The 57,671-nt window shown below is 41.4% G+C and carries 54 protein-coding genes, 1 tRNA gene, 1 other RNA gene and 4 pseudogenes (1 of these 60 running past the window's edge); 9 read left to right on the top strand and 51 right to left on the bottom strand.

All coding sequences use genetic code 11. The features are described 5' to 3' along the window. The 6 genes and pseudogenes from HMPREF1125_RS05615 to HMPREF1125_RS05595 all read left to right on the top strand — a co-directional run. Window positions 1-445 carry the 3' end of a sensor histidine kinase gene (locus tag HMPREF1125_RS05615; RefSeq protein ID WP_000488868.1) on the top strand. Its footprint begins 788 nt before the window's first position, so 445 of the gene's 1,233 nt are visible here — the last part of the coding sequence; its start codon lies beyond the left edge, outside the window; its stop codon occupies window positions 443-445. A gap of 51 nt (window positions 446-496) precedes the next feature. Further along, window positions 497-904 carry a hypothetical protein gene (locus tag HMPREF1125_RS05610; RefSeq protein WP_000395334.1) on the top strand — a complete coding sequence of 136 codons (408 nt, stop codon included), beginning with the start codon at window positions 497-499 and terminating at the stop codon, window positions 902-904. A gap of 45 nt (window positions 905-949) precedes the next feature. Next, window positions 950-2,014, top strand: coding sequence for an ankyrin repeat domain-containing protein (locus HMPREF1125_RS05605; RefSeq protein WP_001085630.1), 1,065 nt, complete (start codon window positions 950-952; stop codon window positions 2,012-2,014). Between the two features lie 131 nt (window positions 2,015-2,145). Beyond that, a pseudogene (locus tag HMPREF1125_RS12870) lies at window positions 2,146-2,307 on the top strand (SMI1/KNR4 family protein); the annotation flags it as partial. A 96-nt stretch (window positions 2,308-2,403) separates the two neighbouring features. Further along, window positions 2,404-3,126: a DUF4241 domain-containing protein gene (locus tag HMPREF1125_RS05600; RefSeq protein WP_000520816.1), complete on the top strand. Its 723-nt coding sequence runs from the start codon at window positions 2,404-2,406 to the stop codon at window positions 3,124-3,126. Between the two features lie 12 nt (window positions 3,127-3,138). Further along, a complete protein-coding gene (locus tag HMPREF1125_RS05595) occupies window positions 3,139-3,696 on the top strand; it encodes an SMI1/KNR4 family protein (protein ID WP_000053801.1) in 558 nt (185 codons plus the stop codon). A gap of 218 nt (window positions 3,697-3,914) precedes the next feature. Here HMPREF1125_RS05595 and HMPREF1125_RS05590 read toward each other — a convergent pair whose 3' ends face one another. The 8 genes from HMPREF1125_RS05590 to HMPREF1125_RS05555 form a co-directional block, all read right to left on the bottom strand. After that, a complete protein-coding gene (locus HMPREF1125_RS05590; protein ID WP_000649408.1) occupies window positions 3,915-4,952 on the bottom strand; it encodes an aldose epimerase family protein in 1,038 nt (345 codons plus the stop codon). 146 nt (window positions 4,953-5,098) lie between these two features. Next, on the bottom strand, window positions 5,099-6,094 hold the full coding sequence (gene lacD / locus HMPREF1125_RS05585) for a tagatose-bisphosphate aldolase (protein ID WP_002882942.1): 996 nt from the start codon (window positions 6,092-6,094) through the stop codon (window positions 5,099-5,101). A 10-nt stretch (window positions 6,095-6,104) separates the two neighbouring features. After that, entirely contained in the window at window positions 6,105-7,271 is a 1,167-nt protein-coding gene (locus tag HMPREF1125_RS05580) for an SIS domain-containing protein (protein ID WP_000936018.1), read from the bottom strand. 228 nt (window positions 7,272-7,499) lie between these two features. Then, entirely contained in the window at window positions 7,500-7,904 is a 405-nt protein-coding gene (locus HMPREF1125_RS05575) for a PTS sugar transporter subunit IIA (protein ID WP_004245965.1), read from the bottom strand. 3 nt (window positions 7,905-7,907) lie between these two features. Continuing rightward, entirely contained in the window at window positions 7,908-8,729 is an 822-nt protein-coding gene (locus tag HMPREF1125_RS05570; protein WP_000185284.1) for a PTS system mannose/fructose/sorbose family transporter subunit IID, read from the bottom strand. Continuing rightward, a complete protein-coding gene (locus tag HMPREF1125_RS05565; protein ID WP_000616992.1) occupies window positions 8,716-9,621 on the bottom strand; it encodes a PTS mannose/fructose/sorbose/N-acetylgalactosamine transporter subunit IIC in 906 nt (301 codons plus the stop codon). The genes HMPREF1125_RS05570 and HMPREF1125_RS05565 overlap by 14 nt, the downstream gene beginning before the upstream one ends. A 26-nt stretch (window positions 9,622-9,647) precedes the next feature. After that, window positions 9,648-10,124, bottom strand: coding sequence for a PTS sugar transporter subunit IIB (locus HMPREF1125_RS05560; RefSeq protein WP_000156968.1), 477 nt, complete (start codon window positions 10,122-10,124; stop codon window positions 9,648-9,650). After that, window positions 10,121-11,908 carry a glycoside hydrolase family 35 protein gene (locus HMPREF1125_RS05555; protein WP_000196617.1) on the bottom strand — a complete coding sequence of 596 codons (1,788 nt, stop codon included), beginning with the start codon at window positions 11,906-11,908 and terminating at the stop codon, window positions 10,121-10,123. Before HMPREF1125_RS05555 ends, HMPREF1125_RS05560 begins: the two co-directional genes overlap by 4 nt. A gap of 281 nt (window positions 11,909-12,189) precedes the next feature. Between HMPREF1125_RS05555 and HMPREF1125_RS05550 the strand changes: the two genes are divergently transcribed. Both HMPREF1125_RS05550 and strH read left to right on the top strand, forming a co-directional pair. Next, entirely contained in the window at window positions 12,190-12,948 is a 759-nt protein-coding gene (locus tag HMPREF1125_RS05550; RefSeq protein WP_162281877.1) for a GntR family transcriptional regulator, read from the top strand. A gap of 294 nt (window positions 12,949-13,242) precedes the next feature. Continuing rightward, complete coding sequence (gene strH, locus HMPREF1125_RS05545; RefSeq protein ID WP_000764182.1) at window positions 13,243-17,274, top strand: LPXTG-anchored beta-N-acetylhexosaminidase StrH; 4,032 nt, start codon at window positions 13,243-13,245, stop codon at window positions 17,272-17,274. Window positions 17,275-17,331: 57 nt separating this feature from the next. Here strH and purB read toward each other — a convergent pair whose 3' ends face one another. The 31 genes and pseudogenes from purB to HMPREF1125_RS05400 all read right to left on the bottom strand — a co-directional run bounded on the left by purB (window position 17,332) and on the right by HMPREF1125_RS05400 (window position 47,794). Further along, entirely contained in the window at window positions 17,332-18,630 is a 1,299-nt protein-coding gene (gene purB, locus HMPREF1125_RS05540) for an adenylosuccinate lyase (RefSeq protein ID WP_000610733.1), read from the bottom strand. A gap of 12 nt (window positions 18,631-18,642) precedes the next feature. Further along, on the bottom strand, window positions 18,643-19,812 hold the full coding sequence (locus HMPREF1125_RS05535) for a DUF3800 domain-containing protein (protein ID WP_000589569.1): 1,170 nt from the start codon (window positions 19,810-19,812) through the stop codon (window positions 18,643-18,645). 211 nt (window positions 19,813-20,023) lie between these two features. Further along, on the bottom strand, window positions 20,024-20,638 hold the full coding sequence (locus HMPREF1125_RS05530; protein WP_230454487.1) for an integrator complex subunit 13: 615 nt from the start codon (window positions 20,636-20,638) through the stop codon (window positions 20,024-20,026). A gap of 195 nt (window positions 20,639-20,833) precedes the next feature. Further along, window positions 20,834-21,034: pseudogene (locus HMPREF1125_RS0102205) on the bottom strand (phosphoribosylaminoimidazole carboxylase); the annotation flags it as partial. Between the two features lie 105 nt (window positions 21,035-21,139). Then, window positions 21,140-22,423: a PIN-like domain-containing protein gene (locus HMPREF1125_RS05525; protein WP_001096828.1), complete on the bottom strand. Its 1,284-nt coding sequence runs from the start codon at window positions 22,421-22,423 to the stop codon at window positions 21,140-21,142. A 104-nt stretch (window positions 22,424-22,527) separates the two neighbouring features. Continuing rightward, window positions 22,528-23,220, bottom strand: coding sequence for an aspartate/glutamate racemase family protein (locus tag HMPREF1125_RS05520; protein ID WP_000848597.1), 693 nt, complete (start codon window positions 23,218-23,220; stop codon window positions 22,528-22,530). 3 nt (window positions 23,221-23,223) lie between these two features. Further along, window positions 23,224-23,451: pseudogene (locus tag HMPREF1125_RS12805) on the bottom strand (phosphoribosylaminoimidazole carboxylase). Between the two features lie 20 nt (window positions 23,452-23,471). Beyond that, window positions 23,472-23,735 (bottom strand): hypothetical protein, encoded by a 264-nt coding sequence (locus tag HMPREF1125_RS05510; protein ID WP_000133949.1) that lies wholly within the window; start codon window positions 23,733-23,735, stop codon window positions 23,472-23,474. Window position 23,736: 1 nt separating this feature from the next. Next, window positions 23,737-24,828, bottom strand: coding sequence for a 5-(carboxyamino)imidazole ribonucleotide synthase (gene purK, locus HMPREF1125_RS05505; RefSeq protein ID WP_000099035.1), 1,092 nt, complete (start codon window positions 24,826-24,828; stop codon window positions 23,737-23,739). Then, the gene (gene purE / locus HMPREF1125_RS05500) at window positions 24,815-25,303 is read right to left on the bottom strand and encodes a 5-(carboxyamino)imidazole ribonucleotide mutase (RefSeq protein WP_000805595.1); all 489 of its coding nucleotides are present in this window, start codon (window positions 25,301-25,303) and stop codon (window positions 24,815-24,817) included. The genes purK and purE overlap by 14 nt, the downstream gene beginning before the upstream one ends. Before the next feature lie 190 nt (window positions 25,304-25,493). Beyond that, window positions 25,494-26,756 carry a phosphoribosylamine--glycine ligase gene (gene purD / locus HMPREF1125_RS05495; protein ID WP_000772226.1) on the bottom strand — a complete coding sequence of 421 codons (1,263 nt, stop codon included), beginning with the start codon at window positions 26,754-26,756 and terminating at the stop codon, window positions 25,494-25,496. A 344-nt stretch (window positions 26,757-27,100) separates the two neighbouring features. Next, window positions 27,101-28,192 carry an RES domain-containing protein gene (locus HMPREF1125_RS05490; RefSeq protein WP_000666927.1) on the bottom strand — a complete coding sequence of 364 codons (1,092 nt, stop codon included), beginning with the start codon at window positions 28,190-28,192 and terminating at the stop codon, window positions 27,101-27,103. A 3-nt stretch (window positions 28,193-28,195) separates the two neighbouring features. Beyond that, a complete protein-coding gene (locus HMPREF1125_RS05485) occupies window positions 28,196-29,137 on the bottom strand; it encodes a sce7725 family protein (protein ID WP_000273871.1) in 942 nt (313 codons plus the stop codon). Between the two features lie 12 nt (window positions 29,138-29,149). Continuing rightward, window positions 29,150-29,983 carry a sce7726 family protein gene (locus HMPREF1125_RS05480; RefSeq protein WP_000403437.1) on the bottom strand — a complete coding sequence of 278 codons (834 nt, stop codon included), beginning with the start codon at window positions 29,981-29,983 and terminating at the stop codon, window positions 29,150-29,152. Window positions 29,984-30,193: 210 nt separating this feature from the next. After that, a complete protein-coding gene (purH, locus tag HMPREF1125_RS05475) occupies window positions 30,194-31,741 on the bottom strand; it encodes a bifunctional phosphoribosylaminoimidazolecarboxamide formyltransferase/IMP cyclohydrolase (RefSeq protein ID WP_025172333.1) in 1,548 nt (515 codons plus the stop codon). A 15-nt stretch (window positions 31,742-31,756) separates the two neighbouring features. Continuing rightward, the gene (purN, locus tag HMPREF1125_RS05470) at window positions 31,757-32,302 is read right to left on the bottom strand and encodes a phosphoribosylglycinamide formyltransferase (protein WP_000717488.1); all 546 of its coding nucleotides are present in this window, start codon (window positions 32,300-32,302) and stop codon (window positions 31,757-31,759) included. Next, on the bottom strand, window positions 32,299-33,321 hold the full coding sequence (purM, locus tag HMPREF1125_RS05465; RefSeq protein WP_000182567.1) for a phosphoribosylformylglycinamidine cyclo-ligase: 1,023 nt from the start codon (window positions 33,319-33,321) through the stop codon (window positions 32,299-32,301). Before purM ends, purN begins: the two co-directional genes overlap by 4 nt. A gap of 44 nt (window positions 33,322-33,365) precedes the next feature. Further along, window positions 33,366-34,808, bottom strand: a complete 1,443-nt coding sequence (gene purF, locus HMPREF1125_RS05460) for an amidophosphoribosyltransferase (RefSeq protein ID WP_000220621.1) — start codon at window positions 34,806-34,808, stop codon at window positions 33,366-33,368. 12 nt (window positions 34,809-34,820) lie between these two features. Then, window positions 34,821-38,546, bottom strand: coding sequence for a phosphoribosylformylglycinamidine synthase (locus tag HMPREF1125_RS05455; protein ID WP_000361225.1), 3,726 nt, complete (start codon window positions 38,544-38,546; stop codon window positions 34,821-34,823). A gap of 37 nt (window positions 38,547-38,583) precedes the next feature. Then, window positions 38,584-39,291 (bottom strand): phosphoribosylaminoimidazolesuccinocarboxamide synthase, encoded by a 708-nt coding sequence (gene purC / locus HMPREF1125_RS05450; RefSeq protein ID WP_000043278.1) that lies wholly within the window; start codon window positions 39,289-39,291, stop codon window positions 38,584-38,586. A gap of 169 nt (window positions 39,292-39,460) precedes the next feature. Next, window positions 39,461-40,810 (bottom strand): competence pheromone export protein ComB, encoded by a 1,350-nt coding sequence (gene comB, locus HMPREF1125_RS05445; protein ID WP_001182202.1) that lies wholly within the window; start codon window positions 40,808-40,810, stop codon window positions 39,461-39,463. 12 nt (window positions 40,811-40,822) lie between these two features. Beyond that, window positions 40,823-42,976, bottom strand: coding sequence for a peptide cleavage/export ABC transporter ComA (gene comA / locus HMPREF1125_RS05440; RefSeq protein ID WP_000668314.1), 2,154 nt, complete (start codon window positions 42,974-42,976; stop codon window positions 40,823-40,825). 211 nt (window positions 42,977-43,187) lie between these two features. Next, window positions 43,188-43,397, bottom strand: a complete 210-nt coding sequence (locus HMPREF1125_RS05435) for a hypothetical protein (RefSeq protein ID WP_000869800.1) — start codon at window positions 43,395-43,397, stop codon at window positions 43,188-43,190. 24 nt (window positions 43,398-43,421) lie between these two features. After that, on the bottom strand, window positions 43,422-43,610 hold the full coding sequence (locus HMPREF1125_RS05430) for a hypothetical protein (protein WP_000714130.1): 189 nt from the start codon (window positions 43,608-43,610) through the stop codon (window positions 43,422-43,424). A gap of 71 nt (window positions 43,611-43,681) precedes the next feature. After that, window positions 43,682-43,906: a bacteriocin immunity protein gene (locus tag HMPREF1125_RS12865; RefSeq protein WP_080585587.1), complete on the bottom strand. Its 225-nt coding sequence runs from the start codon at window positions 43,904-43,906 to the stop codon at window positions 43,682-43,684. A gap of 3 nt (window positions 43,907-43,909) precedes the next feature. Next, entirely contained in the window at window positions 43,910-44,092 is a 183-nt protein-coding gene (locus tag HMPREF1125_RS05425; protein ID WP_000808856.1) for a Blp family class II bacteriocin, read from the bottom strand. A gap of 24 nt (window positions 44,093-44,116) precedes the next feature. Then, on the bottom strand, window positions 44,117-44,308 hold the full coding sequence (locus HMPREF1125_RS05420) for a class IIb bacteriocin, lactobin A/cerein 7B family (protein WP_000180812.1): 192 nt from the start codon (window positions 44,306-44,308) through the stop codon (window positions 44,117-44,119). A 318-nt stretch (window positions 44,309-44,626) separates the two neighbouring features. After that, the gene (locus HMPREF1125_RS05415; RefSeq protein ID WP_000136438.1) at window positions 44,627-44,863 is read right to left on the bottom strand and encodes an acyl carrier protein; all 237 of its coding nucleotides are present in this window, start codon (window positions 44,861-44,863) and stop codon (window positions 44,627-44,629) included. A 5-nt stretch (window positions 44,864-44,868) separates the two neighbouring features. After that, window positions 44,869-45,861 carry a phosphate acyltransferase PlsX gene (gene plsX, locus HMPREF1125_RS05410; protein ID WP_000717422.1) on the bottom strand — a complete coding sequence of 331 codons (993 nt, stop codon included), beginning with the start codon at window positions 45,859-45,861 and terminating at the stop codon, window positions 44,869-44,871. Further along, complete coding sequence (gene recO / locus HMPREF1125_RS05405; protein ID WP_000616134.1) at window positions 45,858-46,628, bottom strand: DNA repair protein RecO; 771 nt, start codon at window positions 46,626-46,628, stop codon at window positions 45,858-45,860. Before recO ends, plsX begins: the two co-directional genes overlap by 4 nt. Then, window positions 46,625-47,794, bottom strand: coding sequence for a pyridoxal phosphate-dependent aminotransferase (locus tag HMPREF1125_RS05400; RefSeq protein ID WP_000366365.1), 1,170 nt, complete (start codon window positions 47,792-47,794; stop codon window positions 46,625-46,627). Before HMPREF1125_RS05400 ends, recO begins: the two co-directional genes overlap by 4 nt. Before the next feature lie 148 nt (window positions 47,795-47,942). On the opposite strand from HMPREF1125_RS05400, the gene HMPREF1125_RS05395 reads away from it, so the two are divergent. Beyond that, window positions 47,943-48,953 (top strand): YeiH family protein, encoded by a 1,011-nt coding sequence (locus HMPREF1125_RS05395; RefSeq protein ID WP_000009131.1) that lies wholly within the window; start codon window positions 47,943-47,945, stop codon window positions 48,951-48,953. Between the two features lie 28 nt (window positions 48,954-48,981). Here the strand turns inward: HMPREF1125_RS05395 and HMPREF1125_RS05390 are convergent, their stop codons facing one another. From HMPREF1125_RS05390 to HMPREF1125_RS05345, 12 genes and pseudogenes are all read right to left on the bottom strand, one after another. Further along, the gene (locus tag HMPREF1125_RS05390; RefSeq protein ID WP_000076478.1) at window positions 48,982-49,419 is read right to left on the bottom strand and encodes a CoA-binding protein; all 438 of its coding nucleotides are present in this window, start codon (window positions 49,417-49,419) and stop codon (window positions 48,982-48,984) included. A 120-nt stretch (window positions 49,420-49,539) separates the two neighbouring features. After that, complete coding sequence (locus tag HMPREF1125_RS05385; RefSeq protein ID WP_000010175.1) at window positions 49,540-50,508, bottom strand: ribose-phosphate diphosphokinase; 969 nt, start codon at window positions 50,506-50,508, stop codon at window positions 49,540-49,542. Window positions 50,509-50,722: 214 nt separating this feature from the next. After that, on the bottom strand, window positions 50,723-51,217 hold the full coding sequence (locus HMPREF1125_RS05380; protein WP_025170864.1) for a beta-class carbonic anhydrase: 495 nt from the start codon (window positions 51,215-51,217) through the stop codon (window positions 50,723-50,725). A gap of 72 nt (window positions 51,218-51,289) precedes the next feature. After that, window positions 51,290-52,651 (bottom strand): DNA repair protein RadA, encoded by a 1,362-nt coding sequence (gene radA, locus HMPREF1125_RS05375; protein ID WP_080585586.1) that lies wholly within the window; start codon window positions 52,649-52,651, stop codon window positions 51,290-51,292. A gap of 13 nt (window positions 52,652-52,664) precedes the next feature. After that, a complete protein-coding gene (locus HMPREF1125_RS05370) occupies window positions 52,665-53,222 on the bottom strand; it encodes a histidine phosphatase family protein (protein WP_000742055.1) in 558 nt (185 codons plus the stop codon). Further along, window positions 53,182-53,625: a dUTP diphosphatase gene (locus HMPREF1125_RS05365; protein WP_000701997.1), complete on the bottom strand. Its 444-nt coding sequence runs from the start codon at window positions 53,623-53,625 to the stop codon at window positions 53,182-53,184. The genes HMPREF1125_RS05370 and HMPREF1125_RS05365 overlap by 41 nt, the downstream gene beginning before the upstream one ends. Window positions 53,626-53,680: 55 nt before the next feature. Further along, window positions 53,681-53,779, bottom strand: an RNA gene (ffs, locus tag HMPREF1125_RS12500) — signal recognition particle sRNA small type. 32 nt (window positions 53,780-53,811) lie between these two features. Beyond that, window positions 53,812-54,279: a tRNA adenosine(34) deaminase TadA gene (tadA, locus tag HMPREF1125_RS05360; RefSeq protein WP_001110101.1), complete on the bottom strand. Its 468-nt coding sequence runs from the start codon at window positions 54,277-54,279 to the stop codon at window positions 53,812-53,814. A gap of 200 nt (window positions 54,280-54,479) precedes the next feature. Next, window positions 54,480-55,766 carry an adenylosuccinate synthase gene (locus HMPREF1125_RS05355; RefSeq protein WP_000205046.1) on the bottom strand — a complete coding sequence of 429 codons (1,287 nt, stop codon included), beginning with the start codon at window positions 55,764-55,766 and terminating at the stop codon, window positions 54,480-54,482. Window positions 55,767-56,008: 242 nt separating this feature from the next. Continuing rightward, window positions 56,009-56,245 (bottom strand): sigma(X)-activator ComW, encoded by a 237-nt coding sequence (gene comW / locus HMPREF1125_RS12860; RefSeq protein WP_000939508.1) that lies wholly within the window; start codon window positions 56,243-56,245, stop codon window positions 56,009-56,011. Between the two features lie 202 nt (window positions 56,246-56,447). Further along, window positions 56,448-57,382: pseudogene (locus HMPREF1125_RS05350) on the bottom strand (IS30 family transposase). 140 nt (window positions 57,383-57,522) lie between these two features. Further along, window positions 57,523-57,596 (bottom strand) — tRNA-Asn (locus HMPREF1125_RS05345). Window positions 57,597-57,671 lie beyond the last annotated feature (75 nt).

The raw sequence follows: 57,671 nt of genomic DNA, 5'->3' as shown, positions 1-57,671 counted from the left end.
TATCTCGCTTATTGCTGAGAAAGTTGCGACAGATTTTGCTCCCCTCTTTAAAAAGGAAGATAAAAAATTTGAAAGCCTGATTGAAGCAGACCTTGTAGAAAAAGTAGCCCAAGAGGAATTTTATGAGCTTCTTAGCATTCTTCTTGACAATGCCCGCAAATACTGTGATCCAGCAGGCACCATCCGTCTGACTCTCAAACACAAAGCCTATCTCCTACGCAAGCGCACCTGTATCACCGTATCTAACGACTACAAAGACGGGCGGCCTGCCAATATCAAACGCTTCTTTGACCGCTTTTATCGCGCTGAAACATCACACAATAACCAAACCACCTCTGGGTATGGCATTGGCCTCTCTATGGCTCAACACCTTGTCAGCCTGTTTAGAGGAAAAATCTTTGTCAGCTATAAAAAGCAGGTGATTACCTTTACCATCTGGTTGTAAACGTGGAGAGTCTGGTCAGAGTTCATTCAATTACAACATAAGGAGAAGCCAATGGAATTTTTAGTAGTTGAGGAGGGTATTCCTCAAAGCATCGGTTGCGAAGAGGCAACGATAGCATATTATGGAAGTGAGATAGAATTTCATTATGAAACCGTGCCGCCACATGGAGATGATATTTTTTCTGCAAAATTGCCTTTATTAGATATTCAACTTCCATTTTGGATGTATGGAAGAAATCTCATATTTTTAGATGCCTATTATTTGCTTGCAGAAACAGTAAAGAAAGGGACTTGGAATCCTATAACAAGTATGCTTATCAATATCCATACAGGAAAATATGCCAGCTTAGATCACTGGTACAACAACATTTCGGTCAAGGAAAAAGAAATCGAGTTAAAAAATGACTACGATGGAAGATCTATGATTTTAAAAGATGTTAATGGGCTTAAGTGGGTTTAGAAATGTAAAATGCAAATATTGGTTTTATATTAAAGGAGAAGAACAATGGCCAAAAAAAGAGTGACCTTACCTAAAAATTTTGATGAACTGATTACAGCAAGAGATATTGAAGCTCTTAAAGCAGTATATGATAAATGTGAGCTTACTGCTCATGACGGCAGATACAGCTTAAATACGGCACTTCATTTTGGAGGTGTTCCTGATGAGCTTGTTATCTGGCTGGTGGAACAGGGTTTAGATGTAAATACTCCTGATTATTATGGGCGTACACCATTATATAAACATGCCACTTTGGGGAGAGATACTGTAAAACTGCTGTATGAATTAGGCGGAGATATACAAAAACCTGATACATATGGGAGTACGCCTCTGCATACGGCAGCAGGGTTTTTCCGACCTAAGATAGTCAGTTTTTTGATTGAAAAAGGTGCAGATGTTAATCCCAAAACTGATATGGGACGAACTCCTTTAGCTGAAGCCCTTGCTACTTGTAGGCAGATTAATATTGCACAGGTAGCAGAAATTGCAGAAATGCTCATAAAGGCGGGCGCTGAGGTAACTCCTGATATGGCAGAAAGAGTCGAACTAATCGGAAAGGATTTTGAATTTCACAGAGAAAACTTTAATAAAGATTACTTGACTGAAACAGAAGCAGGGCTTGAGAGACTCTATGCACTGTTTGATGTAAAGCCTGCTCCGAAACGCAAGATACATGACGGAGTTTCTCCTATTATTGTAAAAAAAGGTTCTTGGAAGGAGCAGTATAACGAGCTTTGGGATTTACTCATTCCTTCAAGCGGGCCAGCGAAAACTGTACAAGGCGAAGTGATCCGTATAACAGGGCGCGTACAGGATGAGCTCTATAGAAATGGCGGTGTCAACTGGGATAAACACTACCGGAACATGCTTAAAGCCCTACCAAATCATTTCGCTTCAGGTACACCGCTTTCCGAAGAAGAACTGGAAGAAACTAAGGAACTGATTTCCAGCATCCGTGCAAAAGGCTGTGATGAAGATACTATAACTGAACGTTTGTGTGAACTTTCGGTTCTCTGGGTAGGTTTAAATCCTGATCCGCTTCCTTTAGGGGAAATAGATTATAACAGATGAATACATAATCTGTAGGAGACTTAAAATGGTCAAATTAAAAGATATAGGAAATTTTAAATCTGTTCCACAAATTGTAAATGATATCATAAATGGAAATACATCGGCATTAGATGAGTATTTTCAAAGGGATGGAGTATTGTGACAGCTGTTTCCTGATGGTGGATTTTGATCCTGATAAAGAAGGAAAAGAAGGTCAGATTCTTTGCTATATCCATGATCCTGATGAAGTTGTGTATGTAGCAGAAAGTCTTAAAGACCTAATCTTTTCGATCATTAGGGAAATAAAAGCATAAAATGCATCCTTTGTGTAGGAAAATGTATAATGAGTACGCAAATCTTTAACTCTGAGAACACCGATCTAAGATAGAAGATTTAGAAAGAAACCGTTTATGGGAAAAACACAAACTTCACAAAAATGGTTACAGAAATACCAAGAAATAAAACATCTGCTCACTTCGTCTATCAATTATGCAGACTATTTTGATAGGAAAGAAATACAGGACATGGAAGTTTTTGTTTTGGATATGGGGGAAGTGACTTTTCCTAGTGGAGAAATTCTGGTCCGAGATCCTTTGGTCTGGCTCCGTAGAGAGGAAAAGCCTTACTTACAATCTGTTCCCAAAGGAACATATAGACTAAAAACCTTAGTAGCCAAGTTAGAAGAAGATCACTACAGGTATATAGCAACGAGAATCCAATTTACAGATCAAGTGCCAGTCATCTACTATGAAGCACTGACTGGTGATGAAGATATAGACACTGTTGAAAAAGACTCTTATTTTGGATTTGCAGTTGACGCAGGTCTGGCAACGATAGTGGACGTTGACGCCAAGAATGCCTACTGCGATTTTGAAGAGAGTTGGTATAAAGAAAATCCTGGCAAAAATATCTACGACGATTTCTTTGCAGCAATTTTTGCCCAAAACGCCATAGAAAATCCCCTTTATCAGCGAGAAGGCGGAGATTGGATTAACTTTAAAATTCCTAACACTGACCTAAGCATTCCGATGATTCAATCAGGTTTTGGAGATGGTGTCTATCCTGTGTACTTTGGCTATGATAAGGATAATCAGCTTTGTGATTTAGTTGTCGAATATATTTACGTAGAATAGAGAGGAATAGCAATGTCACTAAAAAAAGTCTATGATTATTTTCATCATTATGATTCTAAAACCTACCAAGTTGTAGCCTGCATGGGAAATGAACCCTCCAAACAGGATATAGAAGATTTTGAAAAACTGTATCAAATCAGTCTTCCAGACGACTTTAGAGAGTTTACCATGTCCCCCCTAGGCGGACTCTATATGGAAGTCAGGGAGGAACTGTGGCCAAGAGCCAAAGAATTTGATGTGGCCCCATTTTGGACATTTTGCCGTGGTATTAAGGTTTACGGCATTGCAAATGAGATACCTGATTTTCTAGACATTCGTGTCAAAACAAAGGAACTACACGACCAAGGTTTTGTGGATTATATTCCATTTTTATCACTAATCGGCGATGGAGATCAGATCTTTTGCTTTGACAAGAACAACAAAATCGTCATACTGGATTGGTATGCGACAGGTGAAGCCGTAGAAACTGATAGCGACTTTTCAGATCTTTTGCTCAAGCAAATCCAAGAACTGGAGGAGCGTAAAAACAGAATGTTAGAGAGAATCGAGAAGCAGAAAAAAGAAAAATAAGCCATGGGTTAGTAAAGTTATCTCTAATGTCATCACAATAGCACGAAACTCAAAAGTATCTGAGACAAAAAGATTTTGATTTTAGGAATTCTTTATTATAAATTTTTAAAATCGATAGATTAGAAAAAAAGCGAACAAGACAGAATTCTGAGTGTCAGATAACTCGTTTTGTTCGCTTTTTATATTTAAGGTTAGACTTTTGTCCTAGACTCTTCTTTTTATTTGACAACAATCTCGTAACGAGTTTTACTTGTGAAGGTTTGCCCTGCTTTGAGAATGACTTGGTCTTTGAGGTCACTGTGAATGGCATCTGGTAAAGCTTGCGCTTCAAGGGCAATCCCATTGTGCTGTACCATTGGCTGACCAGCTATGAGCACACTCTCATCCACAAAGTTTGCTGTGTAGACCACAAAGCAAGGGGCTTCTGTCTTGAAAAGTAGGAAGCGACCTGAGTTTTGGTCATAAAGGAAACCAGCATTGTCATGACCTGTAGGAAGAGCAAATGGGTGATCCAAACCAGATACCAGCTGGATTTGCTCATCATCTTCTGCAAAGATATCCTTCAACAAAGCTCCATTGTAGATGTGTTTAACCACATCACGAGTAGCGTCTGGAGTCTTAGCCGGAACACCGTCCGGAGCGATTGGGTAAATGCCCTCTGTGTTTAGCTGGAAGATATGGCGGTCAACTGTCTGCGTGAAATCACCAGACAAGTTGAAGTAGCTGTGATTAGTTGGATTGACAAGCGTATCCTGATCTGTCGTCACCTTATAGCTGATTTCGTAGGCACCAGTTTCTTCCAAGTGATAGCTGATCCAGATCTTGAGATTGCCAGGGAATCCTCCCGTCCCGTCTGTCCGCTCTGTGTAGAGAGTCAAGCCATGGTCGCTCACCTCAACCAATTCAAACAAGCTCGCATCCCAACCTGTTGAACCACTGTGGTTGCAGTTGCTTGCATTGTTGACTTCAAGGTCATAGGTCTTGCCATTGAGCTCAAAGGTCGCACCTGCAATACGGCCCGCTACAGGACCTACACTTGCTCCATGCTTGGGACTATTGCCTACATAGCTATCAAAGTCATCAAAGCCCAAAATTACATTGGCAAAATTTCCAGCCTTGTCAGGTGTGACATAGCGCAAGATGGTCGCACCATAAGTCATGATTTCTAGTTGGTAGCCACTGTCAGTCTCAAAGCGATAGGCCAAGACATCCTTGCCCTCATGATTTCCAAATACACGCTCTGTGTATGCTTTCATTCTTCTCTCCTTTGATCCATTTCTCTTAAGTAAACAAACCATAGAGAGCCTATTCACTATCTATGGTTGTAGTTTCTATTTTCAGAATCCTTTGTCAGAAAACCTTACGTATCTTCTTAACAAAAAGGGACTCTTCTATTCTTGTTTTATGCTTCTACACGTTCAGTCCATGAAGTCGCTGTTGTTTGAAGAACCTTGTTGAGTTCGTCAATGTTCTCAAATCCAGTTGTACGCAACCACTCACGAGCTGCTGCTTCACCGTCTTTGATGTAGGCTTCAACTGATCCTGCCCAGGTTGCACGTCCGCAAAGAACGCCGTTGAAGTTTGCGCCTGATTCGTGGGCAAAGACAAGTGTTTCTTGGAAGAGTTTGGCTGACACTCCCGCACTCAAGTAGATGTATGGCAAGTTAGTTGCTTCATCTTGTGCTTTGAAGAAAGCTGCTGCTTCTTCGCGTGTATGCACGATTTCACCATCGCCAAAGCCTTCAACGTATTTGACGTTGACTGGAACTTCCACTTTCAAGACATCAATGTTAAAGCGTGAGTCTGAGAAGACCTTCATGGCACCGATAACCTTGTGTGGTTTCACTTTGGCATATTCTGCAGAACCTGCGTCGGCGATTTTTTCATCGTAAGCCAAGATTTCAAGGAAGAATGGAATGTCTTCTGCCACACACTCTGAACCGATGCGTTCGATGTAGGCTTGTTTTTCTTGGTTGAGTTCGTCAGAACTGTCTACATCGTAGTAAAGCAAGAATTTGACTGCATCTGCACCTTGTTCTTTAATGCGTTTTGCAGACCAAACATCCAAGCAGTCAGGCAAGCGTTTGGTGCTTGTTGTGTCGTAGCCAGTTTTCTCATAAGCAAGGAGAAGACCAGCATTTGGAGCAAGCGCTTTTGTAGCTGGAAGTCCATACTCAGGGTCGAGAAGCATAGAGGATGCGTATTTAGTCAATTCATCTGCTACCAAAACCTTGAGTTCTTCCATTTGAGCCACTGTTGGCTCTTCTGTTTGGTATTGAGCCATGAGGCGTTTCAAAGCGCCACGTTGGTCAAAGGCAAGAGCTGAGATAATGCCGTTCTCGTCAGAGAGTTTTTGCAAGCAGGCTACTTTATTCGGACTTAATTGTAATTTACTCATAGATACTTCCTTATTTTTGATAGTCATGAATGATAACACCTTGTACCACACGGTTTACTGTACCTGTAGGAGACGGTGTATCTGGTTTATTTTTCACTTTAAGCGAAGTCAAAAGGGCAAAGAGTTGGGCATAAATGATGTAAGGGAAGACACGGTAAATATCGTTCAAGACACCACCACAGCCAAGAGCTACTTCTTTGACATTTTCAAGACCAAAGGCTTGATCACTCAAGAGCACAACACGACGAGCAATACGGTCACCAGCCACTTCACGAACCAAGTCCAAATCGTACTTGCGAGTATAATCTGTCGTTGTACCAAAGACCAAAACAACTGTATTTTCGTTGATAAGAGATTTTGGACCGTGACGGAAGCCAACTGGGCTTTCATACATGGTCGCCACTTGACCAGCTGTTAATTCCAAAATCTTGAGCTGAGCTTCATGAGCAAGTCCAAAGAAAGGACCAGCGCCCAGGTAGATAACGCGGTTAAAGTCAAGGTCTACAAGCTCTTTAACATCTGCTGCATTGTCTAGAACTTTGTGGGCAAGGCTAGACACAACTTCAAAACGTTCAGCTTTCACAGCAAATTCTGTAGGATCAAAGACCAAGAGAGCTGTCAACATCATAGACGTAAAGCTAGAAGTCATGGCAAATCCAGCATCATTAGAGGCAGCTGGTTGCAAGAGCAAAAGATTGCGCTCATCGCCATGAGCTTGAAGCGCCAATTTACCATCTGCAGCACATGTAATGGTCACTTGATAGAGGTCGTCAACCAAGGCTTTAGCCAAATCAACAGTCGCCACACTTTCAGGTGAATTCCCACTACGAGCAAAGGAAACAAGGACCGTCGCCACATCTTTTTTCAAATAAGTTTCTGGATTGGCAACGATATCTGTTGTCGCAATGGCATTGAAATTCCATTTGCGTTCGTCATAGACTTCCTTAAAGTATGGCACCAAGGTGTCCCCCACATAAGCAGAAGTACCAGCACCCGTCAAGATGACCTTGATATAGTCATGTCTATCAGCGATACCTTGCAGAAAGGCTGCAATTTCTTCTCGTTTTGCTTGATAGGCTTCAAAAGCTTCTTTCCATACATCAGGCTGTTGGTAGATCTCACGAGTTGTGATTTCTGCACCCAGTTCAAGTAATTCTTCTTTTGTGTAATTTAGCATAGAGTTCCTCTAATCTATTATTGTTTCATTCCTATTGAAAATATGGGAATGGGAGTGACTCCCATTCCCATGTATATTCTATACAAGCTGTTCTAACGGTTTTCAGGTTATCACATCTTATTGAATTGAGTTCCAACTAAAATCTTGGGGAAAAAGACCGATTATCTTCGGAGCATCGCTCCATCCTCCTATCGCCTATTTCCCCTGTGATTTTCACGTTGTCATATCTTATTCATCTTCGTCATCATCGAAGCCTGCTAGCAGATCATTGACTTTTACAATGCTTTCTGTAGCACGGCTCTTATAATCCGCATCTGCACCTGTAAGGCTCGCATTGATAAATTCAATCACCATTGGAAGATTCATCCCTGCGTAGAGTTCAATGTCGCGACCTTCCATGATCAAACGGCTCACCACGTTACATGGTGTTCCACCGAGAAGGTCCGCAAAGACTAGGAAATCATCCAATCCTTCGATAGCAGCTTCAAATTTTGCAGTAAATTCTTCTGGGCCATCTTCTGGAAGAAGGGCCACTGCATGAATGTTGTCTTGTGGACCCATAATCATTTCCGTGCTACCTTTCAGTTCTTCACAGAAACGACCATGACTCACCAAAATTAACGATTTCACCATAAATTATGCGCCCATTCCAAGCAAGAATTTACCGATGAATGAAAGACCTACTGCAAGAACGATAATGATACCGATCGCTTTAGTAGAGTTCATACCTTTCTTACCAAGCAACCAGAAGATAAAGGCAGTAAAGATTGCTGGAAGCAAGCGTGGGAAGATTGAGTTCAAGATGTCTTGGAAGTCAATCATCTTTTCACCGATTGGCAATTTGTAAGAAATGTCAAAGTTGATCATTGTTGCTACAAGAGCACCCATCATGAAGACACCAAGTACAGATGCAGCGTCAATCAAAGCTGTCAAAGTACTTTGCATGTTGTTGATAAGGTTAACCCCTTCTTTATAGGCAAATTCCAATTGTTTCCAACGGAAGATGTCATAAGCAACTGCAACTGCGATCCAAAGGAAGATACCCCATGGTTGGCCGGCGATAGCCATAGTTGCTGCGATAGATCCCATGATAGCAGGTACAAGTGAACCAAAGATTGTATCTCCAAGAGGAGCAAATGGTCCCATCAAACCTGTCTTGATACCGTTAACGGCATCTTTTGAACCCACACCATCTTTTTCTTCCATGGCAAGGTCAAAACCAGCGATAATTGTGTGGAAGAATGGTGAAGTATTGAAGAATTGAGTATGAACTTTCATCATTTCTTTCAATTCAGGAGTTCCATCCCCATACATTTTACGCAATTGAGGCAAGATCATGTAAAGGTAACCAGAAGCTTGCATACGTTCGTAGTTCCAACCTAATTGGAAAGTAAACAAGCTACGTTTGTTGATTTGATTAAAATCTTCTTTTGTAAGTTTGTAATTAGAATTCGTCATCTTCGATTTCCCCACTTTCTGATGGTGTAGAAGGTGCTGCTACAGCTACTTTTTGGCTGTTCTTAAAGTGAACAACTGCAAGGAAGATACCTACGATAGAAACACCGATCATAGACAAACCTTTGAAGTTATTAGCAAAGCCAATCTTTTCAGCAACATCAGCAGGAAGAGTACCAAGGATACCCGCAACAGCTCCACCAAGACCTGTTACATATGAGTAAAGAACAGTCAACATAGCTGTCAAACCGAATCCCATTGCAAGGTAGTGAAGGTTACGTTTAACTGGAAGGTAACGAAGCAAGATAGCGAATCCAAGACCTGGAAGCATACGACCTGCAAGTGTCAAACCATCTGCAATCCATTGATATTCTTTAACAAGGTCTACTACTGATTGTACGAAAGCACCACCAAAAGCAAGAGCGAAGAATACTGGAAGGGCACGAGAAAGAGCCCAAGGCACTGCACCAAGTAGGTAGTTGCGTTCGATACCTTTGTAGTCAAAGCGTTCGATCGCAGCATCAATACGGTGTGCAAAGAAAGTAGTTGTCATACGTCCAAGAACGTCGAAGTATGTCAAAAGTGCTGCTACTGGTACAGCGATTGTTGTGATCGCAAGATCTGTATCAATACCTTGAGAGATAGAGAATGCTGTTGCAAGAACCGCACCAGAAGTTGCGTCGATACGAGAAGCACCACCGAAGGTACCAACCCCGAGAACGAACAACTGCAAGCTACCACCGATAAACAAACCAGTTGTCACATCTCCCATGATCAAACCAGTAATAAAACCAGCGAATACAGGGGAACCTGCAGATGAAACGATTGTCAACTCATCACAGATTTGATAAGCTGAGTACAAAGTGAGAAGTAAAATTTGCCACCATTGTATCATAACAATGACCTCCTAAAAATTTTTTCCTATTTTAACAAGCTCAAAAAGTCTGAAACTGGATCATTTGGAACCATTTGAGCAGTGAGTTTCACACCTTTTTCTGCTAGTTTGTGGAAATCTTCCACATCCTTGTCTACCACGTTGATAGAACGTGTGATAGAGCGAGTTTCTGGTGTTTGAGACATATTGCCGACGTTGAGTGTTTCAAGCGGAACACCTGCTTCGACCAAACCAAGGAAACGGTCTGGTTTACGTGCAACGATAAAGAGACGTTGGCTATCGTATTTACCAGCAAGGATATTTGCTGCTGCTTTCTCAACTGGCAAGATACTGAGTTTCACACCTGGTGGTGTCGCAAGTTTCAAACCACTCTTTTCAATATCGTTGTTAACAACTTCGTCGTCTACAACCATAATGCGTGAAACATTTAGTTTTCCAGCCCAAAGATTGGCTACTTGACCGTGGATCAAACGTCCATCGATACGGCATCCTACAATTGTCATAAGTTTTCCCCCTTTATGTGTTTTAGTGTAGGTTTACGAGTTAAATGGATCTCTTCTTTATATTCGCCCTCAGTTTCAAAGATGATGATGCGGTTAGCACCTTCCTTGAGATAGCTATGAGGGATATAAAGTGAGAGGGTCGGGCCGACATTCCAGAAACGCCCTAGGTGACGCCCGTTGACAAAGGCAACTCCCTTACCAAACTCAGACAAGTCTAAGTAGGTATCCTTCGGCTCTTCAACAGTAAAGTCGAAAGCGTAAAAGGCTGGTTGTCCTTCTGTCCATCCTTTTGAAAAATCAATCTTCTCAGGATTATCCAGTGGCAGTGGATATTGTTTCCAATTCAGTAAGAAATGTAGATCTTTGCAGACACCTGTACGAATTCCTTTATGTTGCGTATCTGCTAAGAACTTGTGTCCATAGTTAACACGCCCCATATTTTCGATCAGGATATCAATCTCTGAACAGCCTTCTCGGTTTCCCTGACAGTAGATGTCTTCACCAATCTCTGTCTGGTATTGAGTAGCAATCCATTGACCATCTACAAAGAGTTGAGCTCGGTCACGTCCATCGATGATACGGAGGCGTTCCTCTTCTGCATCCCAACTTGCCTCAGTGCGGTAGAGAAGGTAGCCATAGCTTTGACCAAGTTCTTCCATCGCTTTCGGATAGAGACTTTCAGTAGGACTAGAGAGACTATCCAGGGTTTCAAACAGGGAAACTTTTTCGGCCAATGGAACGGCCTCTATCTCCATGCTTTCCTTATAGAGTGGTTCCAACTGTGGATACTCTGGGAAGTGTGTTGCCATCATCTTCTTGACTGCTAGGTATTTAGCAGTTGGATTTCCTTCTTCATCGAGAAGGGCGTCATAGTCGTAAGATGTGACTTGTGGCAAATCCAGAGTTCCTCGAGCCGAGCAACCATTCATGAAACCAAAGTTTGTTCCACCATGGAACATGTAAAGGTTGATAGAGCCTTGCTCCAATACCTCTCGAACAGCTTCTGCCAATTCTTTAGGATCCCGTGTGATAATGGGTTCTTTCCAACGGTTGAACCAACCATCCCAGAATTCCATACACATGAGAGGCCATTTCTTGCCATGCTCATCAAAGAATTCTTGCATTTGTGAAAAGTTGTAAGGAGCCTTAGAACCGAAGTTCCCTGTCACAAAGAGGTCATCTTCGATCAAGGTTCCGGCTTTCAGAGTAGCCCTCCATGGACCATCTGAAGTAAAGAGTGGGCAATCAATCCCTCGTTCTTCCATCAATTTTCGAATTGCTCGTAGATAAGACTTATCTTCTCCATAGGAGCCATATTCATTTTCGACTTGCATCATGAGAATATTCCCGCCATTATCCAACAAACGAGGCACAAGCCTTGGCAATAATTGGTCATAATAGCGAGCAATCGCCTCGATGTAGGCCGGGTCGGACGAGCGGATTCGCATGTCCTTTGTCAAGAGCCAAGCCGGCAAGCCACCAAATTCCCATTCCGCACAGATAAATGGAGACGGGCGTACAATGGCATAGAGACCCAAATCTTGTGCTATTTGAAGAAACCTCTCCAAATTTCTGGCACCTTCAAAATCAAATTCCCCTTCAACGGGTTCATGTAAATTCCAAGCCACATAGGTCTCGACCGTATTAAAGCCAAGCGCCTTTAAGTTATAGAGAGAATGATACCAATCCTCTGCTGGAATCCTAAAATAATGAATGGCGCCAGACAAAATCTTGAACGGCTTCCCATCTAAATAGAAATCGTCCTCAATTTTAAATCTTGTCATGTTACCACCTCTGACGAATTAAGTTTGCGCTTTCATTTATTATAATATTAAATATAATCAAATCTTTTGCATTTGTCAATAGGTTTTAGAAAATTCTTTAAAATTTTTCTATTTTTTTACTTACCATTTACCAAAATTATCTAAAAATAGCATGAAAGCGATATTTTAATGTATGATAATTCACAAGGTTATAAAATGGAATTTTTTACATGTAACATAACATTTTTAGTCTATTATTTTAATTTTTTTTTTACCTAAATACTACTATTTTGTCTGTATTTATGGTAGAATCAAAATTGGAGAAAGAGAATCGAGGTGAAATTATGGCTATTCCAAAATACCAATATATTAAAGATGAATTAAAAAACAAAATCATCTCTGGTCAATTTGCAAGTGGAGATAAATTTTATACAGAAGCAGAATTGATCGCGATGTATGATGTTAGTTCAATCACTGTTGTGCGTGCTTTGAATGACCTTGCAAAAGACGGCTATATTGTCCGCCAACAAGGGAAAGGGACTTTTGTTTCTCGTGCCCGCAAGCACAAACTCGTTGAATTTTCAGATGTCGAAATCTTTGAAACAAAAGATGATAAAGTTACTGTCCTTTCTATCGAGCGCGGAAACAAGCTTGAATACCTAGAGAAGCTTGGATTACGTGGAGATCAGTTCTACTACAAAATTGAACGTACCCGTCAAACAAATGGCGTAACTTACATCTACCACACATCCTATATTCCTGAACAATACATCAATGCCAACTATCCAAATCTTGACTATTATAGTTCTATCTATAAACGCTTCAAATTGGATTACCGCATTCACATGAACGATGAACATTTTGAGGAAATCAATGAAATCGCATTTCCAACACCAGAGCATGTTGCTTCTGTACTTGGAATCGATACGCAATTTCCAACTGTCTTCCAAACGAAGACTACTAAACTTGAGGCTACTGGCCAAGTCCTCGCCTATAGTGAAACTTATAAGCGAGCAGACTACTACAAAATTAAATTCCTCTCATGTAATCGAGGTCATTAAGAGAAAGCTTGAGCCTAGCTCAGGCTTTTTCTATATTCATTATAGCACGAGAAAGAGGTTGTGAGAACGCTATGAAGGGTTCTTATTTAATTAGTAGCGTTTTTACTAAAAACAAGTTAAATATTCGCTTTCTCTTTCTTATTTCTGGAAATAATTTTCTTCTAAATCTTATGATTTCCTCTATTTATTATAGTTCTTATATAAACCCACTTGACATTTTACTCCTTAGATAATAAAATAAATTTGGTTTTGTGTAAACGCTATCATATATGATAATAACAAGGAGGTTTTGTCATGAAACTAGAAAAGAAACAGCGCTTCTCCATCCGTAAATACGCGGTTGGGGCAGCTTCTGTACTTATAGGATTTGCTTTTAGCGCACAAGTCGTATCTGCTGACGGGATTACTCCAGCTTCAACAGCTGAAGAAACTGTTCAAACTATTCAGGAGAATCCTCAGGCAGTCAAGGAAGCTGTAGACTCCAAGGCTCCAGAAAAACTGGAAGAAAAGGCTGACAAACCTGTAAAAGAGGAGGTCAAAGAAGACCAGGAGGCTCCTCGAACAGTTGCTCCAAAAACAGAAGAGTCAAGCGCACCAGTTGTGACAGAAAATGCTAGTCCAACTCCTACTACCGAGAAAGAAAGCCCCGCCCCAGCTGAAACTCCTGCTGAAAGCACTTCTTCAGAAAAGAAAAATGAAGCCGTCACACCTGCAGTATCCACTCCTAACACTGAACGAGCACCTCAGGTAAATGAAAAACTGGCTAAAAGAAAAATGATCTCAATTGATGCTGGACGCAAGTACTTTTCTCCAGATCAACTCAAAGAAATCATCGACAAAGCCAAACACTACGGTTATACTGATCTTCATCTACTAGTTGGAAATGATGGCATGCGTTTCATGCTAGACGATATGACGATCAAAGCCAATGGTAAAACCTATGCAAGCGACGATGTCAAACGTGCACTCGAAAATGGAACTGATGCCTACTACAAGGATCCAAACGGCAACCATTTGACAGAGAGTCAGATGACGGACTTGATTAACTACGCTAAAAACAAAGGCATTGGTCTCATCCCAACTGTAAACAGCCCCGGTCACATGGATGCGATTTTGCATGCAATGAAAGAACTAGGCATCCAAAAACCGAACTTCAACTACTTTGGTAAGGAATCTGCTCGTACCGTTGACCTGGATAACAAAGAAGCTGTTGAGTTTACCAAAGCCCTGATCGACAAGTATGCTGCATACTTTGCTGGAAAAACTGATATTTTCAATATCGGACTAGACGAGTACGCCAATGATGCTACAGATGCCAAAGGCTGGAGCGTTCTTCAGGCCTATAAATGGTATCCAGAAGATGGATTCCCTGACAAGGGTTATGATAAATTCATCGCCTACGCAAACGACCTTGCTCGAATCGTTAAATCTCACGGTCTCAAACCAATGGCCTTCAACGATGGAATCTACTACAATAGCGATACAAGCTTTGGTACTTTTGACAAAGATATCATCGTTTCTATGTGGACTGGTGGATGGGGCGGATACGACGTCGCTTCTTCTAAACTTCTAGTTGAAAAAGGTCACCAAATTCTTAATACCAACGATGCTTGGTACTATGTTCTCGGACGAAATGCCGACGGCCAAGGCTGGTACAACCTGGACCAAGGACTCAATGGTATCAAGAACACTCCAATCACTTCTGTACCAAAATCTGATGGGGCTACTATCCCATTCATCGGGGGTATGGTAGCTGCTTGGGCGGACACCCCATCTGCACGCTATTCACCATCACGCCTCTTCAAACTCATGCGTAGCTTCGCAAATGCCAATGCTGAATACTTCGCAGCTGACTATGAGTCTGCTGAGCAAGCCCTGAAAGAAGTCCCAACAGACCTTAACCGCTACACTGCAGAAAGTGTCGCAGCTGTAAAAGAAGCTGAAAAAGCCATTCGCTCACTTGATAGCAACCTCAGCCGTGCCCAACAAGACACCATCGACCAAGCAATCGCGAAACTCCAAGAAGCTGTCAGCAACCTAACCTTCACACCAGAAGCTCAAAAAGAAGAAGACGCGAAACGCGAAGTTGAAAAACTTGCCAAGAACAAGGTGATCTCAATCGATGCTGGACGCAAGTACTTCTCAGCTGAGCAACTCAAACGTATCATTGATAAAGCTAGCGAACTTGGATATTCTGATGTGCATCTCCTCCTAGGAAATGATGGACTTCGCTTCCTCCTTGATGACATGACCATCACAGCTAACGGAAAAACTTATGCAAGTGACGATGTCAAGAAGGCCATCATCGAAGGAACAAAAGCTTACTACGATGATCCAAACGGAACCACTCTTAGTCAGGCTGAAATCACTGAATTGATCGAGTACGCAAAATCAAAAGGTATCGGACTCATCCCAGCAATCAACAGCCCTGGTCACATGGATGCCATGCTCGTCGCTATGGAAAAACTTGGAATCAAGAATCCTCAAGCCAACTTCGACAAGGTCTCCAAAACAACCATGGACCTTGAAAACGAAGAAGCGATGAACTTTGTCAAAGCCCTTATCGGCAAGTACATGGATTTCTTTGCAGGCAAGACTAAGATCTTCAACTACGGTACAGACGAATATGCCAATGATGCGACCAACGCGCAAGGCTGGTACTACCTCAAATGGTATGGACTCTATGGCAAGTTTGCTGAGTACTCTAACACCCTTGCTGCCATGGCCAAAGAAAGAGGCCTTCAACCAATGGCCTTCAACGATGGTTTCTACTATGAAGACAAGGATGATGTTGAGTTTGACAAGGATGTCATCATCTCTTACTGGTCTAAAGGATGGTGGGGCTACAACCTTGCATCTCCTCAGTACCTTGCAAGTAAAGGCTATAAATTCCTTAATACCAACGGAGACTGGTACTACATTCTCGGTCAAAAACCAGAAGATGGCGGTGGCTTCCTCAAAAAAGCTCTCGAAAATACCGAGAAAACTCCATTTAATCAACTAGCATCAACTAAATACCCTGAAGTTGACCTTCCTACTATTGGTAGTATGCTTGCTATCTGGGCAGATAGACCAAGTGCTGAGTACAAGGAAGAAGAAATCTTTGAACTCATGACTGCCTTCGCAGATCACAACAAAGACTACTTCCGCGCTAACTACAATGCACTCCGTGAGGAGCTTGCTCAAATCCCTACTAACTTGGAAGGATACAGCAAAGAAAGTCTCGATGCCCTAAATGCAGCTAAAGAGGCTCTCAACTACAACCTCAATCGCAGCAAGCAAGCTGAGTTAGACGCTCTCGTAGCCAAGCTCAAAGCAGCCCGCCTAAGCCTCAAACCAGCGGAAACTCACTCAGGAAGCCTTGATGAAAACGAACTAGCTGCCAATGTTGAAACTAAACCGGAACTCATCACAAGAGCAGAAAAGATTCCATTTGAAGTTATCAAGAAGGAAAATCCAAATCTCCCAGCCGATCAGGAAAAGATCATCACACCAGGTGTAGAGGGCGAACGCACTCATTACATATCTGTCCTTACTGAAAATGGGAAACAAACAGAAACGGTTCTAGATAGCCAAGTAACCAAAGAACCTGTGACACAAGTGGTTGAAATCGGCGCCCCTATTACTCACAAAGGGGATGAACACGGTCTTGCCCCAGTCACAGAGGCAAAACCTAGACTGGACATCCAAGAGGAAGAGATTCCTTTCACTACCGTAACACGTGAAAATCCACTCTTGCTCAAAGGGAAGACTCAAGTCCTTACCAAAGGTGTTAACGGTCGTCGCAGTCATTACTACTCTGTAAGCACTACTGCTGACGGTAAAGAAGTGAAAACTCTTGTCGATAGCCTTGTAACGCAAGAAGCAGTGACACAAGTTATTGAAGTCGGAACCCTTGTTACCCATGTAGGGGATGAACACGGTCTTGCTCCAGTCACAGAAGCAAAACCAAGACTGGACATCCAAGAGGAAGAGATTCCGTTCACTACCGTGACACGTGAAAATCCTCAATTACCAAAAGGACAAAGTCAAGTAGTCGTTGCTGGAGTAAATGGTCGCCGTACCGTCTTCTACTCTGTCAGCACTACTGCTGATGGCAAGGAAGAAAGAACCCTTGTCAATAGTGCGGTATCGCAGGAAGCAATCGATCAGGTTGTCGAAGTCGGAACTGCCGTTAAGAAAGCTGAGCGAGCTGAAGCAACTACTAGCAAAGCAGATGAAAAACAACTCCCTGCAACAGGAAGTCAAGACTCTGCAGGCTTGGTCGCAGTAGGACTCATGGCCACACTAGCAGCCTACGGACTCACTAAGAGAAAAGAAGATTAAACCCCTTCGATAAGCATACAAAAAAGCGAGATTGAATCTCGCTTTTTATTGTTAGGATTAATCACCGAGTCCGATACGTTCAAAGATATCATCCACACGTTTAGTGTAGTATGCAGGGTTGAAGATTTCGTCGATTTCTTCTTGAGTGAGGCGTGAAGTTACTTCTGGATCTGCTTCAAGAAGTGGTTTAAAGTCTACTTGGTTGTCCCAAGAGTAGGCCGTTTTTGGTTGTACCAAGTCATAGGCTTTCTCACGCGTCATTCCCTTCTCAATCAAGGTCAACATGGCACGTTGGCTAAAGATAAGACCAAACGTAGAGTTCATGTTGCGGATCATATTTTCTGGGAAGACCGTCAAGTTCTTGACGATATTTCCGAAACGGTTGAGCATGTAGTCAATCAAGATAGTTGTATCTGGTGTGATGATGCGCTCAGCTGATGAGTGGGAAATATCACGTTCGTGCCAGAGAGCGACGTTCTCATAGGCTGTCACCATGTGACCACGGATAACACGCGCCAAACCTGTCATGTTCTCAGAACCGATAGGGTTGCGTTTGTGAGGCATTGCTGAAGAACCTTTTTGACCTTTGGCAAAGAACTCTTCCACTTCGCGCTGCTCAGATTTTTGAAGACCACGAATCTCAGTCGCCATACGCTCGATGGAAGTCGCGATGCTAGCAAGAACTGCAAAGTACTCAGCATGAAGGTCACGAGGAAGGACCTGTGTAGAGATTTCCTGAGCACGGATGCCCAGTTTGTCACAGACATATTGCTCAACAAATGGTGGGATGTTAGCAAAGTTCCCAACTGCACCAGAGATTTTACCAGCTTCAACACCAGCAGCCGCATGCTCGAAACGCTCGATGTTACGTTTCATTTCGCTGTACCAAGTTGCCAATTTCAGACCAAAGGTTGTAGGCTCCGCATGCACACCGTGAGTACGCCCCATCATGATGGTGAACTTGTGCTCCTTAGCCTTATCAGCGATGATGTTGGTGAAGTTTTCAAGGTCACGACGGATGATGTCGTTGGCTTGCCTATAAAGGTAACCATAGGCCGTATCCACCACGTCAGTAGAAGTCAACCCATAGTGGACCCACTTGCGCTCTTCACCAAGAGTCTCAGAAACCGCACGTGTGAAAGCCACCACATCGTGACGCGTCTCCTGCTCAATCTCCAAAATACGGTCGATGTCAAAATCCGCCTTCTCGCGAATCAAAGCCACATCTTCCTTAGGGATTTCTCCCAACTCAGCCCATGCCTCATCAGCCAAGATTTCCACCTCAAGCCAAGCACGGTATTTATTTTCTTCACTCCAAATGTTCGCCATCTCAGGGCGAGAGTAACGGTTGATCATGTTGATTCTCCTTTAATAAAAACAATTGTAAAGTTCGATAAACTTTTTATGCAACGAAGTAGGTACAGTAAAATTTAATAAATAGCTTTCAAAAAGCTCTGTTCTATTTATAAGTTCCATTAAAAGTTTTAAATTTTTATACTGTCTAGAATTCTTATCCATTTCTGTTACAGTCGATTTTAGATTATATATTGATTTGCATGCCATATAATCAAATAACTTAGCAAAAATCCCAGCAATAACATCACTTATCTGCAACATAATATTTTTTTCAGAACTCTCAAAATTATATCTATCTTTAATTGTAGATTTTGACATACCAGTTTGGCACCAATGTTCTTCGATTACCGTCTCTTTATCAAACAAGTGAATTGATTTATCATATACAAAAATTTTATGACTGTATAGCTCAGAAAAGTTTTCAATTAAAATATCGTCTTGATTATGTGCCAATAATACTAATTTGTCTGTACTACTTTTCATACAATCCATTTTCTTTTTTATGCACCCTAACCATTCCTTATTCAATTCTCGTTTTGAAACACCTATCGAAACTGTTTCAAAATACTCTTTAATATTTTCCAAAAATTGAATAGCGTCTGCTTCTTTAATATTTGGATAATGAAAGTCATAAAACATTTCTGAAAATCTATTATATTCCAAAAACATTTTTGAATACACAAATTCCTTTAATTCACCAACATATACTTTATTCAATTTCATTGGGGTTATTGTATCGTGAATAATTTCATCGACAATATCGACAATTCCATAATAAAACACATTTAAAATACTTACATGAATATACAAATTTTTATCTTTAATAAATTTAAATAAATTTGTAAATTTATCTGTATCTATCATTTCAAAAAAAGTATGACTATTTTTTTTGATGAAATGCTTAAATTTAAATTCCTTAAAGTTAGCATTGTTGGCAAAGCCTAATAAATCATATAATTCTTCTTTTGAAATATCTTTTTCCTCTGTTGAAAAAACACCAGCGAGTGAAAAATTGACATTATCATTATTAAAACCTGTGCTCTTTAGTATATACTTCCTAATATTATTGGATTCATCATAATAAAAAAATAATTCTTCATCCGACTTTCTAAGATCACTAATATATTTAGCACTTTCTTTTATTTTTGAACTTATTATTTCCCAACTATCTCCTTTGATCATACCTTTAACCTTCTTCTCGTTTTAACTAACATCGCTATCTAAGCTTATTATACCATGACAAAATTATTATTTATACCAATTATAAATTTGCAACTGTAAAGTTCAAAACTCCTTCACGCTAGCCATAACTCCAAACAAGGTCGCATGACCCCTGCGGTTATGCTTATAGTGGTCAGGGAATAAAAAATCTAAATTTCAGATTATTAACTTATCAAATTCCTGAAGTAAAATGTTCTAAACTATACCAAAACTTTTTCCAAAATCCATATATGGCCTTATCATCTTCATCAATGTAAAGACTACTTTTTAAAATAGTGTTTACAAACCGCATATCATAAGTAAAAGCCTGAACAGTAAGATAATAGGCCAATAAAAATAAAACCACTATCAACATCAACTGCAGCAAAATACTAATCAGACTACTTTGTGAACTAGTACCCTCGCTAATTAATATCTTCGAAAGCTCCTCTTTGGTAATGAGAGTTATGAGAAAATTAATATAGGTTGTACCAACAAATATTGAAATGGTTGCTAAAATACCACAACTCCAGTTTGCAAAATTATTTATTTTATTTAATGACGATTCAATATCAGAAATTAACATTTCTGTATGCTCACTATCTAGAAAATTTCCTTTTTTAAAAGCCATCGTCAAATTTTTAATATTAATTTTCTCAAAAAGAACATTTAATCTATAGAGTACTCCCATAATTATTAGTAGAATTAGGAGCTTTCCTGAGACATCTGTTTTCTGTTGAGTATTTCCTATTGTAACAAAAATAGCTAGAAATCCATATAACAATAGGTATTTCAATACTTTACTCATAAGAGAATCAACTAAACTTATTTGAGATCTCAATAATCTTTTGATTTCAAAATACTTTAATGGCATACTATTCTTTAAAAATTAATCCCTTTCCAGCAGTAGTTGACTGACTTCTCTTGCTGACTTTATCAGCTACGACAAGCCTATTCAACCTTGCAGAGGTAAGACGACGGACCTTATAACTGGGGTCCTGTCTTACTCCTCAAACTCCTCTTTCCCAATCCATACAGATGGATAGTGACCTAGTTTATTCAAATCAGTATTTAGTGGCAAAATATAAATAGCTAAATAGTTCTCGGAGTATTGAGCAACTAATTCATTATATTTAACTTGCACCTTATTATGGTCAGCACTAGCAATTAAAACTTCTACAACTACTCTATTTTTATCTTTTTTGTCCTGTGGCTAGATTTGAAGGCATATAGAACTCATGTTTGATATTGACAAATTATAATAAATAGTCTTATAAATTTTCGACGAAGCAATCTATAAATTAACTGTTCAATTTAAAAGTTGAAGTGTATCTTCTAAAGATTTTATTAATAGTTCAGCTCTCTGTAAATTTCTTTTATTACTTTCTAAAGCTTTACTTTGTTCACTAGATAATTCTCCTGAACGAGCCTGTTTTTTATTTAATCTTTCAATAGCAAGTCTTCTTTTTCTATTTTGTTCTTGTAATTTAGCTATCTTTTTATTTATTATTGTCCTATCATCAACCTTAACAACATAATCATTATATATATCTGAATCTGATAATTCAACTGTTTCTTTGACTATATCAATAGGTTCAGTTTTGAAATATTCAGCTTCTTCTTTAGTTAATTCATTAGCTAATTCCATAAATCTGAATCCGTTTATTATATATAATTGTTTGTTGGTAGCTTCCTCAGGACAGGTAGCTCTTTTTTTATTTGAGTTTATAATATCGTAGCCATATCTCAATGTTGTTAGCTCATTTAATAAATAAATATGGGGACCAATTTTTTCGTGGCCATACCTATAGTAAATATCATTTTTAGTATTAGAATCCCCATCGTTAGTTACCCAAATAACCTTGTCTCCGTAATTCATACCATCTTTTGAAACTTTATGAAGTATTTCTTCCCACTCTATATAATCTCCATATTGAGTCTCATACTCTAAACCGGAGTATTGTCGCTTATCAGGTATACCCTTTGAAACTTTACTTTTTTCATCATTATAACCCGGAGGTATTGAAGCTATGTATCGAGCCTTCCCTTCTTCCTGAACTTTATCAATCCATTCCTGTGTTAAAATGTCTGCAATCGATTCCCCCAGCAGGTTTACCAATTCTCTCGTACGTATGTCTAAATCATCAGAATACTCTTCATGTATAACTGGATATACTTCATCCTTGATAAAGGTATCAAGCTTTGGAAAGTAATTTTCAATTTCGTCTGTTAGTTTTTGAGAAATTTCTTTCTTTTTGTTTTTATGTCTTAAAAAATTCAAGTCAAGAATTTTATCTTTCAATTTTTCAATTGATTCTGAAATACGTTCTTCGTATTTTTCCAAATCTTGTTTAGTTCTTATTTTTGTTTCTTTCTTATTAAAGTTAAACTCAAGTCCAACAATATAAGGAATAAAAATAGAATTTTTTGACTTTTCGATTGCTTCCATATATTTTTTTGATACTGCACTCGGTAAGCGTAAAACATCCAATAATATATTTGAGTCTAACACTATTAAATTATTTGTTTTTAAGTCAGAAGAAGTTAACTCTTTCAAGTAAAATTCCGGAAATAAATTTTCCATTTTTGCCATATATAACTCCTATAATATTACTCCATCTAGTTCAACCACACTATCCGGCGCATCACTAAACACAGTCACATGTCCTAATCTACGGTTGTGCTTGTCTTCTATGGTCACTTATTTACCGCCCACTCTGCTGCTTTCTCTGCATGAATCACCGTTGTGTCATAGAGTGGCAGGTCAGTGTCGGATTGCTTGACGAGGAGACCAATCTCGGTACACCCCAAAATAACAGCTTCAGCGCCTGCCTTTTTCAAATCATCTATAATGGCAAGATAAGTCTGCTTTGAGCTTTCTTTGATGTTCCCTAGGCAAAGTTCGTCATAAATGATTCGATTGACCTCTGTAATGCCAGCTTGATCTGGAATCAGCACTTCTAACCCAGACTCTATTAATTTCTCCTTGTAAAAATCTTGAGTCATGGTGTACTTGGTCCCTAAGAGGCCGACTTTTTGAATACCGTCAGCCAACAAGGACTGCGCAGTTGCCTGCGCAATATGCAAGATTGGAATCGTAATCAGCTCCTGTACCTGCGAAGCAACCTTGTGCATAGTGTTGGTACAAATAACGATGAAATCCGCACCAGCTTGCTCCAAGCGCTGAGCAATATCTGCCAAAAGTTGACCGCTTTTCTCCCAGTCTCCAACCGCCTGATAATGCTCAATCTCTACAAAATCAACACTATAAAGCAGAATCTTAGCTGAATGCAGACCACCCAGCTCTTTTTTGATGGTTTCATTGATGATTTGGTAGTAAGACGTGGTACTTTCCCAACTCATACCACCAATCAGACCGATAGTTTTCATAGACTAATCAAACTCCTCCTTGCTTATCACAACCGACGGGTAGTGTGGAAAGCTACTTAGATTTTTATCCAATGGTAAATCATAGACAGCCAGATAATTGTTTGGATATTGAATCTTTAATTCCTAATATTTGGCTTTTACTTTCTCATGGTTGGCAATGACAAAGAGCACTTCCACAACAGCTCCAGTCTTGCCTTCTTCCACAAAAGCATTCACGATGATTTGAATCATAAACTGGTCTCCATTTAGCTTTAAAGATTATCATTTTCTGAGTCTTCATGTATAGAAAATTCAAATGAAATTCTCTCAGGATGTTTAGGCAGGCCGTAACTACTCAGATAATCCTTAACTTCCTTCACGGAACAAGAATATTCTAAGACTAGCTGATTGCCAGCTCTCTCTAAAATATGAATCCCCTCTCTATCCGCAATCTCTGGAACAATCAAATCGTCCGTATAAGTCAGTGTTACGGTCGTTATTTCATCATCTAGCAATTCATCAAATTCTTCTGTCATTTCAAAAATCAATCCCCTCACCAAACTCAGCCACACTATCCGGCACATCACTAAACAAAGTCACATGTCCCATTTTGCGGTTGTGCTTCGCTTCTATTTTACCATACAGGTGGAGGTGGGCGCTTGGATTTTCTGTGACATATTTTTCAGCAGCCTCGACGTGTTGGCCCAGAACATTGAGCATCACAGCAGGCGCATACAATTTGATAGCTGGCAATGGTGCCCCCAGAACACCGAGAATATGGGTGTCAAACTGCGAGAAGTCGCAGGCTTCTATAGAGTAGTGCCCTGAGTTGTGTGGACGTGGGGCGATTTCATTGACGATGATGTCATCAGCTGTCGCAAACATTTCCACACAAAGGGTTCCAGACAAATTGAGCTGTTCTGCGATTCTTACTGCCATAGCTTTGGCTTTTTCAGCCAGACTAGCCGAAATGCGTGCTGGCACAATGGTCTTAGACAGGATATTGTTGCGGTGGATATTTTCCTGAACTGGGAAAACCGTCACATCCTTGCCATTTCCTGATACGATGACAGAAATCTCAAGGTCAAAATTGACAAATTCTTCCAAGACACAGTCAGCTGAATCTGCTAGTTCATAGGCTTCTTCCAAGTCTGCTTCTGAGCGAATGACCTTTTGCCCATGCCCATCGTAGCCACCAGTCGCCGTCTTGAGGACATAGTTTTTGGCCAGGTCAATCTCCGCCAAGTCTTGGCTAGAATTCACAACCTTGTATGGAGCCACCGTTACTTGGGCCTTCTTGGAAAGGAAGTCCTTTTCAAAGATACGATTTTGAGAAATGCGGAGCAGGTCAGTTCCTTGAGGGAGCTGACCATCTTTGATAACGGCATCCAGCCCGTCTGCATCAACATTTTCAAACTCATAGGTGAGGACATCGCAACGCTCAGCTAGCTGACGGAGGGCATCCACATCGTTATAAGGAGCCACGATGATTTCCGCCACACGAGAGGCCGGGCAATCCGCCGCAGGATCCAGCGCGATAACCTTGTGCCCCATGTAGATAGCCGAAATGGCCATCATCTGTCCCAGCTGACCACCACCGATAATTCCGATTGTTTTAGATGAGCTCATTTGTAGACTCCTCTGCGATTTTTCCTTGCTCTTCTGCGAAATCTGCTAATGCTGTCGCAATAGCCTGGTCCTCTACTGAAAGGAGACGGAGGGCAAAGAGGGCCGCATTTGTCGCTCCTGCTTCACCGATAGCCATCGTCGCAACAGGCACACCACCTGGCATCTGTACGATAGAGTAGAGTGAGTCCACGCCACTAAGAGCACGCGATTTGACAGGTACACCGATGACAGGAAGGGTTGTTTTGGCTGCGACCATTCCTGGCAAATGGGCTGCGCCACCTGCACCTGCGATAATGACCTTGATACCGCGACTACGAGCTTCCTCCGCATGTCTGAACATGAGGTCTGGAGTACGGTGGGCAGAGACAACTTTCTTTTCGTAAGCTATACCGAAGCGGTCCAGGACTTCTGCTGTTTTTTGCATAGTAGCCCAGTCGGATTTTGAGCCCATGATAATGGAAATTACTGGTTTCATTTCTTCTCCTTTTTCTTCCTTTTTTGATAATGGTCTTAGGTGGTGGGGACGGAAGCAAACCTTCGGTTTCATTCCTAAACTTTGAGCCTAAGTCTCAAATTTTCCCCGACCAGAACAGTTTCTGTTCTGGTCTTTTCACCACAGCGACCATTATCGTATTTGGCGACTTCGTCGCGTTATTTTTATATCTTTACTTAATAGCCTTGCTTCCGATATCAGTTCGGCAGAAGAGGCCTTCTGTTTTTTGTTGGGAGAGTTCTTGGTAGATGGTTTCTTGGGCTTCTTTGACGGTATCTGCTGTGGTGACAAGCATATAGACACGTCCGCCATTTGAAAGAAGGTCTTGCTCATTTTCAGCGAATTTAGCACCTGCATAGTAGGTGATGATATCGCCTTCTGTCTTGGCTGGCAACTTGACACCTTTTTCATAGTCTAGCGGGTAGCCCTTGGAAGCGACAACCACGCCTAGCGTCACACCCTTATCCGTCCACGTGATCTTCGGCTCCTTGCCATCGAGAATATCCGTAATATTTTGTGCAAAGTCAGACGTCAATCGTGGCAAGATAATCTGAGTTTCGGGATCTCCAAATCGAGCGTTAAACTCTATAACCTTCGGACCGTCAGCAGTCAAGATAAGCCCTGCGTAAAGGACACCAAGATACGGACGACCTTCTTTGATCATCCCTTCAAGGACTGGCTTGACAATGGTGTCAACCGCTGTGTCAACCACGCTCTGTGGCAAGTGAGGAACTGGCGCATAGGCACCCATCCCACCAGTGTTAGGACCCTTGTCGCCATCATAAGCACGTTTGTGGTCCTGTGCTGTTGGCATGATGTAGAACTTGTCCCCATTGACAAATGCAAAGAGAGAGAACTCTTCCCCATCAAGGAATTCCTCGATGACCACACGCGCACCTGAATCGCCAAATTTGTTGTCCAAAAGCATCTCATGAGCAGCTTCGACGGCTTGCTCAACCGTCTCCGCAACGACAACGCCCTTTCCAAGGGCCAAACCGTCTGCCTTGACTACGATTGGAGCGCCTTGCTCCTTGATATAAGCCTTAGCTTCCTCAAAGTCTGAAAATGTGCCATAGGCTGCTGTCGGAACGTCGTATTTGACCATGATTTCCTTAGCAAAATCCTTGGACCACTCCAGCTCCGCTGCAGCCCTAGTCGGACCAAAAGCCTTGAGCCCAGCTTTGTTAAAATCATCCACGATACCAGCAGCAAGGGCATCATCCGGCCCAATGAAGGTCCAAGCAATATCATTAGCTTTTGCAAAGTCAACCAGCTTAGAATGTTCGGAAATAGAGATATTCACTAATTCCAGCCCATCCAAAGTCATCCCATCATTTCCAGGAGCCACAAAGACTTTTTCAACGTCTTTTGATTCAAGCAACTTCTTAGCAATCGCATGTTCACGACCACCCGAACCGACAACTAATAGCTTCATCTCTTAACCTCTTTTGCGAATTATTTACTAATATTATATCACAAACGTTCGTTTTATTCTAATTATATCTACAAGTAGAAAAATACAACATAGAGTAAACTTACTGAAGCTAGTCCATTTTTTAAATCTTTAAACACTTAATGAGGCTGGGACAAAAAAATTTTAGCTTTAGGAGTCCTATACGATAAATTCTTAGACTTGGTAAATGAAATAAAAAAGCGAATAAGAAAAAATTCTGATTGTCAGAAAACTATCTTTGTTCGCTTTTTATATTTAAAGCTAGACTTTTGTCCCAAGCTCATTAAGTGCGGAGTATCTCTAAAGTATGTAGCCAAGTTTTATATCTACCAGACATAGGAAATCTGATTTATTCGTTTCATTTTTATATCAATTACATCAAAACACTCTGGTGTGAATATAGCTAAATTGAAACCTTCTGGATTCATAACACTACGGAATTCAATTCCTTGAAAGGCATATTGTTCAGGATATTCTTCTGAGACTATAGATCTGACAAAATCAGCTATATATTGAGTTGGGAGATAATCTAAAACATCATCAGACTTTCTCATTACTCTCCCCATCTCATAATCAATTTGTTTTAGATGCTTTTTATTAATTGCCAACTCAGCAATATCATCAATAATCCCATCTAGAAAGGGACTAATTTCATTGATTTTTTTAAAATCAATAACTGTTATAGGAGACTTTAATTCAAAAGTCCCAATGCAGACATGGTCATATAAACCTGTTCTAGTTTCATGTATTGCTGTTTTTTCTGTATCACCCAAATATAACGTCACAATCCCTCTTGCATTCGCTCTTCCATCAGCAGATTTACCTTTAGGAGGTGCACCTATTTCTTTCGGCTCAAATTGTTTTCTATCTTTTGAAATTCTACATCTAAAGAATTGCTCTCCTCTTGAATAAGTCTTTTGGATAGCTTCACAATACTTTGCTAAAATACCTTTATTAATCTGGTTAGAATGAAAACGATTATTATATTTAATATCTTCAACAAAACATTCCCAACCCTTACTGAATAACGAATGCTCCTGTAAATAGATAGGATCATACATTTTATCTACCCCAACAGGTGAGTTTAACAAGTTTGGAATTTCTTCAAACAGTTCTTTACAAATTTCTGAAAGCATTTGATAAACCTTATACTCATCATTAGTAGTAAATATGTTCCAATTTGTTGCTACTTCAGTTTTTAATAGCATCTCTTGCCCAGATTGGAAATTTTCTATTTTTTCTATTGGAGAAAAAATAGAAATAAATGAACTAAAATAATCAATTAAATATTTATCTTTCTGTGTATCATAAACAAAGTCATTCGCATTACTACATAAATCACAGCTAGACTGTCTTCCAGCTATGATTACTTGAGATTTAAGAATTTCATCTGCAAAGCATTTTTGACAAAACTTCATTAACTATCTGTCTCCATTTATTTGATCAAGATATTTACCAACCAATTCAATATGATGCATCATGGTTAATTTTTTAATGGTGCCAAGTCCTGGATATGTTTTGGTATCGGATAATCGTTGAAACTCTTTGATCGCCATTGTCTGTGATATTTTACCTTCTTCAATAGCATTGATTAACTTTTCGAGAGCCTCCTCAAACTTACCCGCTTGGTTTCTCTGCTTTTCATTTGTATTAGATACAAAATGATGAATTCTTAAATCTTGTTTTTCGTTAAAATAAACGATATGAATAGCTATAGCAGTGGGGGCAAATCCTGAATCACTGTAGCTCTCGCCAACAATAGAGTAATCCGAAAATCCCTTATACCCATCCTTTAAAAAATATTTATGATCTTCTGAGAAAAATTCATCTGTTTTTTTAGCATAATCTACATTTCTTGGCGCTTTCTTAAATCTGTCACTAATTTTGACTTTGCTCCCGCTAACCTCTCTGTTTAACTTACTGTCTTCCCCAATAATATTGTAGGCTGTTAGTTCTGTATTATAATTATCTTCGTATCCATTTAAATCATCAGGATCTTTACATATTGTGATTTGCCTACTCATGTCATCATTCTGCTTGAAATTATCAGCTTTTTGATAATCTGTGCTTATCAGTGAGGCAAAGTACAAATGCTCACTCTGCTCAATCACTTTGTCTAAGTGGCTTGCTCGATTTTTTTCGTTTTTGCTGTATTCCTCATTAAAGAACCCTACTGCTGGATTCATGATGAGGGCACACGGTTGCTTCTTCGTTGCAAATGCTTCCAAAGTACTGACCAGAGTTGGGGATAATCTCACTGGTTCAATAATTGGAATAACATTGTTGCTTAACTTATTATTTTCTAATAACTCTCTGAGCGCTATTAATTCATATTGCCGACCTCTTAGGTATGGAAAATACATACTTTGCTCCTCCTATTTTTGTAAAAATTGTGCAAGTGCATCATAATCCTTTGGTTTAAAGTTCATGAAATACACCAAAAACTTGAGTTCATATGGGACCGCCGCAAACAATTCTTTATTGATTGGATTTCTTTTTTTCAGTTCAATTAAAAAATCTGAATAAAATTGCTCTAGTCGAATATCTTCAGTTAGTTGCCTACAAACATCGTAATAATCGAATTGAGAGACCTGAGGTAAAAAACCAAAACGCTTCTCAATAATACTTTCATATTCGCGTTTCCGAAGAATACTGAAAATGACATCTCTATCTAAATCATCATTGTATTCCTTAGGTTCCATCACTGTTTTAATTTTTACGTTTTTTTGTAGAATATATAGACCAATAGGTTTATTAATCTCATCAATTTTTCTTTTCGCCATTTCTATGTTCTTTTCGTATGTCAAAATGGCAACATGGTTAAAAGCTTTATAATATTCATTGATTTGATTTTCAAGTCTGTCAAAATTGTCTAATTCTGTTTTTATTTCATACACAACCGCCTTTCCGTTGATTAAAATAAAATCTGGTTTTGCTCGACCGACAGGTATCTCTGTTAAAGCTGTTGTAGTATTGACACTATGTATTCCTAATAAACGTTTATTTAAAAGAGTATTCTTATAGAAGTATTCGTTCCGATACGACCGAGATAGTTTATTATAAACATTTTGAATAGTGGACAAATTATTTTCTAATTTATAATGTTGCGAAACACGCTCAAAAACTGGATCTTTTTTATTTTGTACGAGATTTTTGATAGTATTTCTGGAAAAAAATCTATTTATTAAATAATTTTTTTTAATTTCCAAATCAATCCCCTCCTTGATTGCGCTCTGCTAACATCATTATATCAAAAATATTTACTTCTAACATAGTTTATCATAACTTTATTTATTACCTTGCAGATAAAACTATGATGTTTTCTAATTTACAAATAAATTCGCTTCTCATAATTTGTTATTAATCTATTATTTCATTTCAAAAAAAAGGAAAGAAACTGTTTTCTTTCCTTTACTTTCTCAATGTCTAAAATGTCTCACGCCTGTAAAGACCATGGTCAAGCCATATTTGTCAGCTGCTTCGATAGATTCTTGGTCACGGACAGATCCTCCTGGCTGGATGATGGCTTTAATGCCTGCTTTGGCGATTTCTTCCACGTTATCCGCAAATGGGAAGAAGGCATCCGAAGCAAGGACAGCACCGTCAAGACGGTCTTTAGCTTGGTCAATCGCAATACGAACGGAAGCCACACGGTTGGTTTGACCTGGGCCAACACCGAGTGTCATGTGGTTGTTGGTGATAATGATACCGTTTGATTTGACATACTTGATAGCCTTCCAAGCGAACTCAAGAGCAGTCGCCTCTGTCTCAGTTGGCTTGCGTTTGGTCACCACTTGCCAGTCAGCTGGGCTTTCTTTGACCACGTCTTGGTTTTGCACCAGAAGTCCACCTACTACGCCTGTGTACTCAGCCTCTACTTCACTAGCTTCTTGAGCATCAAATGGCAAGGCAAGGATACGCAAGTTTTTCTTTTTGTTGGTCAAAATAGCTAGCGCTTCATCCGTATAGCTTGGTGCAATGATGATTTCAAGGAAAACGCCGTGCATCTTCTCAGCTGTCGCAGCATCCACCTCACGGTTGAGAACGACAATCCCACCGAAGATAGACACTGGATCAGACTCATAAGCGTAGTCCCAAGCAGTCTCGATGTCATCAGCCTGACCGATTCCGCATGGGTTCATGTGTTTGAGAGCCACAACGGTTGGACGGTCTTTGAAGTCACGGATAATACGAATGGCAGCATCCGCATCACGGATATTGTTGAAGGACAATTCCTTACCGTTAAGCTGTTTGGCTGAAGCAATGGAGTAATCTGTCGGCAAGGCTTTTTGGTAAAAGTCTGCATCCTGTTGAGGATTTTCCCCATAGCGCATTGGTTGCTTGAGGTCGTAGGTCAAGGTCAGTTTTTCAGGCTTACTTTCGCCGACCTGAGCTGTAAAATACTCTGCAATCAAGGCATCATAAGCCGCTGTGTGACGGAAAACCTTGGCCGCCAAGCGTTGACGGGTTTCATAAGTCGTTTCGCCGTTGGCCGACAATTCGTTAAGCACCACAACATAGTCTGCAGGATCTACCACAACAGTTACACTAGCGTGGTTCTTCGCTGCTGAGCGAAGCATAGATGGACCACCAATATCGATGTTTTCAACGGCATCATCATACGTCACATCTGGTTTGAGAATCGTTTCCTTGAAAGGATAGAGATTGACCACCACAAGGTCGATGAGCTCAATTTGATTGTCCTTGGCTGCTTCCAAGTGGCTATCCAAATCACGACGAGCCAAGAGCCCACCATGGATATTTGGATGAAGAGTCTTGACGCGACCGTCCATCATTTCTGGGAAACCAGTCACATCATCGATCGCAATGGTCTCCACCCCAGCATTGCCAAGGACAACCTTTGTCCCACCTGTCGAGATAATCTCCCAACCGAGTTTTTTAAGTTCTTGGGCAAATTCAACAATGCCCGCTTTGTCTGAGACGCTGATTAAGGCGCGTTTAGTCATGTTTTTCCCTTTCATTTACTTGTCCAATAATTCTCTAATAACCTCTGGATACAACTTGTACTCTGCCTCATGAATACGAGCTTCAAAGCTTTCGATGGTATCATCAGATAGCCGTGGCACACGCACTTGTTTGATAACCTTGCCTGTATCCACACCAGAGTCCACCCAGTGAATAGTCACGCCGCTCTCAGCAACACCAGCATTCCAAGCGTCCTCAATCCCATGAGCTCCCGGAAATTCTGGCAGGTAGGCTGGATGAATGTTAATGATCCGACCCTCGTAAGCAGCGAGCAAAGTTGGCCCAACGATTTTCATATAGCCTGCTAGGCAAACCAAGTCAATCTGGTGCTCTTCCAAGAGTTCGACAAGGGCTGCTTCATAGTCTGCCTTGCTCTCAAACTCCTTGAGTTCAAAAGCATAGGACAGAACGCCGAGCTTGTCTGCACGCTCAAGCACATAGGCATCACGATGGTCTGAAAAGACAAACTCCACTGGAAATTCTTCGGCAATCACCTGAAAATTTGAGCCATTACCAGAGGCAAAAACCGCTATTTTTTTCATTTGATGATGACACTTTCGTTTTCTTTCGTGACGATGCGACCAATTTCATAGACTGGTTCATCCAGCAATTCTTTGACACGATCTACATTTTCAGGGCTAACTGCCAACATGAGTCCTACGCCCATATTGAAGATTTCAAACATTTCTTCGTGCTTGATTTCACCGTATTTTTCAAGGGCTTTGAAAATCGGAAGCACTGGAACCTTGCTTTCCTCAATCTCTGCAGCCAAGTCAGCTGCAAACATGCGAGGGACATTTTCGATAAAGCCACCACCTGTAATGTGGGCAATGCCGTTTACCAAGCCTTCCTTGATGAGGGGTAAGACAGCCTTAACATAGATACGAGTCGGCTCAAGAAGAACTTCCTTGAGTTTCTTGCCTTCCAATTCTGGCAGGATTTCCTCACCTGTGTAGTCCGCAAAAACACGACGGACGAGTGAGTAACCATTTGAGTGGATCCCACTTGAGGCAAGTCCGAGAAGAACATCACCTTCTGCCACCTTTGACCCATCGATGATTTGAGATTTTTCAGCCACACCGACCGCAAAACCAGCCAAATCATAGTCATCTTCACCATACATACCCGGCATTTCAGCTGTTTCCCCACCGATGAGGGCAGCGCCTGCCTGCACACAACCTTCCGCCACACCAGCGACCACTTGTTCTAGCTTGGCTGGTTCATTCTTGCCTGTCGCCACATAGTCGAGGAAATAGAGGGGCTCCGCACCTGCAGCGATGATGTCATTGACACACATGGCCACACAGTCCTGTCCAATAGTGTCGTGCTTGTCATACTTAATGGCCAGCATGAGCTTGGTCCCGACACCGTCAGTCCCTGAGATCAAGACGGGCTCTTTGACCCCAGTCTTTGAAAGATCAAACATGCCACCAAAGCCACCAAGAGCTCCCATGACACCTGCACGCTCCGTACGAGCCACGTGCTTTTTGATCCGCTCAACAACTTCATACCCCGCTTCAACGTCTACACCCGATTGAGCGTATGCATTCTTATTTGTCATCTTTGTCTCCTCTTCCTTTCCTTTAATGAAAAATCGTTATCCGCCTATTTGTAAAAACTGGTCTTTTCTTCCAAACTTCTACGATATTCTTCCTCATAGTCGTAGAGAGGAGTTGGGTAGTCGCCGTCAAAGTAAGCGACACAGAGACCGCCATTGGGCGCATCTGTTTCGATGCCGATAGAATTAATCAAGCCATCAATCGAAAGATAGGTCAGGCTATCCGCACCAATGATTTGGCAGGTTTCTTCGACCGTATGATTGGCAGCAATCAACTCCTGACGCGTCTGGATATCAATCCCGTAAAAACATGGATAAGCTAGCGCTGGACTTCCAATAGCAACGTGAACCTCAGACGCACCTGCTTCTTTCAAGAGCTGAACGATACGGCGAGAGGTTGTCCCGCGGACAATGGAATCATCCACCATCACCACACGTTTGCCTTTGACAACACCCGAAACAGCAGACAGTTTCATCCGCACCCCTTGCTCACGCAATTCTTGAGTCGGTTGGATAAAGGTGCGTTGGGTATATTGGTTTTTGATCAGCCCCATTTCATTTGGCAGACCGGATTCTTCCGCAAAGCCCATAGCTGCACTGAGTGAAGAATTGGGCACACCGACTACGATATCCGCCTCATGCTTGAATTCACGGGCTAATTGAGCCCCCATACGTTTGCGAGCTGTATGGACATTGACCCCATGGATGTTAGAGTCAGGGCGAGCAAAATAGATATACTCCATAGAACAAATCGCCAACTGGGTATCATTCGTATAGCTATCGTACTGAATCCCATTGTCATCTACGATTACAATCTCCCCTGGTTTTACATCACGAATCCACTCGGCACCGATGACCTCAAAGGCACAGGTTTCTGATGAAACCACCACCGCTCCGTTTGCCATTTTCCCGATTGAAAGCGGACGGAAGCCATTAGGATCAAGCGCAGCAATCAACTTATTCTCAAATAGCAAGATATAAGCAAATCCACCTTTGACAAGGCTGAGCGCCTCCTTGATTTTGCCCATCAAGTTCGGATTGTGACTCCGACGAATGAGGTGAGCCAAGATTTCCGAGTCCGAAGTTGAACTGAAAATAGCTCCTCTTTGTTCCAATTCTTTCTTGAGCGATTCGGCATTGGTCAAGTTTCCGTTGTGAGCAAGTCCAAACTGCATATCATGAAAGCGAAATAGGAAGGGCTGGATGTTATCAACAGAAGCTTCGCCAGCAGTCGCATAACGCACATGCCCAATCGCGCTCATTCCTGTCAATTTATCCAAATTAGCTGGATTTCTGAACACTTCTGATAAAAGCCCCATGTCACGATGACGCTTCAAGTTCCCCTGATCATTGGAGAGGATTCCTGCCCCTTCCTGACCACGGTGCTGAAGACTGTGGAGACCAAAATAGGTCAATTTAGCAGCATCTGGATGTCCCCAGATACCGAAAACACCACATTCTTCATTAAGAGATTTTACTTCGTATGTCATTTTTTATACCTTTTATTTCCCTGTGAAATAACGCACAGCTGACGCAAACAGGTGCTGGTCTTTATTTCCTGGGATGTTTTGGAAGAGACCGTCTTCATAACGTTCTGAGTGTCCCATTTTACCGATGATTTGACCATTCTTGCTGGTAATTCCTTCGATGGCATTTACAGAACCATTCGGATTGTACTTGGAATCCATACTTGGTTTGCCGTCAAAATCAACGTATTGGCTGAAAATTTGGCCATTGTCACGGAGCTCTGCAAATTCCTCAGCTGTCACAACAAACTTCCCTTCACCGTGCGAAACAGGAATAGCGTGGATATCGCCCACTTGCACTCCAGCCAACCATGGTGAGTTGGTATTGGCAATCCGAGTTTCCACCATCTTGGCCACGTGCTGGTTGGCATCATTGTAGAAGAGGGTTGGACTAGTGCTGCTTGCATCCTCGAAGTTACCGTATGGAAGAAGACCTGATTTGACAAGAGCTTGGAATCCATTACAGATACCGATAATCAAACCACCACGAGAGATAAAGCTATCAATAGCTGCACGTACTTTTTCATTAAGCAGGATGTTGACGATAAACTTAGCGGATCCATCTGGCTCGTCTGCAGCTGAGAATCCACCTGCAAAAAAGAGGATGTTAGCCTTACCAATATTGTCAACCATGGTTTCAACTGACTTGACAATAGCTTCTTCATTCAAGGTCACGAATGGCACCAAGTTAACCTCTGCACCTTCTTTCTCAAAGGCCTTGGCTGAGTCATATTCTGAGTTGGTTCCTGGGAATACTGGGATATAAACCACTGGTTTCTCAACTGTTTCTTTGGCTTTAATCACAGCATCTGATGCCACAGCAGGTACTTCGTCCAGTTCTTTCGCTTGGGCAAATTCAGTTGGATAGACTTCTTCCAGTTTTCCTTGGAAAGCACTGTCAAGCTTGTGTCCATCTAGCTTCACACCGTTGACAAGGAGTGTAAAGTCGGCACTTGTTTGTCCAATCTTCTCCACTCCAATGATTTCTTCAGGAGATGTGAATACAAATCCACCTAATTGAGCTGTTAATGCAGTCTCAAGTTCAGGCAAGGTCACCTCTGCACCGATATGGTTCCCAAAGGTAGCAAGAGCCAAACTTTCAAGAACACCACCGTATTTAACAGCTGAAGCTGCCGTTACTTTGTGTTCAGCTTGGATGGCTTCAAACTGAGCAAAGTTTTGCTTAATTAAATCAAAATCAATCTCTGCAGAGAGGGCTTGACCTGGAATGTAGTAGATGTTTTCACCAGCAGCTTTAAATTCTGGAGAAAGGACCTTACAGCTATCTGCCGTCGTCACCCCAAAGGCAACCAAGGTTGGCGGTACGGTCAATTCTTCAAAGGTACCAGACATGGAGTCCTTACCACCGATAGATGGCAAGCCAAGCTGGATTTGTGCTTCGATAGATCCTAGAAGAGCCGCTACTGGCTGACCAAAACGCTCCGCTTGTTTATCCATGCGTTCGAAATACTCTTGGTAAGAGAAGCGAGCCTTAGACCAGTTTGCACCAGCAGCCACCAAACGAGCGGTTGCTTCGATAACCGCATAGGCAGCACCGTGGTATGGAGACCATTCTGCCACATAAGGGTTGAAACCTTGCGCCATGACAGACGCAGTGTGAGTCACACCGTGTTGAACTGGCAATTTCTGCACAGATGCCTCAGTTGGTGTGAGTTGGTAGCGACCACCAAGTGGGTGATTGACTGTAGAACGACCGACCGAACAGTCAAAGATGGTTTGCAATCCTTTTTGACTCGCATGGTTGAGATCAGATAGAACCGCAAGGGTATCAGCTTCAAGTGTGTCAGCAGATGTTTGACGTTCTTCTGGAAGTTCGACATCCTTGTCCACTACCTTTGCATCAACGACTACGCGCACACCGTTTGTATCAAGGAAACGACGTTCCAAGTCGACGATGGTTTCACCATTCCAGTGCATGACAAGATTTGGTTTTTCAGTTACTGCCGCCACCACAACAGCGTCAATATTTTCTTTATTACATTCTGCAACGAAGGCATCTACATCCTCAGGACGCACCACAACTGCCATCCGTTCTTGTGATTCAGAGATAGCAATTTCTGTACCGTTCAAACCTTGGTATTTAAGAGGAACCTTGTTGAGGTCGATTTCAAGACCATCTGCCAATTCACCGATAGCCACACAGACACCACCTGCTCCAAAGTCGTTGGATTTCTTGATGAGACGAGTGACATCGCCATTACGGAAAAGACGTTGAATCTTGCGTTCTTCGATGGCATTCCCTTTTTGAACCTCAGCACCAGCAGTCTCCACAGACTCAACTGTTTGAACCTTAGAAGACCCTGTCGCACCACCGACACCATCACGTCCAGTCTTACCACCGAGCAAGATAATCACATCACCGGCTTCCGGTTTTTCACGGACAACGTTGCCCTTGGGAGCCGCACCGACAACGGCACCAAGCTCCATGCGTTTAGCTACAAAGCCTGGGTGGAAATACTCACGAACGTAGGTCGTTGCAAGACCAATCTGGTTACCATACGAAGAATAACCGTGAGCCGCTGTTTTAGAAATGACCTGTTGTGGCAATTTACCAGCACGAGTTTCTGAAATCGGCGCTGTAATATCACCAGCACCTGAGATACGCATGGCTTGGTAAACGTAGGAACGGCCTGACAATGGGTCACGAATGGCGCCACCGATACAAGTAGCCGCGCCACCAAATGGTTCAATTTCCGTTGGGTGGTTGTGGGTTTCGTTTTTGAACATAAGGAGCCAAGGTTCCTTGACACCATCAACGTCCACTTCGATTTCAACCGAGCAAGCATTGATTTCGTCAGACACTTCCATATCGTCCAAACGACCATTAGCACGCTCATAACGACCGAAAATAGTCGCCATATCCATCAAGGTTTGTGGCTTTTCAGACCGACCTAGTTCCTCACGCATGGCAATATACTTGTCATAAGTCGCTTGCAATTGCTTTTGGAATTTAGAAGCTGAGAAATCAATGTGTTTCAACTCCGTCTCAAAAGTCGTGTGACGGCAGTGGTCAGACCAGTAAGTATCCAAAACTTTGAGCTCCGTCTCAGTCGGCACGCGCCCGATTGACTTGAAATAGTCTTGGATAAAGAGCAAATCATCTACTTCCATGGCCATCCCTTGCTCTGCCTTGTAGCGGGCAAAGTCTTCCGCTGTATAGCTTTCAAAGAAAGTCAATTTTGGAATGGTCTTGTCTGACTCTGAAAATTCCTGCTTGGCAATCCCTGTCGTGATGTCCTTGAAACGAGAATCAACTGGGTTGAGCAAGTAGTTCTTGACCGCTTCCAACTCAGTCGCATCAATATCCTTATTGACCAAGTAAAGCTGGGCTGTGTTGACTGTTACATCACTTGAACTTCCCAGTAAAAGCAAGGCTTCCTGTGAAGAAGCTGCACGCTGGTCAAATTGACCAGGCAGGCTTTCAATGGCAAATAAAGCATAGTTGGCAAGATCCGCTTGCACGGCCGCTTCGTCCAAGACATGATCCGTCACCTGCTCAGAGAAGATGTGCTTCTCTGCAGGTGCAAACAAGTCCTCTGCCAAATCAAAGACATCATAAACCTGCACAATGCGAATACTTTTCAAAGTTGACAATCCCAAGTTGTGCTGGAGCTCCCTTACCAAACTCTCTGACTTGACCTGAAAATCAGCCTTTTTTTCAACAAAAATACGTTTATCCATCAATTCTTATTCCTTTATTTCAGCTCTTGCAAACAGATTATTTCAAATCCTGCAATTTCTCCCAGACAATCTCGTAAGCATCAGTTAGTTCTCCCAATCCCCTGCGGAAAACATCCTTGTCCATGTGGTTGCCATCTACATCCCACAAACGACAGTTATCTGGTGAAAATTCGTCTGCCAAGATAATCTTGCCATCCTTATCAAAACCGAACTCTAGCTTAAAATCAATCAACTTGAGGCCAATCTCAGCAAACCAATCCTTCAAGAGCTCATTGATACGACGGGTTTCTTCCTTCAAGTAGGCAATCTGCTGGTCATCCGCAATTTTAAGGAATTTCACATGCTCGTCATTGATAAAGGGATCATCCAAATCATCATTTTTATAGTAAAATTCGACAATCGGAGTCTCAAATGCGATACCTTCTTCTACGCCAAAACGTTTTGAAAAGGAACCAGCTGTGTAGTTGCGGAGCACAACTTCCAAAGGAATAATCTCAACCTTTTTATTGAGCTGTTCCGTGTCCGAAATTTTCTCCACAAAGTGAGTCGCTACACCAGCCGCATTTAATTTCTCAAAAATAAAAGATGAAATCTGATTATTTAACACTCCCTTGCCCGCAATCTGCTCCTTCTTGACACCGTTGAAGGCAGTTGCCTGGTCCTTGTAAGTTGAAATAATGAGATTTTCATCCTCAGTTGTATAGATATCCTTGGCTTTTCCCGAATAGATCAGTTGTTTTGACATTTTAAAGTTCGCCTTTCGTTTTACTTGAGCACATTCTAACATAAAAGCATGAAAAATTCAAGGTTTTTACGAATAAATAACGTTTTTCCTATTTTAAGCGTAAAGAAAAACTGCAAGATAAGCTCCTCTTACAGTTTTAAAATCATTTATCCTCTGAAAAACACGAATATTAGCCTTTATTCAAAAATTGATCCCAAAAATAACGGAGATAACTTTTCTTTCCTGTGATCATCTGCAGGCGGCCTTCTAAGCCATAGCGAAGTTTTGCAGCCTGCTCAGGGGGCAGATGGGTTTCCGCCTCAATTTTAAAGAAATTTCCTTTTTCAGTCTTTGTAGCTGTCGCATCAATACTTGTAATAGTGGAATCCAGGAAAATTTGATTCTTCGCATCATTAGTCGTAGTATAACGGACAGAGTCTCCAATCTTAACTCTAGCAACATCTTTTGAACTGAGATAGGCTGTGAGTTTGGTTTTTCCTTCTTTTTCCAAAGATGGATAGAGTTGGGCTAGCAGGGTTCCTTCTGCAGCCATCGTAGATTCACTGGTCTCAGGATTAAGGTGAAGCACCCCATCCTCGCTTGCTGTAATCTTCCCCTTCTCTAGGAGACCTCCTTGGACTTTCTTACCCGACTCTGCTTCTAAAATTTTCTGATCCAAAAGAGTTAATTCCTGACCGACTTTGACTAGGTGCTGGGACTTGAGCGATTCCAGTTGACTATCCAGTCCCGTTGCATAGGCTTGCTGGGTTCCCGAACCTGCATACTGAACACGATAAGTAGCAAGACTAGATTCTAACTGAGAAAGCTGTGCTTCAACCTGTGCAACAGCCTGAGCCTTAGCTTGCGGATTTTCCTCCCTCTGAGACTTGTAGGACTGGTAGAGAGAGTAGGCTAGATTCTGACTGGTCAAGGAAGCACCTGTTTCAATAGCCGACTTAGCTGTCTGGTAATCGCGAATTTTAGCCTCTGTTTGACTGATGAGGTTCCCGATTTCAGCTTGGGTTTGACTAGCCGCTGCATTCTGGGACGCGATGGTCTCATTTTGCTGTGAAACATTGCTCCTCAGACTACTAGCTTGGCTGAGATAGTCTCGAAACATCTCCTGATATCCAAACTTATCCGCCTCTGGAAATTGATCACTCCCCTCTTTCAAACTGGATTGCAAATAACCCAACTGCTTTTTTTGATCCTTTAACATCTCCAATTGACTGGCATATGCTTCGACCTGGACAGCCTCCGCCCCTTGCTGGTACTCAACGAGTAGTTCGCCTTGCTTGACCAACTTGTTTTCTTCCAGATAGTTGGCCACAATCCGTTGATTGCTAGTTGACTGGATGTTGGCAATGATCCGACTAGGTTCGACAGTCGCTCTGGTAGACAAACTAATCTCCTTCTCTGCAAAAACTGCAAGTCCAAGTAAAAACACGAGCAGAAGTGACATAGGTAAAATCACTCGACTGGAAAAATTATGGTAACGACGATGGTAAAACTCCGCACTTTCTAAAAATTCTGGTTGCATCTTCTCCTCTTTCTAGCTATTGACCAAATGGGCGTAAAATCCACCTCGAGCCAGTAAGTCCTCATGATTTCCCTCTTCGACAATCTTGCCCTGATCCAAGACAACAACTTTCTCTGTCCGCTCAGCAATGGTCAAGCGGTGGGCAATGAAAATCAAGGTCTTGTCTAAAGCCATAAGATTATCCACAATCCGCTTCTCTGTCAAGATATCCAGACTGCTGGTCGCTTCGTCCAATATCAAAACAGGTGCATCCGTTAAAAGAGCTCGCGCCAGAGCGATTCGCTGCCGTTGGCCACCAGAAATACCTGCGCCATCCGAAGTCAATTCTGTCTGGTAATTCAGTGGCATCCGCTCGATATCCTCCCGAATCTCTGCCAATTCAACTGCTCGCAGAATATCCTCCTGTGTCGTCCCCTCCTTGGCTCCAAGGAGAAGATTCTCCAAAATCGTTCCGTTAAAGACATAGGGCTGTTGAGGCAAATAGTTGATATGCTGGCGCAAGGCTTTTTTATCAATCTGATTAAGATTGACACCACCCAGACTAATCTCTCCCTGACTAGGGTCGTAAAAGTTAACCATCATCTTGGCCAAGGTGGTCTTGCCTGACCCTGAAATCCCCACGAAAGCCACTTTAGAACCTTGCGGGATCGTCAAATTGATATCCGACAAAACATCTCGACCGTAGCCATACTTGTAGTGAACCTGCTTGAAAGCCATATCCCCTTTCATCATGCTCAAATCTTCTACTGTTTTCTTCTCCTCAAACTCCGAAGCTACCAGATAAACCTCATTTAAGCGATTATTGGCAACCTGCGCTGTTTGAAGTTTGGTTTGCAGGTTGATGATATTTTCCAAAGGATTGGTAAAGTAAACAAGCAAAGTATTATAGGTAATCAATTGCCCCAAACTCATCTTGCCATCCATGACCAGAACAGCTCCCATCCAAAGAACGGCAACATTGAGAAGAAGCTGGGCAACTTTTTTCAGAGCCTTTTGCTGGCTTTCTGCCCGACTGTAGGTAAAGGATTTTTTCAGATAAGCCACAAATTCCTTATCAATCTTTTGATAGCGTGAACTTTCACTAGTCAAAGACTTAATGGTCTCAATACCGTTGATGTCCTCGATGATAGAAGAAGACAGAACCGCATTGGCTTCCATAGTGTCCCGATTCATCTTTTCAAAAGGCTTCATAAAGGCAAATATAATCACTGTATAAATGGGAAGTGCAAGCAGACTGATGAAAAAGAGTGTTATATTTTGTGAAAACAAGACAAGCGAGATAATCAAAATCGTTGACACATCCAAAAAGATAGAAAGAATGGTCGAAGCTAGCGCATCAATGATACTATTAGCATCTGTAAAACGAGAAACGATTTCCCCTGTCCTGCGTGTCGCGAAAAAGGACATTGGCAGGTGAAAAACATGCTTGATATAAGACAAAATCACGTCAATTGACAACCGTTGCCCCAGAACAAGTAAAAGATATTCCTGCGCATAGGACAAGATTTGCTGGAGGATATAGACGATGACCAGCCCAATAGAAATAATCCCCAGCGTCGAACGCATCTGATCTGGCACATAGGTATCAATGATCGACTGCAGATAATAAGAACCCACAATGTTAATCAAGGTTACCAAGAGTGTCGCTAGAACGATATTGGTAATTAAGCCACGCTGTTTGAGTAAGATTGGCAAGAAGGATAGGAGCCCTTGTTTTTTCTCCCTGTGAGGTTTGTAGTCTGGAGACGGTGCCATAAAGAGACTGACCCCTGTCCATTCTTGCGCAAATCGCTCACGGCAAATCTTCGTCAGCTTAACACTAGGATCTGGATCAGCGATGTGGATCGTCTTCTTGTCCTGACCAATCACCACATAATAGTGGAGCAATTTCCCTTCCTTGAGCACATGGGCTACAAAAGGAAAAGTCAAATCAGGCAGATCAAAGAGCGTCATATCCGCTTTGATAGCGCGCGTCTCGAAGCCAATTTCTTCTGCCACCTTGACAAGACCCAAAGCAGTTGTCCCATCCATAGTCGTCTTGGCTAACTCTCGCAGGTGAGCCAAGGAGTAATAACTACCATAGTAGCCAAAGACCATGGCCAAGGAAGCCACACCGCAATCCATCTGATCCACCTGAGGACGATAGTGCCTTTTCCCAAATTTCATATCCATCTCCTTTTTTCTAATAATCTCTTAAAAACTTTGTAAGATTATTTTAACCAAACAAGGAAGAAATAAGGGAATTATTTCTGAAAAAACTATTTTTACGCCTAAAACGCACTTTAAAAAGCATAAACTATCGTTTAAATGTAAAAAGGCAGAACGAAAGTTCTGCCTGCTTAAAGCAACCGTTAAAAAATGAATGCCCAGAAATAAATTATTCTGAAATGATATTTTCTTTACTTTTATAAAGTAAGATAAAGGTCATCAAAAATAATGAAATCGTAGGTATATCAAAACATTCAAACCATGTAGGTAAATTTATTTTGTTTACATCAGCCACAATTCTAATCATTAGATAAGCCATTGAACTAAACAATACAATAAACTCTGGCCAAGCTTTTTGTAGTAATTGAACGACTTTCATCTCAAACTCCGATCTGATGGTTCATCAATTCCCTATCTTACTTTCTTTTGTTTTGTACTTGTATACTAGATAAAACAGACCAAGTAGAATTGGATAGGTTTCTGGATAAAACAGGGTATTAATCGGATTTTTCATAATCAAATACGTTGCGATATAAATAATGATCGATACGACAAAATACCCCTCAGCAAATCCTAATAAGAATTTTTTCATGATAGACTCCTATTTACCTGAAAAGAAAGGCGGGAAAACTCCACCATTTACATGCATAAAATCCTTTTCATTCAGATTGATCTTTTATAGTTTTGATTATTTTTCGTCAAATCCTTACAAAAAATACCAAAATAGCCCGAAGCAAGTAAACCAACTACAGTCCATTGCCAATCAAAGGATACTAATGAACCTGTACGAATCACATGAAGTACAAGATTGAGAGCTATAGCCAAGAAAGGAACTATAGTAGCTAATTTGGGTAAGAGTGTATTGAGATTAAGGTTCCGATTGTTCATAGTCTAACGCCCTCTGTATCCATTATAGACTCCCAATCCAAGTGTACCTCCTGCTACAGTAGCCGCTGCTCCATAAGCTGCTACTGCTTTCCAGCCTACAAGCACTGCCGTACCTATCGTTAATGTAATAACACCGCCTTGAACCTCTTCAAGTTCTTGAAAAGATAATTCTTGAAATTGTTTCATTGTTAAGCCTCCTTTCTAATCATATTAAGGTCGCAATGCTTTTCCAATAGCATATCCTGCTCCATAAAGAGCTCCTCCAATTGTAACCACAGCACCTGCTACTTTTCCTGCTAAAATAATTCCAGCTGCTGTAATAATCAATCCCCCATTCACATCCGTCAACTCTTCTTCTGTAAGAGCTGCAAAGTTCTGTTCCATTTTGTCAAAGTTTGTCATCTTTCTTCTCCTTATTTTTTTCTATATATCTAATCTTTAACCTCTAAGCCACTTAAATAGCCAGATTGGGTAAATTACTGAAATCATTTTCTTATCTCCTTCCCTTTTTCCTTACCTATCTATTCGAAAAACAATTCGAAAATGAGCAACTCATTCATTTTTATTTTAAAAACCACTTAATGAACCACGGATAAAGACCAGTCACATACATAAACATTCCTCCTTTTATCTTTCTCATCTCTTTATTCGCAATTTCTACTAAAAGTTTTTCTTTTTTCTGCAAACAAAAAAGCAACATGCAAATCATGTTGCTTTTTGCTATTCTTTACTTTTGACAACTGCTACCACATCTCCTACACTTTGCAGTTGGTCAATTTCCTCATCACTGATTTCAATTTCGAATTCATCTTCTAGTGTCAAGACGAACTCCATCAAATCCACTGAGTCCGCATCTAGGTCATCTTTCAAACTCAAGGCCTCTGTTACGACAAAGTCCTCTCCCTGTCGCTCTTGGATAATGGTTACAATACGGTCAAAAATTTCTTTTTCTGTCATCTTTTTTATTCTCCTGAAAATTCACGCGCAGTCTGGGCAACTACGTCTGTTTCTAGCATGGTACGAATCTGACGAATCGTACTGTACACAGCATTGGCATCACTTGAGCCATGAGTTTTTACAACTGGCGCCTTGACGCCAAACAAGACTGCTCCTCCAACATCTGAATAGTTGAGCTGTGTCTTCAACCCCTTAAGACTATCTTTGAGAAGTAGAGCACCTAGCTTCGCTCGAAGGCCACCACCCGTAATAGCATTTTTAAGTAAGCCCATGATTCCCAAAGCTGTACCTTCGATGGATTTGAGAACAGCGTTTCCCGTGAAACCATCTGCCACAACAACATCCGCAACGCCATTCATCAAATCACGCGCTTCCACGTTTCCAACAAAATTCAAGCTTTCATCCGCTGCTAGCAAGGCGTAGGTTTCCTTACGAAGAGGATCACCCTTGCTACTTTCTGTTCCATTATTGAGCAAACCAACACGTGGTTTCGAAATCCCACGAACATTTTTCGCGTAAAAGGAACCCAAAACAGCGTATTGGTGCAGATGATGAGCTGTATTTTCTGCATTGGCTCCAAGATCTAGCATGTCAAAGCCCTTGCCATCAATGGTCGGTAAGGTCGACATGAGTCCAGGACGGTCGATATTCTTGATACGACCTACAATGAAGAATCCTGCAGCCAACAAGGCACCTGTATTCCCAGCCGAGAGAACAGCGTCTGCCTCTCCTTCTTTGACTGCCTTAGCCGCTAATACCATACTGGCATTTTTCTTCTTACGAATAGCTTTTGTCGGCTCATCATCAAAATCAATCTTCTCATCCGTATGGATAATGCTGACGCGTTCTGTCGCTGTTAGATATTGCTTGATTTTGCTTTCGTCTCCATAGAGTTGAATCTCAATATCTGAAAAGTCAGCAAGGGCTTGATTGACACCCTCAACGATGGCTTGAGGTGCGTAATCGCCCCCCATAGCATCTACTGCAATTTTTTTCATTTATCTTCCTCTTTTAGTAATTGTCCCCAGTCTGCTAGGGAATCAATAAATTTCTTTGATTTTAGGTGAATTCCAACATACTCTTCGTAGATTTGGTCTATAAACTTGCGCAAGTCTTGCTTGATTTCAGGCTTGAGCGAAATAGTCTCCAAGGTCTCAAAATCAATAGCTTGAAATTGATTGAGCAGATAAGGAATATTGGGATTCAGATGACAACGTCTCTCATCTTCATGATAATGCTCTGGGCAGAGGCAGGCTCCATATTTGAAAGAAAAGTCAAAAGCCTGACCAACCCGATGGCAAAAGACACACTCATTAAAATTGAGACTAATTCCAAATCGAGTCAAGATTTGGATTTCAAAAATATTGGTCAAAACCTGATAATCCAATCCTGCTTCCATCAACTCCAAAGTCTTTTGCAAAAAAGCAAACAAGGGAGCATCCTGCTGATTATCCTGCAAACTAGCATCTGCAAGGGCAGCCACATAGGTCGCATAAGCCATAACAAAGAGATCACTATTAATCTTGGGAAAGGTCATCACCTCATGGTAGTCTTCGATATAGCTGAGTCCATCATCATTGATTCGCAAGAGAAACCGAGCCAACACCAAGGGCTGAATAACAGGGGCCAGTTTGGACTGACCAGCGTGTTTGACGAAAAACATGCGCTTGCCCGCTTGCTCGGTAAAAATCTTGACTAACTTGTCATCCTCACGAAAGTTACGATTGTAGAGCACCAAGCCTTGACTCGTGATAGACTGAATCATGCTTCTCTCATGTACTCCTCAAGTCGTTTCATAGCCTCTCTGATCGTTTCCATGCTGGCTGCATAAGACAGACGCACATAGCCTTCTCCATACTGACCAAAAGCAGCACCCGGAATAAAGGCGACAGCCTTCTTCTGGGCGAAATCCTTCAGAAAAGCAAAGGAGTCTTGATTGTAACCTGCTGGAATATTAGCAAAGATATAGAAGGCACCGTCTGGTTTGATAATCTCAAAACCAAGATTAGTCATCTTCTCAATAATATAATCCCGACGCTGGATGTATTCCTTCTTCATAGGCTCTGCGTCGTTTTTACCAGCGGTCAAAGCCTCCACCGCAGCATGTTGAGCCATAGTGTTTGCGGCAGTAACCAAATATTGGTGACTCTTGATTAACTGAGCTGTGAAAGCTGCAGGAGCAAAGATGAGGCCTAAACGCCAACCAGTCATAGCATGCGATTTAGACAAGCCATTAATAATAATAGCCTGGTCTCTCAGCATCGTTCCCAGAGATACATGGGCTTGCCCTGTATAGGTCAATTCCGAGTAAACCTCATCACAGACAACAAAAATCTCATACTTGCCTAAAACGTCTGCCAAAGCTTCCAACTGCTCCCGACTATAGGTAATTCCTGTCGGATTAGCTGGATAGTTGAGAATGACAGCCTTGAGCTTGTCGCCTTGCTCCAAAATAGCCTTTTCCAACATTTCAGGGGTCAAGACAAAACCATTTTCAGTCGTATCAATCTCGACAACCTCTGCCCCAACTAGATTGACAATTGGCTCATAACCTGGATAGGCAGGAGCTGGCAAGAGCACCTTATCTCCCTCTTCCAAAATAGCTGTCAAAGTAGCAGATAAAGCCTCTGTCGCTCCAATTGTAACCAAGATTTCATTTTCAGGATTGTAATCTAGCTGGTATTTTTCTTTTACAAAATCACTGGCTGCCTGACGTAATGTTAACAGACCACTCATCCCTGTATAGTAGGATTGGTTCTGGTCGATGGCCCGCTTAGCCGCTTCCTTAACATGATCTGGCGTTGTAAAATCAGGTTCCCCCAAGGTCAAACGCAGGACCCCAGGAATCTCCGAAATAGCCTGGTCAAACTGGCGAATCAACGAAACTTGAATCTTATCTAATTGTTTATTAAAGCGCTTAGTTAAGTCCATAGATACCTCCTACTCTCAAACCGTATCTCTATTATACTACAAAAGCCCCCCGACCGCAAAAATACATTATAGAATAGCTTTCCACTTTCTATTTTACTTTTCCCGTTTACAGGTCTATAATGGTAACAGATTATGATTGGAGGTTTTTATGTCATTTCTATCAAAAAATGGAGCAGGCATCTTGGCCTGCCTTCTCATTTCTATCATTTCTTGGTTTCTAGGAGGACTTTTCCCCGTCGTGGGTGCACCCGTTTTTGCAATCTTTATAGGAATGCTCCTACACCCCTGGCTCTCGCCCTACAAACAACTAGATGCAGGTTTGACCTTTAGTTCCAAAAAATTACTCCAGTATGCCGTCATCTTGCTTGGTTTTGGTCTCAATATCTCGCAAGTCTTTGCAGTCGGACAAACCTCACTCCCTGTCATCCTTTCCACCATTTCGATTTCCTTAATCGTCGCCTACCTCTTCCAGCGTTTCTTTGCACTAGATACAAAACTGGCTACCTTGATTGGTGTGGGTTCTTCTATCTGTGGTGGCTCTGCCATTGCTGCTACAGCACCCGTTATCCATGCCAAAGAAAAGGAGGTTGCCCAAGCCATTTCCGTTATCTTTTTCTTCAATATCTTGGCTGCGCTTATCTTTCCAACTCTAGGAACCTGGCTTCACCTATCTAATGACGGCTTTGCCCTCTTTGCAGGAACTGCGGTCAATGATACTTCTTCTGTAACGGCCACAGCTAGTGCCTGGGACAGTCTTTATCAGACCAATACCCTTGAATCTGCAACCATTGTGAAACTCACGCGCACCTTAGCAATCATTCCCATCACTCTCTTTCTCTCCTACTGGCAAAGTCGCCAACAAAAAAATAAACAAGGCGTACAACTGAAAAAAGTTTTCCCACTTTTTATCCTTTATTTTATCCTGGCCTCTCTCTTAACGACTCTCCTTACCTCTCTCGGTGTGTCTAGTAGCTTCTTTACCCCTCTCAAACAACTCTCCAAATTCCTCATTATCATGGCTATGAGTGCCATCGGTCTCAAAACAAATCTAGTAGCCATGGTCAGATCCAGCGGTAAATCCATTCTTCTTGGAGCCCTTTGCTGGATTGCCATCATCCTCACCAGTCTTGGCATGCAAGCATTGATTGGTACTTTATAAAATAAAAAGGTAGCCCATGGCTACCTTTTTATTGTTCAAGAATTAAACGTGTATGTTCTCTTTTGATGCAACGATTCATCACGATGTCATCGCATCCTCCAGCACGCAAGATTTCTTCCGCTTCTAGACTTTCAAGTCCCAGTTGTGCCCAAAAAATCTTGGCATCAGCCTTGAGAAAATCACGCGCCACATCTGGTAAAAACTCGCTACGTCGGTATACATTGACGATATCTACAGGAAAAGGAATCTCAGCTAGACTCGCATAAGCCTTCTCTCCCAAGATTTCCCCACCTGCAGCCTTGGGATTAACTGGAATGATTTTATAGCCCCGAGCCTGCATTTCCTTAGTCACTCGATTGCTAGTTGTTTCTTCACGATCGGATAAACCCACTACCGCTAACGTTTTACTGGTTGCCAGATACTGACGGATCACACCATCACTTGGATTGATAAATTCTTGACTCATAGAATTCCTCCTTTTTCATCAGTATAGCACATTTTGAATAGGCTTGCAGGTTTTGACTACAAAAAATCTCCTAGCAAGAAAAGAAACTTGTTAGGAGAACTATCTATTTCAAGTGAAGGATTAAATCTTTTTCTCAATACTGAATAAAGGAGAAAGAGGGCGTTTTTCGTGGATACGAATGATAGCATCCCCTAGGAGGTGGGCGATGGAGATTTGCTCGATTTTGTCAATCAAACGCTCTTCTGGTAGGTAGATAGTATCCAAAACAACCAATTTCTTAATAGCTGATTTTTGGATATTGTCCATAGCTGGCCCTGAAAGTACTGGGTGCGTACAGCTTGCGTAAACTTCAACAGCACCTGCTTCAGCAAGAGCGTCCGCCGCATGGCAAATGGTTCCAGCTGTATCGATCATATCGTCAATCAAGATACAAGTCTTACCTTCTACCTTACCGATAATATTCATCACTTCACTGGTATTCATCTTGTCTACACTACGGCGTTTGTCAATAATCGCAATCGGGGTTTTCAAAAACTCTGCCAATTTACGAGCACGAGTCACTCCACCATGGTCTGGGCTGACAACCACGTAGTCAGAACCAACCATACCACGACGTTCAAAATAGTCCGCAATCAATGGAGCACCCATCAAGTGATCTACTGGAATATCAAAGAATCCCTGAATCTGTGCAGCATGCAAATCAATCGTCAACAAACGATCTACCCCAGCAACTTCTAGCATGTTTGCAACGAGCTTTGCAGTGATTGGCTCACGCGCGCGCGCTTTTCTATCCTGACGTGCATAGCCATAGTAGGGCATAACAACATTGACAGATTCTGCACTAGCACGCTTCAATGCATCCACCATAATTAAAATTTCAAGTAAATTATCATTTACAGGTGAACTAGTTGATTGTAGGATAAAGACGTGTTTTCCACGGATTGATTCTTCGATGTTGACCTGAATCTCCCCATCTGAAAATTGGCGAACAGTCGATTTCCCCAACTCTATCCCAATTTCTTGCGCCACACGCTCTGCCAATTCTCTATTAGAAGAAAGGGCAAACAGCTTTAAATCAGAAAAAGACATGATTTCCTCCGGTATTTATGTATCACTTGTTTTTTACACAACATTTTCCATCTACCATTGTAGCGCTTTTTCCTTTATTTTTCAATCAAAAATAAAACAAGAGTAAACATTTATACCCTTGTTTTATACTATTTTATATTAGCTATATTAAAACTAAAAATTCTACATTTTAACAATCGATTTTATGCTAGGATGAGATTTTTTCGAGACAAAGTTAGTATACTTCTCTCATACTTCCTGTATCCACATCATAGACAGCACCTGAAATAACCACATCATCAGGAATCAGTGGAGACTCTCTAAGCAATTGCATATCCTCTCTCACGCTCTCTTCAACATCCTGAAATGGTAAAAAATCTTGATCGGACACATCAACTCCGAGCTCGTGTTTCAAATGTTCATGAAAACTTTCATTTTCAAAGGTTTGAGCTCCACAGTCTGTATGGTGAAGCACCACGATTTCTCTTGTCCCCATTTGTTGCTGGGAAATCACCAGTGAACGAATCATGTCCTCAGTTACTCGACCACCCGCATTCCGCAAGATATGAGCATCCCCAAGGGCCAAACCTAGAGCTTGCGCAACGTGCAGACGTGAGTCCATACAGGTCACGATCGCTACTCTGGTTTTGGGTTTAAGTGGCAGATTTAACTGCCCATGTAGGGCAACATAAGCCTGATTGGCTTGCATAAACTGTTCAAAATACGACACGATTCCCTCCTCAAAAATTTGATAATCAAATATTTCTCCTATCTTATCATTTTTTAGAGGATTTGTCACGGATTATGCAAAGACCTTTTTCAAAACTTCCTGAATAGTCGTCACACCAATGACCTCAATTTCCTTGGGTGGAGTGATTCCTGTCAAGGAATTCTTGGGTACATAAATCTTGGTAAAGCCCAATTTTGCCGCTTCATTGATACGTTGTTCGATACGATTCACGCGTCGAATCTCTCCCGTCAAGCCCAATTCTCCCACAAAACATTCCTGAGGATTGGTAGGCTTATCCTTGTAACTAGAGGCAATAGCCACTGCAACGGCTAAGTCAATGGCAGGCTCATCTAATTTGACACCACCAGCAGATTTGAGATAGGCATCCTGATTTTGCAGGAGAAGCCCTGCTCGTTTTTCCAAAACAGCCATAATCAGACTTGCACGATTGAAATCAAGTCCTGTCGTCGTGCGTTTAGCATTTCCAAACATGGTTGGTGTTACCAAAGCCTGAACCTCCGCCAAAATCGGACGGGTCCCTTCCATGGTCACAACGATTGACGAGCCAGTAGCCCCATCCAAACGCTCCTCTAGGAAAACTTGACTCGGATTGAGCACCTCAACCAATCCGCCCGACTGCATCTCAAAAATCCCAATCTCGTTAGTGGAGCCAAAACGGTTTTTGACTGCTCTCAAGATACGGAAGGTATGGTGGCGTTCCCCTTCAAAGTAAAGCACCGTATCTACCATATGCTCCAACATACGCGGACCAGCCAGGGTACCTTCCTTGGTCACATGCCCTACGATAAAGATGGCAATGTTATTAGTCTTTGCCAGCTGCATGAGCTCAGCTGTCACCTCTCGCACCTGAGACACAGATCCTTGTACCCCTGAAATCTCAGGAGACATGATAGTCTGGATGGAGTCGATAATGAGAAAGTCTGGTTGAATGCGCTCCACCTCAGCTCGAACACTCTGCATATTGGTCTCTGCATAGAGATAAAACTCGCTATCAATATCTCCCAAGCGCTCTGCTCGTAACTTAATCTGCTGGGCAGACTCCTCCCCACTGACATAGAGAACAGTCCCTACTTGAGACAGCTGGGTTGAAACTTGTAGGAGAAGGGTTGATTTCCCGATTCCTGGATCCCCACCGATGAGTACGAGACTTCCTGGTACCACTCCGCCTCCAAGTACACGATTGAATTCCTCCATCTCCGTCTTGGTTCGATTGACATTGATTGAAGTCACCTCAGCCAGTTTCATGGGCTTGGTTTTCTCGCCTGTCAGGGACACACGTGCATTCTTGACCTCGGCAACCTCAACCTCTTCTACAAAAGAAGACCAAGATCCACAGTTTGGACAGCGTCCTAGGTATTTTGGGGAGTTATAAGCACAATTTTGACACACAAATGTCGCTTTTTTCTTTGCGATGATAAACCTCTTTCTAAATTTCTATCTCACATTCAATCACTTGGCAAAAATTAATCTTCTCGTCTGGTACAAATTGGCGCATGAGCATTCGATGAGCGACAACTAGCACTGTCTGGTAGTCTCGGTACTTTATCATAGTTTCCAAAAAACGCACCTTCATCTCTTCAGCTGTCTCATACTGAATAGGACTATTAGGAAGCAACTCCCCCTTGTTTTCTAAAAACAGAGTACGTGCTTTTTCAAAATTCTCTATACCACTTTCGTAAACCTGCCATTCGTGTAACAAAGGCTCCACCCTCAAAGGAAGGCCGGTAGCACAAGATACATAAAAAGCCGTTTCTAAAGCTCTCGTTACTGCTGAAGTCACTAGTAGATTAGCCGATTGTAGCAAAGGATTTTGCCAAAGTTCCTGAGCTTGTCGCCTTCCTTTCTCAGACAAAGGAGCCAAATCTAATCCAAAGCCAGTGTAGGAACACTCCTCTAACTCACGGTAGTCTGGCTCCCCATGACGTACAAAGATTATCTTCATCTTAATACCCTGTCGATCCAAATCCACCAGTTCGCACGCCATCTGCCTCATCTCCGTCTGCAATTAAGAAAGGAGCAAAGACAGCCTGAACCACACGCTCTCCAACTTCGAGAACCACTTCCTGATCAGTAATATTTTTCATCTGAGCAAAGATATGGCCTTCATTCCCAGGATTTCCATAATAATCCCCATCAATGACCCCAACTGAGTTAATCAAAACCAAACCCTTCTTGCGAGGGTTTGATGAACGGTCATAGAGATAGAGCACTTCTGTCGGCTGCATATAGGCCTTAACACCTGTCGGAACCAAGACAATCTCTCCTGGCGCAATAACCGTACGCACAGCAACCTTTAAGTCGTAACCAGCTGCATGAGCCGTCTCACGCTTAGGTAGCAAACTTTCATCTGTAAAACTCGAAACCAATTCAAAACCACGAATTTTCATATTTTTCTCTTTTCTATTATCATTTATTCTAGGCTATTTTATCTTATTTATTCGAAAAAAGCACGAAAAAAGAGCACACAATTCACACTCGCTTAGGGCTGCTGGATTCCTCCCCTGACCCGCTTCACGCAGAACTGTTGCTCCATTATTTATTATACCACATTCCCCTCGGTTTTTAAAGAGAAATTATTTTTTCCGTCTATTTCTAAAAAAGTCCTGCATAATAGCTGCACAGTCATCTTCCAAAATTCCCGTTTCTACCTCTACACGATGATTGAGACGCTCATCTGTCAAAATATCGTACAAACTTCCAGCTGCACCAAATTTCTGGTTTTTAGCCCCGTAAACTACGTTTGGAATACGGGCAAGCCCAATCGCCCCACTACACATGACACAAGGCTCAATGGTCACAAAAAGGGTACAATCCAGCAGACGCCAACTTTCTTCACTCACGTTCGCATTCTCTATGGCCATGATTTCTGCATGCATAACCGCCCGTTGCAACTCCTCGCGCGCATTATGCCCCCTCCCAATGATTTCTCCATCCTTGACAATCACACAACCAATTGGAATTTCATCGTGTTCTAAAGCAATCTCAGCCTCTCTCAAAGCCTCTCTCATAAAGGCTTCTTTTTCTTCAACTGTATAATTCATCGTTCTTCTCTTTTCCTACTTGTCGATTTTATTATTATATCATGATTCTCAACACAAAAAAAGCCACCCAATGGGGTGACTTAATAGGGAGATTATTATGAAAAAGAAAAGTTTAGGATATTTGTTACAACAAGTTAGGAGGTCTTCTTGTAACTGCCTATAGTATACCCAACCTGTCTTAAACTAATCTTAAAAATCTCCTATGACCAAACACTTTCTAAAATATTAGTTTGTTCACGATCAGGACCTACTGAGAAAGTAGAAATACGAACCCCAACCAACTCGCTTACACGACGAACATAGTTACGTGCATTCTCAGGAAGGTCTTCTAAATTACGGACTCCAGTGATATCTTCTGACCAACCTGGCAATTCTTCGTAGATAGGTTTGCAACGTTTCAACTGCTCAAGACTAGCAGGATAGTAATCAATACGTTGACCATCAAGATCATAGGCCACACATATTTTCACAGTATCCAAACCACTCAAAACATCGATAGAGTTCAATGAAAGATTTGTAATCCCAGATACACGGCGGCTATGACGCATCACAACTGAGTCAAACCAACCTACTCGACGTGGACGGCCAGTTGTTGTACCGTATTCATGACCTACTTCACGGATACGATCTCCCACTTCATCAAACAACTCAGTTGGGAAAGGTCCGTCACCTACACGACTCGTATAGGCTTTACATACACCTACAACCTTGTCAATCTTACTTGGACCAACACCTGACCCAATTGTCACACCACCAGCGACAGGGTTTGAAGAAGTAACAAATGGATAAGTCCCTTGGTCAATATCCAACATAACACCTTGTGCACCTTCAAAAAGCACACGTTTGCCATTATCAAGCGCATCGTTCAAGATAACAGAAGTATCTGTCACATATTGTTTAATTTGTTGCCCATATTCATAATATTCTTCAAAAATATCATCGAATGAAATAGGTTCACTATCATATAATTTTTCAAACAAACGATTCTTTTCCGCAAGATTGCGTTCCAAACGCTCACGAAAAATCTCTTTATCCAAAAGATCCGCAATACGAATTCCAACACGAGCAGCTTTGTCCATATATGCTGGACCGATTCCCTTTATTGTAGTACCAATCTTATTGTCACCCTTAGCCTCTTCTTGCAAGCGATCCAACTCGATGTGGTAAGGCAAAATAACATGCGCACGATCAGAGATACGTAGATTATCTGTTGTAACACCTTCTTCATGCAGATAAGACAATTCTTTCACAAGAGATTTAGGGTTTACAACCATACCGTTTCCAATAACTGAAATTTTTTCAGGGAAGAAAATTCCAGATGGAATCAAGTGCAACTTAAACTTTTTACCATCAATAACAATGGTGTGACCTGCATTATCACCACCTTGGTAACGAGCAATCACTTCCGCATTGGCTGAAAGAAAATCTGTAATTTTTCCTTTACCTTCATCGCCCCATTGGGTACCTACAACAACAACTGAAGTCATAATAAAATTCGTCTGAGCTACTAGGAGCTCGTCCTTTCTCATATACATGGCAGGAATTTCACCCGCAATTATATCTTACAATTTATTATAAGAAAAAAACACTATTTTATCAAGAAGAAACAGTAGAAAAGATTTGGAATTTCTGTAAATAACAAAATTCAAAACCTTAAAAATTAAACAAAATCCTAAAAAATATAAAATCAATACAGATTATTGTTCGTGATATATGATTTATGAGTTTCTTATTGGATAAGAGTTGTACCACCTTGCAGTAATTTATCTAGATATAGGCGATAAGCTGTTCTAAAGTGATATAGAGAAAAGTCCCTATCACTTTTAATTTTAAATCGGATTAAATAATATAGTAAAAACCGAAGATGAAGTGATTCCCACTCAGCACAACTCTGGCCTAAAGAGGCATATTCTTGTTCAACTAGTTTCAAAAAAACAAATGCTCGATCATAAAATTTCTGAAGCATATAAAAATTCCCTTTCTTATTAGTAACACTAGTCTAACAAAAAAAGGAACTAAAAAAGCTTCAAATCCTATAAAAGAAGAATTTAAAGCTAAACGAACTAAAAATAAAATAAAAAGGTAATTATAGACTTAAAAAATAAAATTTGAAATTTCAACAGTCCACTATATTTATAAATGATAAATTGCAAGAATAAGCGCAACATTTACTCTAACTCATCCACTAGAGCTTCATAAGCTGTTCTGTAAGTTAAACATTTTCGTGGTCGGTATTGATATCATATAAGGCCTTGTTCAAAGCCTCATCAGATATAGTAGCTAAATCTGTTTTCTTTGGGAAATATTCTCTTAGTAAGCCATTTGCGTTTTCATTGCTTCCTCTCTGCCAGGATGAATAGGCGTCCGCAAAGAAAAAGGAAATTCCTAAATTCTCTACCAGAGGATAGCAGGCGAACTCTTTTCCTCTGCCTGAAGTGAAGGTTTTAAGAGTCTCTTTTGGAAATAGCTTACAAAGTTGTTCGATGGCTGAAAACATGGCTTTGGCTGTTCTATCTGGTATCTTGAAAGCTAAGTAAAAACGCGTTTTTCGCTCCAGAAAAGTCGCTAAACACCTCTTGCTTTTGCCTCTGGAAGACACCACAGTATTAAGTTCCCAATGACCAAAAGTTTCACGATTCCGAACTTCTTTAGGACGTTTAGCAATCGACGTGCCAATCCTAAATCTTCCACGTGTTTCTTTGGGGTGTCGAGTCTTTCCTTTACGACGAAGAACGCTTAAATCCAGATCAATCAAACCAGCATAGAGCCAGTTATAGATGGTTTTAAAAGCTACCATTGGCTTTTGTTCAAGCTGATAGCGCCCACAAATCTGTTCAGGCGACCAAGAGGATTTTAAACCGTTCTCAATTTCCTTTTTCAACTTTGGTGTTAAACAAGACTTCTGACCTTTTTGCTTAGCATTGTGGTCGTACTGTTCCTGTGCTAAGACGGCGGAGTAAGCATTTTGGCATCGTCTTAACTCTCTTGAAATGGGAGACTTATGGACGCCAAGTTTACTTGCAATTTGGCAAGGTTTTAAACCTAATTCCAAGTAGGTTTCTATCTTTATTCGGTCCGTTATGGTAAGATGGGAGTAGTTCATAGTTTTTTCTCGGCTTCTGTTTGTATGGTTACTTACAGTTTACACCAATGAAACGCTATGAGTTTTTTTGTTGTACTATATTTTACAATTTATCTATAGAAAAAAACGCTCAATTGAACGTTTCGATTTATACTCTTATACTCCGCCAGTAGGACTCGAACCTACGACATCATGATTAACAGTCATGCGCTACTACCAACTGAGCTATGGCGGATAAAAGCTAAGCGACTTCCATATCTCACAGGGGGCAACCCCCAACTACTTCCGGCGTTCTAGGGCTTAACTGCTG

The organism is Streptococcus oralis SK304 (genome assembly GCF_000287715.1).
In the GTDB taxonomy this organism is placed as follows: Bacteria; Bacillota; Bacilli; order Lactobacillales; family Streptococcaceae; genus Streptococcus; species Streptococcus oralis_Y.
Note: the sequence above shows the minus strand (reverse complement) of the source record. Positions and strands in the feature narration are given on the sequence as shown.

What these genes read in the sequence shown, in the direction of transcription:
- HMPREF1125_RS05610 (WP_000395334.1), top strand. Translation starts at nt 497, where the DNA reads ATGGAATTTTTAGTAGTTGAGGAGGGTATTCCTCAAAGCATCGGTTGC.
- HMPREF1125_RS05605 (WP_001085630.1), top strand. Translation starts at nt 950, where the DNA reads ATGGCCAAAAAAAGAGTGACCTTACCTAAAAATTTTGATGAACTGATT.
- HMPREF1125_RS05600 (WP_000520816.1), top strand. Translation starts at nt 2,404, where the DNA reads ATGGGAAAAACACAAACTTCACAAAAATGGTTACAGAAATACCAAGAA.
- HMPREF1125_RS05595 (WP_000053801.1), top strand. Translation starts at nt 3,139, where the DNA reads ATGTCACTAAAAAAAGTCTATGATTATTTTCATCATTATGATTCTAAA.
- HMPREF1125_RS05590 (WP_000649408.1), bottom strand. Translation starts at nt 4,952, where the DNA reads ATGAAAGCATACACAGAGCGTGTATTTGGAAATCATGAGGGCAAGGAT.
- lacD (WP_002882942.1), bottom strand. Translation starts at nt 6,094, where the DNA reads ATGAGTAAATTACAATTAAGTCCGAATAAAGTAGCCTGCTTGCAAAAA.
- HMPREF1125_RS05580 (WP_000936018.1), bottom strand. Translation starts at nt 7,271, where the DNA reads ATGCTAAATTACACAAAAGAAGAATTACTTGAACTGGGTGCAGAAATC.
- HMPREF1125_RS05575 (WP_004245965.1), bottom strand. Translation starts at nt 7,904, where the DNA reads ATGGTGAAATCGTTAATTTTGGTGAGTCATGGTCGTTTCTGTGAAGAA.
- HMPREF1125_RS05570 (WP_000185284.1), bottom strand. Translation starts at nt 8,729, where the DNA reads ATGACGAATTCTAATTACAAACTTACAAAAGAAGATTTTAATCAAATC.
- HMPREF1125_RS05565 (WP_000616992.1), bottom strand. Translation starts at nt 9,621, where the DNA reads ATGATACAATGGTGGCAAATTTTACTTCTCACTTTGTACTCAGCTTAT.
- HMPREF1125_RS05560 (WP_000156968.1), bottom strand. Translation starts at nt 10,124, where the DNA reads ATGACAATTGTAGGATGCCGTATCGATGGACGTTTGATCCACGGTCAA.
- HMPREF1125_RS05555 (WP_000196617.1), bottom strand. Translation starts at nt 11,908, where the DNA reads ATGACAAGATTTAAAATTGAGGACGATTTCTATTTAGATGGGAAGCCG.
- HMPREF1125_RS05550 (WP_162281877.1), top strand. Translation starts at nt 12,190, where the DNA reads ATGGTAGAATCAAAATTGGAGAAAGAGAATCGAGGTGAAATTATGGCT.
- strH (WP_000764182.1), top strand. Translation starts at nt 13,243, where the DNA reads ATGAAACTAGAAAAGAAACAGCGCTTCTCCATCCGTAAATACGCGGTT.
- purB (WP_000610733.1), bottom strand. Translation starts at nt 18,630, where the DNA reads ATGATCAACCGTTACTCTCGCCCTGAGATGGCGAACATTTGGAGTGAA.
- HMPREF1125_RS05535 (WP_000589569.1), bottom strand. Translation starts at nt 19,812, where the DNA reads ATGATCAAAGGAGATAGTTGGGAAATAATAAGTTCAAAAATAAAAGAA.
- HMPREF1125_RS05530 (WP_230454487.1), bottom strand. Translation starts at nt 20,638, where the DNA reads ATGAGTAAAGTATTGAAATACCTATTGTTATATGGATTTCTAGCTATT.
- HMPREF1125_RS05525 (WP_001096828.1), bottom strand. Translation starts at nt 22,423, where the DNA reads ATGGCAAAAATGGAAAATTTATTTCCGGAATTTTACTTGAAAGAGTTA.
- HMPREF1125_RS05520 (WP_000848597.1), bottom strand. Translation starts at nt 23,220, where the DNA reads ATGAAAACTATCGGTCTGATTGGTGGTATGAGTTGGGAAAGTACCACG.
- HMPREF1125_RS05510 (WP_000133949.1), bottom strand. Translation starts at nt 23,735, where the DNA reads ATGACAGAAGAATTTGATGAATTGCTAGATGATGAAATAACGACCGTA.
- purK (WP_000099035.1), bottom strand. Translation starts at nt 24,828, where the DNA reads ATGAGCTCATCTAAAACAATCGGAATTATCGGTGGTGGTCAGCTGGGA.
- purE (WP_000805595.1), bottom strand. Translation starts at nt 25,303, where the DNA reads ATGAAACCAGTAATTTCCATTATCATGGGCTCAAAATCCGACTGGGCT.
- purD (WP_000772226.1), bottom strand. Translation starts at nt 26,756, where the DNA reads ATGAAGCTATTAGTTGTCGGTTCGGGTGGTCGTGAACATGCGATTGCT.
- HMPREF1125_RS05490 (WP_000666927.1), bottom strand. Translation starts at nt 28,192, where the DNA reads ATGAAGTTTTGTCAAAAATGCTTTGCAGATGAAATTCTTAAATCTCAA.
- HMPREF1125_RS05485 (WP_000273871.1), bottom strand. Translation starts at nt 29,137, where the DNA reads ATGTATTTTCCATACCTAAGAGGTCGGCAATATGAATTAATAGCGCTC.
- purH (WP_025172333.1), bottom strand. Translation starts at nt 31,741, where the DNA reads ATGACTAAACGCGCCTTAATCAGCGTCTCAGACAAAGCGGGCATTGTT.
- purN (WP_000717488.1), bottom strand. Translation starts at nt 32,302, where the DNA reads ATGAAAAAAATAGCGGTTTTTGCCTCTGGTAATGGCTCAAATTTTCAG.
- purM (WP_000182567.1), bottom strand. Translation starts at nt 33,321, where the DNA reads ATGACAAATAAGAATGCATACGCTCAATCGGGTGTAGACGTTGAAGCG.
- purF (WP_000220621.1), bottom strand. Translation starts at nt 34,808, where the DNA reads ATGACATACGAAGTAAAATCTCTTAATGAAGAATGTGGTGTTTTCGGT.
- HMPREF1125_RS05455 (WP_000361225.1), bottom strand. Translation starts at nt 38,546, where the DNA reads ATGGATAAACGTATTTTTGTTGAAAAAAAGGCTGATTTTCAGGTCAAG.
- purC (WP_000043278.1), bottom strand. Translation starts at nt 39,291, where the DNA reads ATGTCAAAACAACTGATCTATTCGGGAAAAGCCAAGGATATCTATACA.
- comB (WP_001182202.1), bottom strand. Translation starts at nt 40,810, where the DNA reads ATGCAACCAGAATTTTTAGAAAGTGCGGAGTTTTACCATCGTCGTTAC.
- comA (WP_000668314.1), bottom strand. Translation starts at nt 42,976, where the DNA reads ATGAAATTTGGGAAAAGGCACTATCGTCCTCAGGTGGATCAGATGGAT.
- HMPREF1125_RS05435 (WP_000869800.1), bottom strand. Translation starts at nt 43,397, where the DNA reads ATGAAAGTCGTTCAATTACTACAAAAAGCTTGGCCAGAGTTTATTGTA.
- HMPREF1125_RS05430 (WP_000714130.1), bottom strand. Translation starts at nt 43,610, where the DNA reads ATGAAAAAATTCTTATTAGGATTTGCTGAGGGGTATTTTGTCGTATCG.
- HMPREF1125_RS12865 (WP_080585587.1), bottom strand. Translation starts at nt 43,906, where the DNA reads ATGAACAATCGGAACCTTAATCTCAATACACTCTTACCCAAATTAGCT.
- HMPREF1125_RS05425 (WP_000808856.1), bottom strand. Translation starts at nt 44,092, where the DNA reads ATGAAACAATTTCAAGAATTATCTTTTCAAGAACTTGAAGAGGTTCAA.
- HMPREF1125_RS05420 (WP_000180812.1), bottom strand. Translation starts at nt 44,308, where the DNA reads ATGACAAACTTTGACAAAATGGAACAGAACTTTGCAGCTCTTACAGAA.
- HMPREF1125_RS05415 (WP_000136438.1), bottom strand. Translation starts at nt 44,863, where the DNA reads ATGACAGAAAAAGAAATTTTTGACCGTATTGTAACCATTATCCAAGAG.
- plsX (WP_000717422.1), bottom strand. Translation starts at nt 45,861, where the DNA reads ATGAAAAAAATTGCAGTAGATGCTATGGGGGGCGATTACGCACCTCAA.
- recO (WP_000616134.1), bottom strand. Translation starts at nt 46,628, where the DNA reads ATGATTCAGTCTATCACGAGTCAAGGCTTGGTGCTCTACAATCGTAAC.
- HMPREF1125_RS05400 (WP_000366365.1), bottom strand. Translation starts at nt 47,794, where the DNA reads ATGGACTTAACTAAGCGCTTTAATAAACAATTAGATAAGATTCAAGTT.
- HMPREF1125_RS05395 (WP_000009131.1), top strand. Translation starts at nt 47,943, where the DNA reads ATGTCATTTCTATCAAAAAATGGAGCAGGCATCTTGGCCTGCCTTCTC.
- HMPREF1125_RS05390 (WP_000076478.1), bottom strand. Translation starts at nt 49,419, where the DNA reads ATGAGTCAAGAATTTATCAATCCAAGTGATGGTGTGATCCGTCAGTAT.
- HMPREF1125_RS05385 (WP_000010175.1), bottom strand. Translation starts at nt 50,508, where the DNA reads ATGTCTTTTTCTGATTTAAAGCTGTTTGCCCTTTCTTCTAATAGAGAA.
- HMPREF1125_RS05370 (WP_000742055.1), bottom strand. Translation starts at nt 53,222, where the DNA reads ATGGCGTGCGAACTGGTGGATTTGGATCGACAGGGTATTAAGATGAAG.
- HMPREF1125_RS05365 (WP_000701997.1), bottom strand. Translation starts at nt 53,625, where the DNA reads ATGAAAATTCGTGGTTTTGAATTGGTTTCGAGTTTTACAGATGAAAGT.
- tadA (WP_001110101.1), bottom strand. Translation starts at nt 54,279, where the DNA reads ATGAATTATACAGTTGAAGAAAAAGAAGCCTTTATGAGAGAGGCTTTG.
- HMPREF1125_RS05355 (WP_000205046.1), bottom strand. Translation starts at nt 55,766, where the DNA reads ATGACTTCAGTTGTTGTTGTAGGTACCCAATGGGGCGATGAAGGTAAA.
- comW (WP_000939508.1), bottom strand. Translation starts at nt 56,245, where the DNA reads ATGCTTCAGAAATTTTATGATCGAGCATTTGTTTTTTTGAAACTAGTT.